At 42.6% G+C, this 50,380-nt stretch carries 49 protein-coding genes and 3 pseudogenes; 19 read left to right on the top strand and 33 right to left on the bottom strand.

Going from position 1 to position 50,380, the window contains the following annotated elements:
• Positions 1-121 precede the first annotated feature (121 nt).
• The 4 genes and pseudogenes from V7K56_RS18175 to V7K56_RS18160 all read right to left on the bottom strand — a co-directional run bounded on the left by V7K56_RS18175 (position 122) and on the right by V7K56_RS18160 (position 1,918).
• Positions 122-544 carry a DUF4267 domain-containing protein gene (locus V7K56_RS18175; RefSeq protein WP_334912262.1) on the bottom strand — a complete coding sequence of 141 codons (423 nt, stop codon included), beginning with the start codon at positions 542-544 and terminating at the stop codon, positions 122-124.
• A gap of 125 nt (positions 545-669) precedes the next feature.
• The gene (locus V7K56_RS18170) at positions 670-1,101 is read right to left on the bottom strand and encodes a hypothetical protein (RefSeq protein ID WP_334912261.1); all 432 of its coding nucleotides are present in this window, start codon (positions 1,099-1,101) and stop codon (positions 670-672) included.
• A gap of 101 nt (positions 1,102-1,202) precedes the next feature.
• Positions 1,203-1,520 (bottom strand): hypothetical protein, encoded by a 318-nt coding sequence (locus tag V7K56_RS18165; protein WP_334912260.1) that lies wholly within the window; start codon positions 1,518-1,520, stop codon positions 1,203-1,205.
• Between the two features lie 69 nt (positions 1,521-1,589).
• A pseudogene (locus V7K56_RS18160) lies at positions 1,590-1,918 on the bottom strand (DUF4267 domain-containing protein).
• 160 nt (positions 1,919-2,078) lie between these two features.
• On the opposite strand from V7K56_RS18160, the gene V7K56_RS18155 reads away from it, so the two are divergent.
• The 4 genes and pseudogenes from V7K56_RS18155 to V7K56_RS18140 all read left to right on the top strand — a co-directional run.
• Complete coding sequence (locus V7K56_RS18155) at positions 2,079-2,687, top strand: TetR/AcrR family transcriptional regulator (RefSeq protein ID WP_334912259.1); 609 nt, start codon at positions 2,079-2,081, stop codon at positions 2,685-2,687.
• Positions 2,688-2,899: 212 nt separating this feature from the next.
• Positions 2,900-3,088 (top strand): annotated as a pseudogene (locus V7K56_RS18150) (transposase); the annotation flags it as partial.
• Between the two features lie 245 nt (positions 3,089-3,333).
• Entirely contained in the window at positions 3,334-3,774 is a 441-nt protein-coding gene (locus tag V7K56_RS18145) for a DUF6640 family protein (protein ID WP_334912258.1), read from the top strand.
• Positions 3,775-3,832: 58 nt separating this feature from the next.
• Positions 3,833-4,156: pseudogene (locus tag V7K56_RS18140) on the top strand (transposase); the annotation flags it as partial.
• A 46-nt stretch (positions 4,157-4,202) separates the two neighbouring features.
• Here V7K56_RS18140 and V7K56_RS18135 read toward each other — a convergent pair.
• From V7K56_RS18135 to folK, 3 genes are all read right to left on the bottom strand, one after another.
• Entirely contained in the window at positions 4,203-4,379 is a 177-nt protein-coding gene (locus V7K56_RS18135; protein WP_334912257.1) for a hypothetical protein, read from the bottom strand.
• 7 nt (positions 4,380-4,386) lie between these two features.
• Positions 4,387-4,935 carry an NUDIX hydrolase gene (locus V7K56_RS18130; protein WP_334912256.1) on the bottom strand — a complete coding sequence of 183 codons (549 nt, stop codon included), beginning with the start codon at positions 4,933-4,935 and terminating at the stop codon, positions 4,387-4,389.
• Positions 4,936-5,004: 69 nt separating this feature from the next.
• A complete protein-coding gene (gene folK / locus V7K56_RS18125) occupies positions 5,005-5,520 on the bottom strand; it encodes a 2-amino-4-hydroxy-6-hydroxymethyldihydropteridine diphosphokinase (protein WP_334912255.1) in 516 nt (171 codons plus the stop codon).
• Between the two features lie 372 nt (positions 5,521-5,892).
• Between folK and V7K56_RS18120 the strand changes: the two genes are divergently transcribed.
• Entirely contained in the window at positions 5,893-8,172 is a 2,280-nt protein-coding gene (locus V7K56_RS18120) for a transglycosylase domain-containing protein (RefSeq protein WP_334912254.1), read from the top strand.
• Positions 8,173-8,374: 202 nt separating this feature from the next.
• Here the strand turns inward: V7K56_RS18120 and V7K56_RS18115 are convergent, their stop codons facing one another.
• Positions 8,375-9,751: an MATE family efflux transporter gene (locus tag V7K56_RS18115; protein ID WP_334912253.1), complete on the bottom strand. Its 1,377-nt coding sequence runs from the start codon at positions 9,749-9,751 to the stop codon at positions 8,375-8,377.
• 211 nt (positions 9,752-9,962) lie between these two features.
• Complete coding sequence (locus V7K56_RS18110) at positions 9,963-12,158, bottom strand: transglycosylase SLT domain-containing protein (RefSeq protein ID WP_334912252.1); 2,196 nt, start codon at positions 12,156-12,158, stop codon at positions 9,963-9,965.
• Between the two features lie 886 nt (positions 12,159-13,044).
• On the opposite strand from V7K56_RS18110, the gene V7K56_RS18105 reads away from it, so the two are divergent.
• Positions 13,045-13,818: a hypothetical protein gene (locus tag V7K56_RS18105; RefSeq protein WP_334912251.1), complete on the top strand. Its 774-nt coding sequence runs from the start codon at positions 13,045-13,047 to the stop codon at positions 13,816-13,818.
• 439 nt (positions 13,819-14,257) lie between these two features.
• On the opposite strand, the gene V7K56_RS18100 is transcribed toward V7K56_RS18105, so the two are convergent.
• From V7K56_RS18100 to V7K56_RS18090, 3 genes are all read right to left on the bottom strand, one after another.
• Positions 14,258-15,316, bottom strand: a complete 1,059-nt coding sequence (locus V7K56_RS18100) for a 3-deoxy-7-phosphoheptulonate synthase (protein WP_334912250.1) — start codon at positions 15,314-15,316, stop codon at positions 14,258-14,260.
• A 196-nt stretch (positions 15,317-15,512) separates the two neighbouring features.
• Positions 15,513-17,171 (bottom strand): alpha-amylase family glycosyl hydrolase, encoded by a 1,659-nt coding sequence (locus V7K56_RS18095; protein ID WP_334912249.1) that lies wholly within the window; start codon positions 17,169-17,171, stop codon positions 15,513-15,515.
• A 351-nt stretch (positions 17,172-17,522) separates the two neighbouring features.
• Positions 17,523-17,900: a DUF1823 family protein gene (locus V7K56_RS18090; protein ID WP_334912248.1), complete on the bottom strand. Its 378-nt coding sequence runs from the start codon at positions 17,898-17,900 to the stop codon at positions 17,523-17,525.
• Between the two features lie 240 nt (positions 17,901-18,140).
• Here V7K56_RS18090 and V7K56_RS18085 point away from each other — a divergent pair, with 240 nt between their 5' ends.
• Complete coding sequence (locus tag V7K56_RS18085) at positions 18,141-18,443, top strand: acylphosphatase (protein WP_334912247.1); 303 nt, start codon at positions 18,141-18,143, stop codon at positions 18,441-18,443.
• A 190-nt stretch (positions 18,444-18,633) separates the two neighbouring features.
• Entirely contained in the window at positions 18,634-19,701 is a 1,068-nt protein-coding gene (speB, locus tag V7K56_RS18080; RefSeq protein ID WP_334912246.1) for an agmatinase SpeB, read from the top strand.
• 182 nt (positions 19,702-19,883) lie between these two features.
• Here speB and V7K56_RS18075 read toward each other — a convergent pair whose 3' ends face one another.
• Together V7K56_RS18075 and V7K56_RS18070 are read right to left on the bottom strand one after the other, a co-directional pair.
• Entirely contained in the window at positions 19,884-20,048 is a 165-nt protein-coding gene (locus V7K56_RS18075) for a hypothetical protein (protein WP_334912245.1), read from the bottom strand.
• Between the two features lie 11 nt (positions 20,049-20,059).
• Positions 20,060-20,362, bottom strand: a complete 303-nt coding sequence (locus V7K56_RS18070; RefSeq protein WP_334912244.1) for a hypothetical protein — start codon at positions 20,360-20,362, stop codon at positions 20,060-20,062.
• Between the two features lie 188 nt (positions 20,363-20,550).
• Between V7K56_RS18070 and V7K56_RS18065 the strand changes: the two genes are divergently transcribed.
• Both V7K56_RS18065 and V7K56_RS18060 read left to right on the top strand, forming a co-directional pair.
• Positions 20,551-21,291, top strand: a complete 741-nt coding sequence (locus tag V7K56_RS18065; protein WP_334912243.1) for a TIR domain-containing protein — start codon at positions 20,551-20,553, stop codon at positions 21,289-21,291.
• Between the two features lie 303 nt (positions 21,292-21,594).
• Complete coding sequence (locus tag V7K56_RS18060) at positions 21,595-22,056, top strand: hypothetical protein (protein ID WP_334912242.1); 462 nt, start codon at positions 21,595-21,597, stop codon at positions 22,054-22,056.
• Positions 22,057-22,172: 116 nt separating this feature from the next.
• Here the strand turns inward: V7K56_RS18060 and metX are convergent, their stop codons facing one another.
• Both metX and V7K56_RS18050 read right to left on the bottom strand, forming a co-directional pair.
• On the bottom strand, positions 22,173-23,252 hold the full coding sequence (gene metX / locus V7K56_RS18055) for a homoserine O-acetyltransferase MetX (RefSeq protein WP_334912241.1): 1,080 nt from the start codon (positions 23,250-23,252) through the stop codon (positions 22,173-22,175).
• Between the two features lie 24 nt (positions 23,253-23,276).
• Complete coding sequence (locus tag V7K56_RS18050) at positions 23,277-24,581, bottom strand: O-acetylhomoserine aminocarboxypropyltransferase/cysteine synthase family protein (RefSeq protein ID WP_334912240.1); 1,305 nt, start codon at positions 24,579-24,581, stop codon at positions 23,277-23,279.
• Positions 24,582-24,966: 385 nt separating this feature from the next.
• Between V7K56_RS18050 and V7K56_RS18045 the strand changes: the two genes are divergently transcribed.
• Together V7K56_RS18045 and V7K56_RS18040 are read left to right on the top strand one after the other, a co-directional pair.
• Complete coding sequence (locus V7K56_RS18045; protein WP_334912239.1) at positions 24,967-25,176, top strand: hypothetical protein; 210 nt, start codon at positions 24,967-24,969, stop codon at positions 25,174-25,176.
• Positions 25,177-25,192: 16 nt separating this feature from the next.
• Positions 25,193-25,354, top strand: a complete 162-nt coding sequence (locus tag V7K56_RS18040; protein ID WP_334912238.1) for a hypothetical protein — start codon at positions 25,193-25,195, stop codon at positions 25,352-25,354.
• Positions 25,355-25,487: 133 nt separating this feature from the next.
• On the opposite strand, the gene V7K56_RS18035 is transcribed toward V7K56_RS18040, so the two are convergent.
• Both V7K56_RS18035 and V7K56_RS18030 read right to left on the bottom strand, forming a co-directional pair.
• The gene (locus tag V7K56_RS18035) at positions 25,488-28,166 is read right to left on the bottom strand and encodes a TonB-dependent siderophore receptor (RefSeq protein ID WP_334912237.1); all 2,679 of its coding nucleotides are present in this window, start codon (positions 28,164-28,166) and stop codon (positions 25,488-25,490) included.
• 193 nt (positions 28,167-28,359) lie between these two features.
• Positions 28,360-29,337: a helix-turn-helix transcriptional regulator gene (locus V7K56_RS18030; protein WP_334912236.1), complete on the bottom strand. Its 978-nt coding sequence runs from the start codon at positions 29,335-29,337 to the stop codon at positions 28,360-28,362.
• A gap of 32 nt (positions 29,338-29,369) precedes the next feature.
• On the opposite strand from V7K56_RS18030, the gene V7K56_RS18025 reads away from it, so the two are divergent.
• A complete protein-coding gene (locus V7K56_RS18025; protein WP_334912263.1) occupies positions 29,370-30,026 on the top strand; it encodes a class I SAM-dependent methyltransferase in 657 nt (218 codons plus the stop codon).
• 91 nt (positions 30,027-30,117) lie between these two features.
• On the opposite strand, the gene V7K56_RS18020 is transcribed toward V7K56_RS18025, so the two are convergent.
• From V7K56_RS18020 to V7K56_RS17975, 11 genes are all read right to left on the bottom strand, one after another.
• Positions 30,118-30,330: a hypothetical protein gene (locus V7K56_RS18020; protein WP_334912235.1), complete on the bottom strand. Its 213-nt coding sequence runs from the start codon at positions 30,328-30,330 to the stop codon at positions 30,118-30,120.
• 322 nt (positions 30,331-30,652) lie between these two features.
• Positions 30,653-30,868, bottom strand: coding sequence for a PepSY-associated TM helix domain-containing protein (locus V7K56_RS18015; RefSeq protein ID WP_334912234.1), 216 nt, complete (start codon positions 30,866-30,868; stop codon positions 30,653-30,655).
• Positions 30,869-30,891: 23 nt separating this feature from the next.
• Positions 30,892-33,438 carry a TonB-dependent siderophore receptor gene (locus tag V7K56_RS18010; RefSeq protein WP_334912233.1) on the bottom strand — a complete coding sequence of 849 codons (2,547 nt, stop codon included), beginning with the start codon at positions 33,436-33,438 and terminating at the stop codon, positions 30,892-30,894.
• Positions 33,439-33,566: 128 nt separating this feature from the next.
• A complete protein-coding gene (locus tag V7K56_RS18005; RefSeq protein WP_334912232.1) occupies positions 33,567-34,562 on the bottom strand; it encodes a helix-turn-helix transcriptional regulator in 996 nt (331 codons plus the stop codon).
• A gap of 149 nt (positions 34,563-34,711) precedes the next feature.
• Positions 34,712-35,272 (bottom strand): GNAT family N-acetyltransferase, encoded by a 561-nt coding sequence (locus V7K56_RS18000; RefSeq protein ID WP_334912231.1) that lies wholly within the window; start codon positions 35,270-35,272, stop codon positions 34,712-34,714.
• A gap of 70 nt (positions 35,273-35,342) precedes the next feature.
• Positions 35,343-36,041 (bottom strand): glutathione binding-like protein, encoded by a 699-nt coding sequence (locus V7K56_RS17995; protein WP_334912230.1) that lies wholly within the window; start codon positions 36,039-36,041, stop codon positions 35,343-35,345.
• A 124-nt stretch (positions 36,042-36,165) separates the two neighbouring features.
• On the bottom strand, positions 36,166-36,942 hold the full coding sequence (locus V7K56_RS17990) for a class I SAM-dependent methyltransferase (protein ID WP_334912229.1): 777 nt from the start codon (positions 36,940-36,942) through the stop codon (positions 36,166-36,168).
• A gap of 34 nt (positions 36,943-36,976) precedes the next feature.
• Positions 36,977-37,666, bottom strand: coding sequence for an SDR family NAD(P)-dependent oxidoreductase (locus V7K56_RS17985; protein WP_334912228.1), 690 nt, complete (start codon positions 37,664-37,666; stop codon positions 36,977-36,979).
• Positions 37,667-38,148: 482 nt separating this feature from the next.
• Positions 38,149-38,349 (bottom strand): endonuclease domain-containing protein, encoded by a 201-nt coding sequence (locus V7K56_RS37125; RefSeq protein WP_442940089.1) that lies wholly within the window; start codon positions 38,347-38,349, stop codon positions 38,149-38,151.
• 279 nt (positions 38,350-38,628) lie between these two features.
• Positions 38,629-38,928, bottom strand: a complete 300-nt coding sequence (locus tag V7K56_RS17980) for a 2Fe-2S iron-sulfur cluster-binding protein (RefSeq protein WP_334912227.1) — start codon at positions 38,926-38,928, stop codon at positions 38,629-38,631.
• 109 nt (positions 38,929-39,037) lie between these two features.
• Positions 39,038-39,859 carry a uroporphyrinogen-III synthase gene (locus V7K56_RS17975; RefSeq protein WP_334912226.1) on the bottom strand — a complete coding sequence of 274 codons (822 nt, stop codon included), beginning with the start codon at positions 39,857-39,859 and terminating at the stop codon, positions 39,038-39,040.
• Positions 39,860-40,084: 225 nt separating this feature from the next.
• On the opposite strand from V7K56_RS17975, the gene V7K56_RS17970 reads away from it, so the two are divergent.
• Both V7K56_RS17970 and V7K56_RS17965 read left to right on the top strand, forming a co-directional pair.
• Complete coding sequence (locus V7K56_RS17970) at positions 40,085-41,329, top strand: cytochrome P450 (RefSeq protein ID WP_334912225.1); 1,245 nt, start codon at positions 40,085-40,087, stop codon at positions 41,327-41,329.
• Positions 41,330-41,841: 512 nt separating this feature from the next.
• Positions 41,842-42,753, top strand: a complete 912-nt coding sequence (locus V7K56_RS17965) for a S1C family serine protease (protein WP_334912224.1) — start codon at positions 41,842-41,844, stop codon at positions 42,751-42,753.
• A gap of 40 nt (positions 42,754-42,793) precedes the next feature.
• Here V7K56_RS17965 and V7K56_RS17960 read toward each other — a convergent pair whose 3' ends face one another.
• On the bottom strand, positions 42,794-43,033 hold the full coding sequence (locus V7K56_RS17960) for a hypothetical protein (protein ID WP_334912223.1): 240 nt from the start codon (positions 43,031-43,033) through the stop codon (positions 42,794-42,796).
• Positions 43,034-43,103: 70 nt separating this feature from the next.
• Between V7K56_RS17960 and V7K56_RS17955 the strand changes: the two genes are divergently transcribed.
• The 4 genes from V7K56_RS17955 to V7K56_RS17940 all read left to right on the top strand — a co-directional run bounded on the left by V7K56_RS17955 (position 43,104) and on the right by V7K56_RS17940 (position 47,118).
• Positions 43,104-43,940, top strand: a complete 837-nt coding sequence (locus V7K56_RS17955; protein ID WP_334912222.1) for a S1C family serine protease — start codon at positions 43,104-43,106, stop codon at positions 43,938-43,940.
• Positions 43,937-44,569 carry a response regulator transcription factor gene (locus tag V7K56_RS17950; RefSeq protein ID WP_334912221.1) on the top strand — a complete coding sequence of 211 codons (633 nt, stop codon included), beginning with the start codon at positions 43,937-43,939 and terminating at the stop codon, positions 44,567-44,569. Before V7K56_RS17955 ends, V7K56_RS17950 begins: the two co-directional genes overlap by 4 nt.
• 345 nt (positions 44,570-44,914) lie before the next feature.
• A complete protein-coding gene (locus tag V7K56_RS17945; protein WP_334912220.1) occupies positions 44,915-45,328 on the top strand; it encodes a GlcG/HbpS family heme-binding protein in 414 nt (137 codons plus the stop codon).
• Between the two features lie 572 nt (positions 45,329-45,900).
• A complete protein-coding gene (locus tag V7K56_RS17940; RefSeq protein WP_334912219.1) occupies positions 45,901-47,118 on the top strand; it encodes a glycosyltransferase family 4 protein in 1,218 nt (405 codons plus the stop codon).
• A gap of 302 nt (positions 47,119-47,420) precedes the next feature.
• On the opposite strand, the gene V7K56_RS17935 is transcribed toward V7K56_RS17940, so the two are convergent.
• From V7K56_RS17935 to V7K56_RS17925, 3 genes are all read right to left on the bottom strand, one after another.
• On the bottom strand, positions 47,421-48,164 hold the full coding sequence (locus V7K56_RS17935; protein ID WP_334912218.1) for an alpha/beta fold hydrolase: 744 nt from the start codon (positions 48,162-48,164) through the stop codon (positions 47,421-47,423).
• 125 nt (positions 48,165-48,289) lie between these two features.
• Complete coding sequence (locus tag V7K56_RS17930; RefSeq protein WP_334912217.1) at positions 48,290-48,883, bottom strand: hypothetical protein; 594 nt, start codon at positions 48,881-48,883, stop codon at positions 48,290-48,292.
• A gap of 246 nt (positions 48,884-49,129) precedes the next feature.
• Positions 49,130-50,380 (bottom strand): eIF2A-related protein (locus tag V7K56_RS17925; RefSeq protein WP_442940087.1); only part of this gene is annotated, 1,251 nt, incomplete at its 5' end.

Here is a 50,380-nt window from a genome sequence, read left to right as displayed (position 1 = left end):
CCTCAACAGTCGGTCTTGCTTCAGCGCACCTTCAATATTCAGCATCATCCTTCCCTACCACTGCTGTCTATTCTCTCTTATTTCCCGACAAGTCTTTTCTTTACGAATCAGCTCTAAAGTCTCAATTTCTTTTGAGTAGAACACTAGCTAAAACAATCAAGTACAAAGCCGTGCCACCGTGAATCATCAGTGCAGTAATGTTACTCATTCCAGTGTTGATATACACATTTAACAAGTCACCTAACGGAATGAGCGCCACTACGAAGAGAAAGGCAGACAATACCTGACGAGTCACTTTTATCCAAAGAAAGACAATCACAAACAAACCGGATACGATGTCGCGCGTTCCCTTTGCCCAGAGATAGGCATAAGTATCTGTGCTATCAACGGGTACACCGAAACCTGCTGCTCCAACCAACGGTGCAATAATAAACCGGGCACCAATAAAGATGATGCCAACGGCAGGCAAAACCACCAGCCAAAATAGCAGGGAGTTCATCGGTAAATCATTAGCATTGGTTGACAAATCATTCCGTTGAGTCATCGTTATCCTCCACAAATCATTTGAATTGATAACCGTAAAATTGAGCATCGCTGCATATTTTCTTAATGGACAGCTGCAACTGACGCCAAGCGCGTTTCCTGTTACTTATCCAGATCATGGATCCCTCAGCAGACCGCGACGTATGTGAACAGGATGGATGCGACGGCGAGAGCGACTATACGCACGCGATGTCTTCTGTCCCAGGTACGATGTATTCCTTGCCATCCAGCAGCACCTTTGACCACACGATTATTTAGTGGCACCAGGAAGAGGATCGTGGCGAGCACAGTAAGAAACCAGATCACACTGGCCGTGAGCAGGATCACAAACCCTGGCGTGTGCCGATAAAGCCAGGTCTCAACCCCGAGTAGCAGGAGATCAGCCGTGTACCACACCGGCATCACCTTACCAAGCACGGCAGCGTAATGGCCCAGCATTCTCGCTTGCGGCTCGGGGTCAAGACGCCATGCGCTAGGGTTTACGAACGCGGAAACAGAAAACTCGGATCCCACTAGCAGAAGCAAGCTGAACACAGCGGCCACATTGAACAAGTGCATGAACAACTCCTTTGATGGCTTTGGACGAACGCTAAGTTGAGAGAGGCCGGGAAGTCAGCTTTTAGCATGGTTGTGCGGCCGGATCTTTACAGGAAGCGATTTTAGGTCAGAGGTGACCCATCTCCCGGGATGAGGAGAAGAGTGTCAACGCCTTCTATCTGTGCCACATCGAATCCGCTCATGTCTTGCTTGAACGCATCGGTTTGCATGTACTCACGTGTGACGACCTCAGGATCGGCTTGCTCGCCGAAGCTTATGAGCGCAACTACGTTCCGCCGCGCCGAGGGAGCCGAGAAGAAGGCATGCGTCTCCACACCGAAGAGCTCAAGGCTTTTGACATGTAGTACCCAATGAGGCAGGTAAGCGGTAGCGGCCTCTTCTGTTCGGAGACGATAGGTTCTGAGCTGAAACTTTCGCATGGGATTCTCCTTGTTGCTCTGTTTGTGGTGAGGTCTTGATACCCGTTCTCTTGCTATTGGGGCATCTGCTTAGAAGGCATGGATCAGCAAGAGGCCAGCGAAAAGCATCACTAAGCAGGTCATGCCATGAACGGAAAACGCCGTAGCTTTACGCCCGCCTGACGCCAGAACGTTGGACATGTCGCCAAGCGGGATGACGGCAAGGGCTAGGAGGGCAATGCCCACCGTCTTGCTGTTCGTGGTCAGCATCAGGGTCAGCACGGCCAATCCAGAGACCACATCCTGACCCCTTTCGTGCGAAGCCAGGCGCTAGTGTTCGCATCGGCAGCAGGCGGCTCGAGGCCAAACGAATCTACGACCCGCTCCGGAGCTGCAATGTAAAAGCAACCGATCACCATGATCGTGACAGAAACGAGGACGGCCAGAGAAAGCGGAATAGCGGCATGCATGATTTATTTCCTCTTTAGAAATACTAGCAACGCTATTATAAATACAAATGAGGTGACTTAGGACTCCGCAGCGTAAAATAATTCCTAGCGGCGCTATGATTACTTTGGTATGACGACCCAGCGAATTGAGGAACGAAAGGCGCGGGACAGGCAGGCTCGCCGGGCACAGATCATCCGTGCGGCTCGACAGGTCGCGGAATCCGAAGGATGGCCCAACGTTACCATGCGGCGGCTATCGGACGAGATCTCCTACAGCCAACCCGTCTTGTACTCCCACTTTGAGAACCGCGAGGGCATTGTCGCCGCAGTCGCCATTGAGGGTTTCCAGGAGCTGGGCTTGGCTTTGGAGAAGGCGCGGCAACGGGGAAAGCGCAGAAACCCAGTCGAGGCGGTGGCGAGCGGCTACCTGGAGTTTGCCACCGCTTCACCCGCTCTATACGAAGCGATGTTTTCGCTTAGCCTGAGCGTGCCTTTCGGAGATCCCGCCACTCCTCCCGAGTTGAGATTCGCGTTCTCCCAAATCCTGGAGCTCTTTCCTGAGCAGAGCACGAAGTCCGAAACCCTGTCGGAATTGTTCTGGGCGAGCCTTCATGGCATAGTCGAGTTGACAAGAACCAAGCGATTTCCGCCTAAACGACAGAAAGAACGCTTGCGGGCGCTTGTGGAAGTCTTCAGTTTTGCAATCGACAAGATGGCGCAGGTGGAGAAATCGCAATGACAGTGCTCTTGGCGTTGCATAATGGGATAATGATTAAGGCGGGATAGGAACAACTCCCGTACGCAGATAATGTACAAGCATTAGTCACAAATTAAAAGTGAGCAAATTTTGTCAATACGTCTTTGAGTAGAAATAAATCTGTATAAGAATGATAATCGTGCCGTAGAGAAGGGCGAGTGACGCTGGCCTCTTCTCCACCCTTGAGGCTATGGAGCGTAGTTACTCGCTCTGAGCAACAGAAAGGTTTTGTTGTGCTACCTAAACTAGGAAAAGTTGAAAGAACTTTTGGTTGGTTCAACTGGTGTCGCAGACTAAGCAAGGAGTATGAGATTTTACCTGAAACAACAGAAGCTTTTATTTATATAGCGATGATTCGTTTAATGTTAAAGCAACTTGCGTGATTTTAATTACTAATGCAAAACTTCTCAGACATCCTCTGAGCGCTCTATAATAAAATATATAAAAGGTGGACGTGCAAAAGTCACAGCCCGGTTGGTAGTCCGGGTAGCGTGTTTTACGTTCGTACGGGCATCCTCCCTCTAGCGGGATTGGTCTTCCAGTACGTCCTTTCCAAGCCCAGAAAGCCGTTATTTTCAATAGCGGTCAGACTTTGTGGGATCTTATTAGATAGGGAAAGGACACGCTGATGGAAAATGAAATACTCATGAAAGTTGCGGAATTGATTGTCGCGGCAGTCGCCGTATTCAATGGCGGCGGTTACATCGCCGATGCTGTCATACCGTGGAGCGCAAAACAGCATATCTATAACCCGATGTGGCCGCCGCACGCTAAGTTCCATAACGGCCAAGGGATACTAATGGGCGTCGGCCTTGGGCTGCTATCACTGGTGATCTTGTTTGCGTTCCGACCGCTTACGTTACCCCTGTTCACTCTCGCGACAGCTATAGCAGGGTTGTACTTCGTCAGTATGCTTCTCGCACCGTTGTTCCCTGGTACAGCATGGGTTGATCCCGAATTCAAAAGCGAAATGCCGATGCCTCTCGGCTTGCATCCGCAAAAGCTGGTGAGCCTAGTTGTTTGCTCGCTGCTCCTCGTTGCCCTCGTTATAGCTTACACAGTGCACTAGAGGTCAAAATGGAAAAATTCACTATGAAGGAATTACAGAAAGTTTCAGAATCTATGAGGAGGTGGGATTTGATGGTGGCAAACTCATCAAGGGATGGAAACGGTTTTTGACTGTGGATACTTTGGGGTTAGTCTTGCGGGTATTCGTTACTGCTGCCAGTGTCGGGGAACGGGAAGGAGGTAAACAGGTACTCAAACGGGTCAAACGTATGGGTGAAAGGGCGTCCCGTTCAACGACGATCTGGGTTGATGGTGGCTTTGACGGTGCGCTCTTCATGATGTGGGTCATAGACTTTTGCCGTTGGATTGTTCAAGTGGTGCTGCGGCCAGAACAAACCAAGGGCTTCGTGTTGCTCAAAAAACGTTGGGTAGTAGAGCATACCTGAATTTTTCTTTCAAGCACCTTCTCAAATCCCTTTGACAACTGCTTCACAACCTTAACTTGTGACCAATGGTATAGCTGCCAGGATTGAGTCGAAAACGCGGATGTTCATCGTATCGACTCAAATCGTTGTTAGTGATCGTTTCGTCTGCATATTCAAAGCCTGCACCGTAGGCATCTGCGTAGGCGTAGCCCGCCGTAGGCATCGCTAACTCTAGCAGCATAAGGGTGTTAACCTAAAAACGGACGCGCCAGAAAAAAGCTAGAAACTGATTTAGCATCTACCGCCTCTCCCTCCAGAATAGCTTTTTCTAATTCTTCAGGAGTCATAAACACAGTTTCGATATCCTCGTCTTCATCTTGTAGTAGTGGTGTCTCCAGCTTTTCTAAATCTCGTGCCAGAAAAGCATAGATAATTTCATCAGAATAGCCAGGAGCTAGGAAAAATTCGCCTAACTTTTCCCATTTTTGGGCACTATAGCCAGTTTCTTCAGCAATTTCACGCTGTATAGTTTCTAAAGGATCTTCACTTCCTTCCACTGTCCCCGCCGGAAATTCTAATATCCTTCCTTGAATTGCAAAACGGTACTGGCGCACCAGTATAAGTTTACCTTCTGCTGTCACTGGTACAGCTAGGGCACCGCCAGGGTGACGAATACATTCCCATTCTCCTTCCGAGTTATTCGGCAAACGCAAGCGATTAACTTCAAAATCAAACTTGCGTCCTTTATGAAACAGGCGTTGTCTCAGCAGTTGTGGTAATTCTCTACCTAATGGCATAGTTAAATCTGATTATCTCGTGAATACAGAGGCAAAATCAGTGTTCTTCTGCTTTTAAGGATGGTAATTTTAATTGTCCATCCATAAATGTACATCAGAACAGTCTACCCCTTTGAGCAGCTCTTTAATCACACACCCGGAAACTGGTTCTATCCAATCTGGGGCAATTTCTGCCAGTGGGACTAACACAAAGGCCCGATCCCGAATTCGTGGATGGGGAATCTGGAGATTTGGTGTATCCAAAATAATGTCATCATATAATAACAAATCTAAATCTAGGGTTCGTGGTCCCCAGCGTTCCTGACGCACGCGCCCAAATTGTTGTTCAATTCCTAACAAAATTTCTAATAACTGCTGGGGAAGTATTTCTACCTGTAATGTGACGCAGCCGTTGAGGTAATCTGGCTGTGGTGGCCCGACAGCTTTGGTTTGATACCAATGGGATCTGGCTTCTAAAACAATACCTGGCGTTTGGGCTAAAGTCTCTATAGCTGCTGATAAAATAGCCTGGGAATCGCCGATATTACTACCAAGAGCAACGGCGCTTCGTCTTAGCTCTGCTTCGTCGTAACTCGGTGTAGACATTATACTTTCCTGAAATAAGCCGTTTTCGGGCTGTCTTTGCGGATACTTGTCAATAGCTTTTATATTCCCAGTATTTATCAAAATTAAAGCTTTTTTACAAAACTAAATTAACCAAATTTAAAAAACATTGTTTGACAGTGAATTTAGTTAATTATTTATAGGATATTATACTAAACACAATGGTAATTAGATAACCCCAAAGTTGATTGATGGTGGTTATACAGTTACTACTTTGAGCGAGGAACTGACGTGGGGAAGCTTATCTCCTGGTTCAAGCGAAGACCAACTAATTTGAGTGACTCTGGACAAGGAGGAACGAATGAGAGCTTACCACCAGCACATCTGGCGTAAAAGAGGCAGTTACTGAGCAAAATGAAAATTTTACCATCTAGGATGAGGACCAATCGGGCAACTGGCAAAAAACCACTCTATCGTCGCTTATGGTTTTGGGCAGGTCTAGGTATTGGTGGTGGGATAGTTGCTTCGATCTACGGCATCAGTTTAATAGATCGGACTTTGCCAGATAAGTCCGAGTTGAATGCTGTGTTTCGAGAGCAAACACTGACCATTAAAGCTGCTGATGGCACCATATTACAACAACAAGGTGAAGCGACCAGAGAACAGCTAAAGCTAGAACAAATACCAGATACTTTAAAAAAAGCTTTCATCGCCTCAGAAGATAGAAGATTTAGGCAACACAACGGAGTCGATCCGCAAGGGATTGTCAGAGCGGGTTTGAATAATTTGCGATCGCAAAACGTGGTAGAAGGTGGTAGCACCATCACCCAACAGCTAACGCGGATTCTGTTTTTGAAACAAGAGCAGACAATCTGGCGCAAACTCAAGGAAGTCCGCCTAGCTCAAAAAATGGAGCAAGAATTAACCAAAGATCAGATTTTAGAGCGTTACCTGAATCTGGTTTATTTGGGAGGTGGAGCTTACGGTGTAGCAGATGCAGCCTGGGTATACTTTAGTAAGTCGCCAGATCAACTTTCTCTCGCCCAAATGGCAACGATTGCTGGATTAGCTCCTGCTCCTAGCTTATACGCCCCAGACAAAAATCCGGAAGCGGCAAAACGGCGGCGGGACTTAGTATTATTACGGATGCAAGAAGATGGAGTAATTACACCAGAGCAAAGACAGGCAGCAGTTCAGGAGCCATTAGCACTCAAAAGCAGTCCACCCAAGCGAGTCCAAGTAGAATCACCCTATTTTACCAGCTACATCCAAAAAGAATTGCCCAAGTATGTTTCTGCTAATGTGCTCAAAAGTGGGGGTCTAGTAGTAGAAACCACGCTCAACCCAAGTTGGCAAAAGGTGGCAGAAGAGGCAGTTGCGAAAACGTTGCGAAATCAAGGACGCTGGGAAAACTTTAAGCAAGCCGCAATGGTGGCCATAGACCCCCGCAGTGGTGAAATTAAGGCAATGGTCGGGGGAAAAGACTTTGGTAAAAATCAGTTTAATCGAGTTACCCAGGCACAACGGCAGCCAGGATCGACATTTAAAGGGTTTGTATATGCTACTGCGATCGCTACTGGTAAAAGCCCTTACGATAGCTACGAAGATGCGCCCTTTGTCGTAGACGGCTATGAACCAAAAAACTATAGTGAAAACTTCCACGGTTCAATGAACATCCGAGATGCCCTCACCCGCTCTGTTAATATTGTTGCGGTCAAGGTGTTAATTGATGTAGGATTTACCCCAACGATTAAACTTGCCCATGATATGGGGATAACATCTGAACTCAAACCCACCTACTCTTTAGCACTCGGCTCAAATGAAGTCAATCTGCTAGAGTTGACTAGCGCTTATGGCAGTTTTGCTACTCAAGGATTGCACGCAGAACCTCATGGTATTACTCGCATCCTCAACCGCCAAGGCAAAGTCATCTGGTCAGCTAATTTCAAGTCAAAACGGGCCCTCGACGCTGACAGTGCCGCCATCATGACTTGGATGCTACGCAACGTGGTCGAAGCGGGAACTGGTGGTGCTGCCCAATTAGATAATAGACCAGTTGCAGGCAAAACCGGCACCTCCGACGAAGCCCGCGATTTATGGTTTATTGGCTACATTCCTCAGATGGTGACAGGGGTCTGGTTAGGTAACGATGACAACCACCCTACTGATGGCAGTAGTAGTAGTGCCGCTTACACCTGGCACGAATTTATGGAAAAAGCGGTAGAGGGAATGCCCATAGAAAAGTTTCCCAAACGACCTAAGTTAGAAGGTCGCAAAGGCACTATCAAAGCCCAGTCCATCAAGCCCAAACAAGTGCTGAATCGTTCTATTGCCTCTGATGATGATGATGACTCAGAAGGGGAAAGAGCGAGAAATTCTAATTCTGAGGAGAGTGGTTCATCTAGAAGACGTAGAAGAAGCAGGAGCTATTCTCAAGAAGAACAGCAAGCAAGCGATTATACCCCAAGACGGAGAAGGCGCGATCGCAGCGAATCAAGTTCTAGTAACTCCTCCTCAAAATCATCTACCTCAGAATCATCTACTCCACGGCGACGAGCTAGAAGAGTAGAATCTGATTCTCCCCCACCTCGAAGAACTCGGCGAGAGCTGCCTCCCGCAAATAGTTCCGGTTCTTCAGGTTCTTCATCGTCACAACCATCTTGGCGGGATAGACTTAGACCTTCTCAACAGTAATGAAGTAATGAGAAGTGGGCATTGTTGATACTATGCACGACCACTATTTCAGGTACTCATTTATGCTTTATTTTGCGATCACTGTGTACAAACCTACACCTGTCAAGACAGGGGCAGAAAAGACAAGAGGACGGGACAAGGAAACATGAATATGAGTGAGAACTTGCAATAAGTCTTTCCCCTTGCCCCTCTACCTCTTTAGTCAACCAGACTCAATCTCAGAAGTCAAAAGATAAAAACGCCCAGTTAAAATCACTGCACCCATAAGTAGCCCTAGTACTAAACCTAACCATAAACCTATAGCACCCCAGCCGAAAGTGAATGCCATCAGATAGCCACCACCTAGACCTACTCCCCAGTAAGCGAACATAGTAATGAACACTGGCATTTTGGTGTCTTTCAACCCGATTAAAGCACCAGCAGCAATAGTCTGAATAGAATAAAATATTTGAACTATTGCCCCCGCAGCGAGGAAGGAAGTTGCCGTTTTAACTATCTCGATATTATCTAGATTACTGGTGTCTAAATACATTGCCACAATATAGTTGGGAAACAGCCAAAAAATTAGTGCCACAATGCTTACAAAGGGAGTAACAAGCGCAATGCAGATTAATCCCGCTCTGCTTGCACCCTTAAGATCATCTTGTCCCCTTAACTGTCCTACTCTCATCGTGACGGCATAGGAAATACCTATAGACACTGTTTCAACAAAACTTTCTGTCTCGACGGTAATTTCATGTGCTGCTAATGTCTCTGTTCCAAACCACCCCATCAGTAAAGCAGTAACAGTGAATACTCCAATTTCTGCTCCATACTGCAACCCCAAAAACCACCCAGTTTGGAAGATATCTAAAAACATATCTTTATCAAACTGATGCAAAGCACAATCAAGCTGATAGTCTTGAAAGTAGTTATCAAAACAAATCCAACTGGCAGCAGCGATAAAATTCAGCCAAAGAATGAGTGCACTTCCCCAACCGATACCAGCTAAACCAAGGGCTGGTAAACCAAATTTACCGAACATTAACACGTAATTAGCAACCGCATTTAATAATAGTCCAGCTACCGTAATTACTGTTAAGAATTGGGGGCGATTTAGGGCAGAGCTAACTTCTTTTAAGATACAAAAACCAAGTGCAGCCGGAAAACCCCAAACAATAGACTGTAAATATGTTTGAGCTAATAATACATTGCTTTCTTCTTGACCAGTTAGCAGTAGGATATAGTCAAAGTGCCAAATGATAAACATTATAGGTAAGCACATCGTCACAGCTAACCAAATTCCTTGACCGGTAGCACGGCTAACTTGATCTATTTTTCCCGCACCAAAAGCATTGGCTACACTCACACCCGCAGCTGAAAGAACAGAACGACAAACGGAAGCTAGTGTAGAAAAGGTAACAGCACCTAAAGCACCCGCAGCTAAAGCTTGGCTGTTAAGCAAGCCCATCATTACGCCATCCAATAAAGGAATGCCCGCTTCTAATATTTGAGTAATTACCAGAGGAACTGCCAATTGCAGGCAGGCTTGGACTTCTAATATCAGTTCTGACTGAAATTCTCTTGAAGTTAACTCCATTGGGGCGCTAAAAAGCAATGCTGCATACATTAAGATATATTAACGCTACAGGTGCAATCAACTCAAGCTATTTGCGATCGCTTCCCATTCAAATATGTAAAACGAGGAGAATTCAGGAGTGCTAGGTACTGGTAGAAAGTTATTAATCTTCCCCTGCTCCCCCTACTTCCCCTGCTTCCCCTCCCCTTTTTTCTACCCTAAAATAGCAAAATCACTGGCTCGGTAGTTTTGGGTGTGTAGTCGAGTACTTTGTTACGATACCAGAAATTTCAGGGTTGTAAAGCCTTAGATAATTCCAGTAATTGCCAAATACTTGCCGCACATAGTTTTTAGTTTCATCAAAGGGAATTTCTTCAACAAACTCATCTGGATCTTTTGTAGTTAGAGTTTGCAACCATTTGGAGACATTATTAGGGCCAGCATTGTAACTAGCGATCGCCAGCAAGGAGTTATTGTTATATTGATCGTGGGTATGACCCAAATACCATGTACCCAGCATGATGTTATCATTGGGGTTTTCTAAGTTGATTGTTTTGAAATCCACCTTGATTTGTGGGGCGATCCATTTAGCCGTACTCGGCAACAGTTGCATTAAACCAATAGCATTAGCAACAGATTTGATTTTTGGTTCAAACCGTGACTCTTGACGCATCAAAGCAGTTACTAGCAAAGGATTAAGTTTACGGTCAATAGACCACTTTTCAATCTCTCGCAGATAAGGAAATGGATAACGCGCTTGCCAGTAGGTGATTTGTTTACTTAAAGTCTGATATTGGGCAAGTTCGGCTGGTATTTCCCGGTCTTCCAATTTAGAAATTTCATCAATTCCGATGAGATTGTCTCCCCTAGCCTGCCGCATTAACCCTTCAGTAAATTGCTCTGCTACCGTTGGCTGAATTTTGTTCTGAAATTCTGTTTGCCATTGTAACCAGGCATCACGGTCTTGACCTAGTAGATACAATTCTTTGAAAGTTTCAGAACCAGCAGGCGGTAATGGACGCTGGGGTGCGATTACTTCCGGGTTCATGACGCGCACGTTGTCAAAATTGCCGACATTTAGCCCTAACATTGTTGCGGCTCGCCATGCATAGTAAGAGTAGGGAAACTGGCTAATCACATACTCATAAGCAGTTTTAGATTCTTGCTGTTTCCCCAGTAAAGCTGCCCATTTACCTACCCAAAAGCCTGCTCTTGGAGCCAAAATACTATTGGGGTTATTAGTGACGATTGGTTCTGCCCATTGCCAAGCACCGACGTAATCTTTGGCTTCGGCTTTATCTTGGGCGGTTTTCCAACGGTACTCTGCTGCTTCGTCAGAGTTGCCGTATTTACCTATGAGTAATTGCCACGCCGCGCTAGCTGACTTTTGATCCTTAAGAGTTTGGAGAGTTTTGGCTTTTTGTGCCAGTGCAGTAGCAGCTTGTTTGGGAAATTTACTAATTACCTGCTCAAGATACGGTAAGCCGTCTTTAGGTGTTTTTGCAGTTTCTGCTAACCGCAGTAGTGCCGTTCCAGTTTCCTCACTATTGGGAAATTGCTGCACTAATTGTTGATAGGTGGCGATCGCTTTTTCTTTGTCTTTGCCTCCCACCTGTAAGCCTCGTGCAGTCCGGTAGAGGTTGCGCGATGTTTTGGGTGCTTTGGCATAAGCATTCGCCGCTTTGGGAAATTGACTATTTTCCCAATAGTCTGTACCAATGAGTTCCCAGTCTTCGGGTTTGAGATTAGGCTCTTTTACTAACTGATCCAAAACGCCCACTATACCCGGTTGATCGTAGGCATACTTAGCCAAAATCAACTGTAATTGTGGCTGATTGGGATTTTCTTGCAAGCGTTTGCGGATAATTTCCCAAGTTAAAGGATGAGAAGGAAATTGAGCGATCGCAGTTTCTTGTTGCTTTGGTTGAGCAATTAGATATAGCGCTTTGACTGCGGCCGATTCTTTGGGATAGAGTTTCAGCACTTTTTGCCTGAGATCCGAAGCTTTGCCGTCCTCGCCCAACATATCCTCTGCTTGGGCTTGTTTGAGCAAAATGTAGGGCGCGAGGATGGGATAGTCTTTCTCCAGTCCTTGGAGTAAAACCAGAGCTTTTTGCCCTTGGGTTCTTTCAATGTAATCACTCGCCAAAAGATAACGAGCGCGATTCCGATCTGGCGAGCGCGATTCTTGAGCGATCGTTGCTAGTTTTGCTGCCCGTTCTGACAATGATTGCGATATCAACCCAAAGACAGCTGATTGAGCAACACTACCGTCCGATTTTTGCTCTGCTTGATTCTGACTCAGTTTGAGCCATTTTCCCAGAGACCTACCAATCTCAGGTGCTGATACCATTGCCCCAGTTAAAAAGGCAAACAGTGCTGCACCCGCAATTATCGAAATTTGTTTTTTCTGTAGTTTCTTCAGCATGAATACCCGCTGAATAGTTTCGGTGAATTTCTTGAAACTTTAACACTCCTAACCATCAGTGTTACCAATTTTTAATTTTAGATTTTTTATTTTATGTAGAAAAATACTAATTTTCAATCCTTCAGTTGGTAATATTGAGTGTTTAGCACATATTAGATACTATTACATCTATCTTGGGTATATCTTAAAGATGGCAGGAGGTAGTTCGTTGGGGATTCGACTCTTACTAATTTGATAGATACCACTGAACTTTCGTACCCTGCGGGAAACTGACACAACAGTACAACCCACATTCCGTACCCTAGCTGTCACAAAAGGGTTTTTATTGAATATTTTCTCTACCATGAGAATAAAACAATACTTTACTTGCTCGTATAGTCATATTATTTACCTACCCTAAATCAGCCCGAAACATTTCTAGTTTTGTTGTATATTAGCAGACTGTCCTGATCTATAAACAGTGAACAGCAATTAACTGATATATAACTGATAACTACTTGTTGCTTGTTTTAGTAGTTTCCTGAAAAACATGGGCACTGAAGAACTTTACTCTTGTCCTTGTTGTGGTTACAAAACTAAATCAAGTTTATGCAACAAGAAAATATTAAAATATTGCTTAATCATGGGTGGATTTTTAGTATTAATATCTTTACTATTAGGTAATAAACTACCTAATAGCTAATTTGTAAACTCAAGTAAAGTACTGATTGAGTAAGCGTTTCAGTAATAGCAGTCAAAGAAGCAGTTATTTGCTGAAATTCAGATCTAATGATGAGTTGAGTATCCTTAAGATTTTCTTTATGAATTAGCTTTAATAAATAGATAAAGCCAAGCAACTCATCAGATTAATGAATAGCAACCACAACAATTAATTGAGGAATGTAACATGAAAACCAATAAATTACAAACAGGTTTAGTTCGCAATTACCTAACAGCAACAACACTTGGTGCACTCTTGTCACTTACTACATGCATAGGTGCGGCTACTGCCCAATCCGCAGATCCTAAACACCCAGCTCCACTGCAACCTGACGATAACATCGCTGTAATCAGCAGCACAGTTCAGATTCCACAGTACTACTATGTGACCCTTGGACCAGGTAAGGGGACATTGACTGTTGAATTTTCCGCGAATGGATTTCCTGGTGCTGGGGGAGAGATCCAAGTTAGCTTGCTGAAGAATGGTAGTAATAAAAACTACAGCGTAGTCGTCAAATCAACAAAAGCCGTCTTTGGTTCAGATGCAGCACAGACTGGACAAGTGACTATCCCGTTTGATGTTAAGCAGGCGGGTCAGGTGATTTTGCGTATCGACCCTCCTTCGTCAGGACTAATTGTAGCCGCAGGTCGCTACAACATAAAAGCCACTGGTGCCGTGAAATTTGCCCCAATAGATTCCAACCAAGCACAGATAGTAGGAACCTATCGTGTTCATAGCTATATACTTGGTGATAATGAATCCAATAAGCTGATTAAGCTAATGCCAGATGGTAAAATCCTTAGTGAGACAGGATCTACAGGCTCGTGGTCACTCTTCGATCCAAGTAGCAAAACCTACATTTTAGAACTCGCAAGCGAACGCAGCACTCTAATATTTTGGCCAGCCGTAGGTTTCTCAGCGAAATCCACTGGCAATCCCGATTTAGAACTAGTCCGATAGTGCGATCGTTATTAGAATCTTCTCTCGATATAGCAATCCTAAATGAAATAAAAACTAATGGTACATTTATACCAACTTGAAGTTCTTTACCAATCACCAAGAATTTGATTTTTCTAAGCTGCATCAGTATGAACTCTGTTCGAATATTAAATAGGATTGCTAAAGATAGAACTCGTCACAACCACTTGGGGGTTTTTTCCAGTTTTGTAGGGTGTGTTATCGCGTCAGCGTAACGCATAGTCAGAGATTTTCGGTGCGTTAGGACTAAAGTCCATAACATACCCTACCAAATTAATAGCTAATGTGGAGCAGGTTTTTCGATTTGTGTGTACACTGTAGCCGAAACGAGGAGAGGAATGAAAGCGGGTTTTTTAGTATACTTTCAGACTTTACAAACATCCTCTAATCCCCCATTGATTGCATTCTGAATTCTGACTTCTCATTTAAGTTTTTCGTGAGCAGCCAAAATAATTTTTTCGGTTTCTTCCCAACTAATACATTTGTCAGTTACAGAAACACCGTATTTTAATTGTTCTTGTTTACCAGTAATTGGTTGATTACCTTCATACAAATGCGATTCTAGCATCATACCAACAATTGATGTATTACCATCCACTATTTGCTGAATAATATTTTCTAAGACAGCACCTTGTAATTTGTAATCTTTATTGGTATTGCCGTGGCTACAGTCGATAACAATTCTCGGTAGTAAATTTGCCTGTTTTAATTTCTCTTCTACCAGTTTGACATTTGCTGGATCGAAGTTGGGTTGACTACCACCCCTTAAAATTACGTGACCGTAGCCATTACCTTTAGTTTGAAAGACGCTCACCTGTCCATTTTGACTAATTCCTAGAAAATTATGCGGATTTTCAGCTGATTGTAGGGCATTCAAAGCTACTTGAATATTGCCGTCGGTACCGTTTTTAAAACCTACAGGCATCGAAAGCCCACTTGCCATTTCGCGGTGAGTTTGTGATTCAGTTGTGCGGGCGCCAATGGCAGACCATGTAATCAGTTCACTGATGTATTGAGGTATGATTGGATCTAGTGCTTCTGTGCCAGCAGGTAATCCCAACTCCGTAATTTTTAATAATAGCTCTCGTGCAATTAATAAACCTTTCTCTATATGGAAAGAATCATCCATATCTGGATCGTTAATTAAACCTTTCCAGCCTACGGTTGTTCTTGGTTTTTCAAAATATACTCGCATAATTAGTAGCAAGTTATCCTTGACTCGCTCGGCCAATATTTTTAATCTCTCAGAATATTCGAGCGCTGCTTTTGGATCGTGGATTGAACATGGGCCAACTACTATAAATTTCCTGCGATCCTGAAAATCTAAGATATGTTCTACTTCCTGTCTATATGCTAAAACTCTTTGTTCTGCTAATTGTGTCAAAGGTAATTTTGACTTGACTTCATTGGGAGTTAATAAAATGCGATCGTTCTCAATGTTAGCGTTATCGATATCAGTATTAAATAATTTGTTGTGCATGGGGATGCTTTGGCAATTCTATAGACGCACTTCAACTCAAAATTTTAACATAAACCTATGAAATTTTAAAATAGCTTATTTTCTGCTTGACAAATTTCTAATTAGACTGTATCTAAATGAAATACTAACTGAAAAAGGGGAAATATGTTCCCCCTTTTTCTTTGCTATTAAACTCTTAACTGAGTAGTGTATATCATTATTGCCATACAAACACTTTAGCTTCGTATGGCCCCAAGTCGATTATGATGCCATCGTCACCAGCTTCGACATCATAATTGCCTGTCCACTCGTGCCATGTACCAGCACTAGGAAAGTTAGGAACATGATATTCAGCTAGGAAGTTTTCTGAAAAATTTGTAATTACGACTACACGAGAACCTTCATCATTCCAACGAGTATAAGCTAATACTTTTGCATCAGGATTTTCGTGGATAAAATCAATATTTTCTGTATAGAGAGCATGATTGCTTTTACGCAGGTTGGTTAAGCCTTTGTAGGACTCAAATAAACCACGATTTAAATCATTCCCTAACAGTGTCCATTCGATTTTGGATGATTCAGGTTGTTTAGGTTTATACTCGCCAAATTCTTCTCCCATCCAAATCAAAGGCACACCAACAGCAGTCATTAGGATGGCTACTCCTAATTTAGCCCGCCGAAATGCTTCTTCGTCAAAAATTTCACGGTTCCCCAGTTCAACCATGAGATGATTATGGTCGTGGTTGGTAAGATAATTTACCACATTGGTGGCACCCAAGAAGCCTTGACGCTTGCAGTCAATGACATCTTTTAAACGCTCTAAATCAAATGTATCACCGCAAATGTGTTCTAGAATGCAGTGATAAAAACTATCATGCCAGCAACCATCCATTGGCCCATCTACATTGGTAATGCTGGGAGTTTCAGGAATGTGTTCGGCAACATTATAAAAAGGCTTCATGCTAGCAGTTTTTTTGGCTTCTTGAACAATCCAGTGCATAAAGTCGTAGTTAGCAATTTGCCGCGCCGCATCATAACGAATACCATCAAGATGATATTCTCCAATCCAAAAACGAATTGTGTCGCCAATAAATTTCCAGGCTGGCTTAATATCTAATTTTTCATCATAATGTTCGTAATTAAACTCAGGCCCCCAATTATTACCAGGGTCACGAGGTTCGTGATGATACCAATAATCGTGATCAATTTGTGTTAAGGGAGCAGATGCTTCTGAGTGGTTGTAAATTCCGTCAATAATTACACGAATACCTCTGCCATGACACTCATCAATCAAATTTTTTAACTCAGCAGTAGAACCATAACTTGACTCTGTTGCAAAGAAGTGGCGGGGATTATAACCCCAACTATAATCACCAGGATATTCTTTAAGTGGCATCAACTCAACAGCATTAATTCCTAGTTCACATAAATAGTCTAACTTTTCAACGACGTGTTTGTATTTACCTCGTGCATAAGGATCGTCCTCGCCACCTGAAAAGTCACCAACGTGCAATTCATAAATTACTAATTCGTGGTCAGCAGGTAAAGGTTTATCATCATGTTGCCAAACATAAGTATCGATAATCCTTTTCCCGTCTTTTACTTGGATAACACCATCGTCGTTTCCACTTTGTTCATCTATATCAGTTGCATAAGGATCTGTAACATCAACCCATTGTTCTGGTTCAAAAAACCATGAATTTGATTGAACACGGAATTTATATTTATAAACACCATCTTCTAGTTCAACACTTGTGCGGAAATAACCATCCTCACCTCTTTCCATTGGAATTTCTTGCCAATCAGAAAAGGAACCAATTAATGCAGCTCCTTTGTTATAAGGTGCAAATAAATTAAATTCAACTGGCTTTGCCATAGAAGTGTTTGTAATATCAAGGGTTGATAGAGATATTCTCTGATGCTCAATTGAATTTGCAAATAGCTCTAGAGAAATAATTAGATTGCAAGTGCTTCTATCTTCAGGAATAACTTATAAATTTTTTATAAAACTTAACTATAGTTTTTTGGTTTTTAGCTGTTTATAGTATTTATTGGCTAAAATAATATGGATTTATTATCTTGTAAAAAGTTTTTACAAAACTAATATTTTTTAAAGTATTGCATAGAAATAAAAAACTTTTAAATAAAACAAGATTTTTTGGAATATGAAAATACAGTATATACTTGGTAAAAAGCAGTCTGATTTTACCAAATATATGCTGCAAAACTACTCTTTTTTGTTGTTAGCTTGTTGAAGATAACTTAACAACCAATTTGCTGCCGTCGCCCTACGAGTTTGCCGAGGCCCAAATTCTCCAATTTTGTAACCTTTGAAACCCAGTTTTTCTTTCAGCATTTGTTTATTTTCAGCAGGAATGGAACGAGTCAATTTGACAGTTGCGGGGCGAGATGCAATGAAATCTGGTGGTTGTGGGTACTCATTATGCCATTCTGCTGCAACTTGGTTAGTGTCCCATTGTGCAATTGAGGAGTCATAGCGATAGCCTAAATAATGCCATAGCAACTGGTTGACTGTGGCATCATCAAGTTTATCGTCAAGAATTGCCCAAATTGTTTCTGTATTAAGTGGTGGCAGATTAGACATAAACAATTCAAAATTCCAAGGGAAAAAACTGACTACTGATTAAATTACAACAGTTTTCAGGTATTTAGACTACGGCTTGGATGGGGAGTAGGGTAGTTCAATTACTTGAAAAGCGCTGTAAATGTATAAAAACTATTAGGTTTTAAGAAAGACTGAAATGAATTTCGCGGCGCTGGAGTAAAAAATAGATTGTGTATACACAAACTAGGTAGACTGGAATCATAAAGATTAGACCAGTCTATGCAGAATTCTACAGCACTGCCAAAGATTATCCGCGCCCATGTATTCATTTCTGGCCGAGTCCAAGGAGTGGGTTATCGCTATTCCACTGTCGATACAGCTAGGCAATTGGGATTAACTGGTTGGGTGCGGAATCTCCCGGATAATCAAGTAGAAGCAGTTTTTGAAGGGGCGCGAGAGGTTGTAGATAACATGGTTCGCTGGTGTCACTCTGGGCCACCTGCTGCTGTAGTTAAAGATGTTGTGGTTGAATATGAGGAACCGGAAGGGTTACGGGGATTTGAAGTTAAGCGGGTTGAGTAGGAAGTTAACAAGGGCACAGGAAAAAAACTATCCTCTGTACCCGATAAACTATGCTGAAGTGACCTGTATACTCGTGGGTTTTTCCTATTCATCCCTTGAAGCAGTTTACCGCCTGTGAAAAATTTTGATTACAATGCAGATGTCCACTAGGCGGCGTGCTGTCTATCCACGTAAATCCAGAACATACTCAATGAGTAATCAATTAAAAGACTACAATCCCAGCGGCGTAGGTGAAATAAATGGCAACCTCTTAGGTTTGCCCTGCGATTATGAGTCTGCAAACTTGATTGTTTTTGGTGTGCCGTGGGAAGTCACTGTTTCTTATGGTGCTGGCACTGCTAATGGCCCACAGCGAATTCTAGATGCTTCGACTCAACTAGATTTGTTCGATTTTGATAACCCTGATGGCTGGAAGCAGGGAATTTTTATGGAAGAAATTCCCCAAGATATTTTAGAGAAGAACACATACTACCGCGCTTTGGCAGCAAAAATTATCGGGCGATTAGCACAAGGAAAACAACTTTCAGATACACCAGATTTAACATCTGTCCTGACAGAAATTAATCAGGCTGGTCAACAGGTTAATCAATGGCTGTTTGAAAATTGTCAGGCAGCAATTAATAATGGTAAGCGAGTTGCAGTCATTGGTGGAGATCACAGTTCGCCTTTAGGTTATTTCCAAGCATTAGCAGCTAAATACGCAAACTATGGCATTTTGCACATTGATGCCCACGCAGATTTACGCGATGCTTATGAGGGATTTGAGTTTTCCCATGCGTCGATTATGTTTAATGCGATGAAAATACCGCAAATTTCTAAGTTAGTGCAGGTAGGTTTGCGTGATATTAGTCATGATGAAGTGCAAATGATTGAGCAATCTGATAGTCGCATTATTGCTTATTACGATCCCGCTATTAAGCAAAAGCTTTACTCTGGCAGAACTTGGATTGATTTATGCCAAGAAATTATCAGTCATTTACCTGAGTATGTTTATATTAGCTTTGATGTAGATGGTTTAGATCCAAAACTCTGTCCGAGTACGGGTACTCCTGTTCCGGGTGGGTTGGAGTTAGAGCAGACATTTTGTCTATTCCGGGAATTGATCAATAGTGGGAGAAAAATTATTGGCTTTGATATTTGCGAAGTCGGTGATGCGGAGTGGGATGGTAATGTTGGAGCGCGGATAGTTTACAAGCTGGCAAACTTAATGGATTTATCAAACAGAATTCAGGAGTCAGGAGTCAGAATTCAGAATTAATTCTATACAACACTTCTCTACGTTCGTGCAACGTGTTGCAGATAGACGCTTTGCGTAGCTTGCTTTCAGGACTTACGCAACTGTCACAGGCGAGATCGCGTCCCCCAAAGGTGAAGTCTCTAGCTCTAATAAGAAGGATGTATTATTGCCACATTGGTTCATGATCATGCGCTGCATAACTTTTAGTTCAAATTTGTCGGCTGAACTGTTAAACTGCGTTCTAATCCGATCACATGAGCGCGTAAGGCACTGTGTCCAAACATTGGGGCAACATTGGGGCCAAGGGGTAACTGTTGCAAATGCTGTAAATATTCTGCTGGTGTCTGCCAGGAAACCAACTTTTTCAACCATTTTGCAATCAGCAGATGAGAAGTGTCTCTACTCTCTGAAAAATATCAGCCAGGATTTGGGGTTCTGCGATCGCAACAGACAAGCTACAGTTACCAATGACCATGCTGGTAACACCATCACACACTGATTCGCTCAATCTTGGTGCAATTTCTAATTCTAAATCGTAGTGGGTATGAATATCTATAAATCCAGGTGTCACCCATAACCCAGGAGCATCAACTACTTCACGCGCTGGGGTAGTTAAGGAGGGTGCAAGGGTGACAATGCGTCCGTTTTGAATGCCGATATCTCCACGCACAGGTGGAGACACGGAAAATTATTAACAGATGAAGAGAAATCTTTCATACGCGTCGAATCTAAGCGAAACTTTATAGAAGAATGGATTTTAACGGTCAAAGAACAAGAGTCGATTCTCTACTAATAGAGAGGTCTAACACCTATAAGTTATGTTAGTAGTATGAGTAATTTTGTTCTGCTCCTGAGCCAAAAAACTGGAAGATGAGCAATATTTATAACTTGGAGACAAGACCACGAGTTTTCGTAAGTTATGCAAGTGTCGATAAAACGATTGCAAGAGCAATTGTGGAGGGACTGCGATCGCAGAATATCAATGTATGGTTAGATGATTATGAACTCTATCCAAGAACGCATTGGGCTGAATCTATTCGCTCCACAGTTTCAGCAAGTGCCTATTTTCTCCTTCTATTATCCAAACATTTGGTAAACTCCCATTGGGTAAGCAAAGAAACTGAAGCTGTACTGAAAGAGCTGCAAAACCGAAATATCACATTCTTACCTGTTCTTTTGGAGGATTGTGAGATTCCATCATCACTTGCTACATATCAGTTTTTTGATATGAGAAGTGGAATAGAGGAAAACTTAAAAAAACTCGTTAACGCACTTAGCTCTACTGTGGAGATTGATTTTGAGAAATTGTCTCCACACACCTTCGAGCAACTGGTTACAGATCTTCTTCAGAAACTAGGTTTTATCAATCTGCAATCGGAGAGTAAGCAAAGTGATTCAGGTATTGATGCTATTGTTGAATTCCGACATAAAGATCCTTTTGGTGCTGAAAATCGAGAGGTATATGCTGTTGAAACAAAATTTTACCGTGATTCTCGTGCTGACTTGCGAACACTCGTGCAATTGTCGGTTATGTCAAGAATGATCCAAAGATTGATAAGGCACTGCTTGTTACAAACGGAAATCTTACATCTGTTGCTCTTGATTGGGTAAACAATGCTCCAAAATTAACTGGTATCCCAATCCGTGTTGTTGATGGAACAGAGTTAAAGCGCCTTCTCCTTCAAAACACCGATCTAGTTTCCAAGTACTTTACTGCCAGTGTAGGTCACGCTTAATGAGCCGAATTACTGGTTTTATCAATCGGCTTGATAACTGTCCTGCTGGTCAGAAAGGTTGGCGAGAATTTGAAGATATAGCAATGGACAGGGAGCTTAGGACAGCAATAAAATCACATAGTATCCTGTTGAAGGCGCGTTTCCCACGAACTGTCCTAACGGCTTTGGCGACTGCTATATGTGTATAGAAATTCTTGAATTTTTATTTGTCCCGCCGTTGGTAAGACCAATTATTCAGCCACGAACGTACTCTGGTACAAGTCGACGCGATGCAGTATTTCCAAATCGAAATTTTGATGAAAAACACAGTTGGGGCTTGCTTATTCGTGAACTGGAAGCAAGATTGGTGCTATTTGAGTTCAAAAATTACGATGCAACAGATATTGGACATGAGGAAGTAATTCAAACTGATAATTACTTGACAGAGCCTATGGGTAAGCTTGCAATAATGGTGTGCAACAAACTTCCTAATGATAGTGCTCATATTCAGCGAAATAATATTTACAGTCGGCGTCGCAGAGTCATTCTCTTCATAATGAAAGAGCATCTCAAGGAAATGCTCTTCATTAAGGAAAGAGGAGAAGATCCATGTGATTTAATTGTCGATCTAGTTGAACGATTTTATCTACAACACGAGTAAAAGCAGTAAATAACATTTTTCACGCTGTGTGAAAACGCATTCCAAAGATCGCCTTTTCAACTTCATCATTCTACCTCAGAAGTCGAAACACTAAGCTTTTTTCTCAATATATCGAGTTAGGAGGCTGAGAAATCTAAACTTTGCCGAAAAGAGATCAGCAGTTCATTCAATGCAGCCATGTCAATTAAAAATGCATCATGTCCGTGGGTTGACTTCAGCCACACCAGTTGAGCATTAGGGATTAAATTTGCCAATTCTTGTTGTTCTACTGGAGGATAGAGAATATCAGAATCAATTGCGACAATTAAAGTCGGTTGCTGGATGCTTTGCAGAATAGATTCATAATCTGACAAATTAGGACTGTTGCGATCGCGTGCAACATCGTGGCGATCCATTACATGGGTAAGGGTAATGTAAGTGTTGGCATCAAATCGTTCTGTCAGCTTTTGACCCTGATGTTGTAAATAACTAGCTATAGCAAACTGCTCAGATGCATCATACTGCCGCCCAAAGCGGATTGTAAAACTATCCCAAGAACGGTAAGTAGACATCGCCATGATCCTTGCCACTGCTAGTCCTTGATTTGGGGGCGCATCCAGGATATAGTTTCCTCCTTGCCAGTTAGGATCGGCATAAATTGCCTGTCTTTGGGCTTCACTTAATCCAATACACCAAGCTGAATGTCTGCCAGAAACAGCAATGGGTGCGATCGCTTTCACCTTTTCTGGATATAATAATGCCCACTCTAGTGCTTGCATCCCACCAAGCGATCCGCCAATTACTAACCGCAGAGATTGAACACCCAAGTATTCTAGTAGTGCAGCTTGTAAGTGAACCAAATCTCGGATTGTAATCTTAGGGAAGGATACACCATAAGGCTTTCCTGTTATTGGGTTAATAGTAGTTGGCCCAGTTGTACCGTAACAACTTCCCAAGATATTGCTGCATACAATAAAATCGCGTTCTGGATTGAAGGCTTTCCCTGAACCAAACAAAGGTTCCCACCAATCATCAGCGTCAGCCGAACCAGTTAAGGCATGACAAATTAGTACCCCATTATCGCCTTGAGCATTTAACTGTCCCCAAATACGATAAGCAACCTGAACCCCAGTTAATGTTTCGCCTCCTTCTAGTTGAAATGGCATCGTAATCTGATAAAACTGGGTTTGCGGTGAGATGAAGTCTGAATAGATCATATCTGGGAGTGGGGAAATTGAGAACTAAATCCTAACTTGCTGGAATGCCTGCTGGAAATCCTCTTTGATATCGTCGATATGTTCAATTCCCACTGATACCCGCACCAAATCGGCTGTTACGCCCGCTGAAAGCTGTTCGTCATCACTTAGCTGTTGATGGGTTGTGGAAGCGGGATGAATGACGAGAGTTTTCGCATCGCCAACATTTGCTAAATGACTAGCCAATTTCACATGATTAATAAAAGCTCTACCTGCCTCCAGTCCACCTTTGATGCCAAAGTTTAAAACTCCCCCAAAGCCATGTTGGAGATATTTTTTCGCTCGTTCATGATAAGGGTGATTGGGAAGTCCCGGATAATTAACCCACAATACTTGCTCTTGCTGCTCTAACCACCGAGCCAATTCTAGGGCATTGCTCACATGCCGCTCTACACGTAGAGAGAGAGTCTCTAATCCTTGCAATAAAAGAAAGGCGTTAAATGGACTCAAGGATGGGCCAAAATCCCGTAACCCCTCGACTCTGGCGCGAATAATAAAGGCAATGTTACCAAAGGAACCATTAGGGCCAAAAACTTCTTGAAAATTCAGCCCATGATAGCCGGGTGCTGGCTCAGTAAACAGAGGAAATTTGCCGTTACCCCAGTCAAATTTACCCGAATCGACTATTACGCCACCAATAGAAGTACCATGTCCACCAATCCACTTAGTTGCAGATTCCACTACTATATCTGCACCATGTTCAATTGGCCGAGCTAGATACCCACCAGCACCGAAGGTATTATCCACAATTAAAGGAATGCCGTTATCGTGGGCAATGTGAGCTAAAGCTGCAAAGTCGGGAATGTTAAATTGAGGATTGCCAATGGTTTCAACGTATAGGGCTTTCGTGCGATCGTCGATCGCCTGACGGAAACTTTCCGGCTCATCTCCCTCAATAAAATTGACATTAATACCCAAACGTGGTATAGAAACTTTAAACTGGTTATATGTTCCACCATACAGAAAACTAGTAGAAACAATATTATCCCCAGCCTGAGCAATGGTACTGATTGCCAAGAATTGCGCCGCTTGCCCACTAGCAGTTGCTAATGCTGCTACACCCCCTTCTAAGGCAGCAATCCGCTTTTCAAATACATCCGTTGTTGGGTTCATGATGCGGGTGTAAACGTTGCCAAATTCCTGGAGAGCAAATAACCGCGCTCCGTGGTCGGCGTCGTCAAAAACGTAGGAAGTCGTTTGGTAAATCGGTACAGCACGAGCATTAGTGCCAGGAGCTGGCTCTTGTCCAGCATGAACTTGCAGGGTTTCAAAACGATATTGTTCTGACATAAGTAGTTATTTGAGTTTCCAATTATACAAACAATTAATAATAATTGAGCCTTGTTTTGGATAAATCAACGGTAATTTGGAGAGCTTACCGTATTTTAACTGGTTGTGCCCAAGATTTCTCATCTTTAGCACAACAAGTTGGAAAAAAGAAAATGGCAATTAACACCGCTTAATTTATATTTAAAAAAAAGCTGTGAGTCATCATGCAAATAGACCAGCCTTTTAGAATTAATACTGCCCTCAAATTTATCCAGCAGTATAATTTGAACGAGAATTAGGGTTTATTCACTTTGGTTTTGAACCAGCGATAATTACTAGTGTTGCCTACGAGTCAGTAAATACTAATGCCGTTAAAATTGTACAACAACTGCAAACCTATGATCCATTGATTCAACAAATTGGACTGACACTCAAACAAAAAATAGAAACTACCGGATTTGATAGTTACCTGTATATGGATTCAGCAGCAGATCTACTGGCGGTGCATTTGTTCAAACGCTACTCCACGCAAAAACTTATTATCATTCGAGAATACACAGGTGGATTACCAAAACATAAATTAAAAGAAGCGATCGCCGATCGCTTATATCAATAATAACTTAGACCAAAATTTGTCACTTGCAGAAATTGCTGCGATCGCACAGAGAAGTCCGCAAAAAAGTCCTTTACCTGCTACGTCTTCACTTAAAAAACGCGATCGCCTATCCGCCTGTTGTAGGCTAGTACAACAAGACAAACAAATTTTAAATATTTTTACACAGCTTCTTGCTTGAAACTAAAAGCGATCGCTCAAATCATTGGTAAAGTCAAAACTTAGGACTTCTGCTTTGCCCTTGAGCCGCCATTAAAAGGGTGCATAATGAGAGCATCCCTTTAACGTATGGTGTCTAGGCATAAGTCGTGAACTCAAAACTCCCAAGAAATTCTTCCCTCGACCATCAACGGACTACCGGGAACCACACGTGAAATACTTGCAGCCGTTTCAAAATAATCGATATTAAACAGATTCCGGAAATTAAGCTGTGCCCCAAACTGTCCATGCTTGTAGAATAGAGCCGCATCAGTGCGAAAATAATCTGGCAGTCGAAAACTATTCAATAAATCTCCTTCTCGCTCTCCGACGTAGAACAATCCCAACCCAACCCCAAAGCCTTTCAAGCCGCCCCTTTGAAATTCATAGGTTGTCCACAGGTTAACGGCATTCTCTGGTGTACTATACAGCCGATTCCCAACGCGATAGGTGTTGTCTTTGGTGATGCGGGCATCGGTGTAACCATAGCCTGCATAGATATTCCATCCCGGCAAAATCTCGCCAGTCAGATTCAATTCAATGCCTCGACTACGCTGCTGACCGGTCTGAATCGAATAATCAGCATGGTTTGGATCCTCTGTTAAAACGTTGTTGAGTACGATATCGTAAAAAGCGAGGGTGGCAGAAAGACTTGTACTCAAATCTGCTTTCACACCAACTTCGTACTGTCTGCCCTGCTGTGGGTCAAACAGGCTGTTATCAAAGGCTCTGCCACCGTTCGGAGCGAACGAGCGACTATAACTGCCATAAAGCGAAATGGCTGGAATTGGCTGGTAGACAATGCCAACACGAGGACTAAACGCATCACCTCCTTGAGTGTCTGAAGTTTGGGCAAGTATATCTGCATTCCTCTGTCTAAAAAGATCAAACCGTCCGCCCAGTAGTAACTTCAAATTTTCGGCAATATTGACTTGATCCTGAATGTAGACACCAAGTTGATCGGTTAAGCTAGTAGAAGAACCCCGATTATTGGGATCATCATTTGGTACAGGAATCCGTGGTGGCAGACCATGTACGGGGTTAAATATGTCAAATGCTGCCGCTTCTCCGAACTCACTGGTATACAGTGGGTATCCACCCCGACTGAGATCGACTCCAAAAAGTAACCGATGTTGAACAGGACCAGTTAAGAACTTGCCAATCACATTGGTTGTTAGGTTATAGCTATAATTATCAAAAACTTCAGCTATAATAAGGCGATCTAGGGAACGGTTATCGTCTAGAATCTCACTGCCCACATATCGAAAACTATTACCACGCACGTACGAGAATCGAAAGGCGTTGCGGAGCGACCAGTTGTCGCTAAATTGATGCTCCAGATTGTAACCAAGGCTACTGGTATTGTACTGGTAATAGTAATTAGGCTCACCAGTACTTCGGTTGATGGGGATTTTACCATTTTGGTTGGGAAGCACCGTGCCTTGAGCTGGTAGACCCAAGTTAAACCCATCGACACGCGAATGCCTATATTCTGCGTCTAGAGTTAATTTTGTTCTTTTGCCAATCATCAAACTTACCACCGGGGCAATCGAATAACTTTTGCTGTTCTGAAAATCGACGAAACTACCCCCGTATTGGTAAAAGGCATTCAAACGATACAACACCGTTTTAGAATCATTTAACGGTCCAGATAAATCTATCGCACCACGGTAAGTGCTGTAGTTGCCAACGGTGGCATCGACCTGATAGAAAGGATCTTGAAGCGGTTTTTTTGTAATCAGGTTGATTGTGGCACCTGGAGAACCTAGACCAAACAGCACTGAAGCTGGGCCCTTGAGAACTTCCACTCGCTCAATATTAGCCAGATCAGCTGATTGAGAGCTGTTGGCATCAAACAAACCATCTCTGAGATAACTACCAGCAAAACCTCGAAGCACAAAGTTGTTTGATTGAAAACCGGGAATCTGTGTAATATTCGCTCCACTCACGTTTCTGAGGGCATCTTGAATCGTGGTCGCTTGTTGATCTCGCAAGACTTGTTGCGGGATGACCTGAATCGATTGCGGAATGTCGCGTAGAGGAGTGTCAGTTCTGGTAGCAGTTGATCCATCTGTGGCGCGGTAATTATCTTGTTCCCCAGTCACCACTAACTCAATCGGCTCATCACCACTAGCTGATGGTTTTGGTTGTGTCTGATTCTCTGGCTGACTAGTTTGAGGCTGTTGTGTTTGCGGTTGCTGCTGTGATGGTGTCGCAGATGCGGCACTTGCAACAGAGAAAATTATCCCCTCATCTGGACTATCAAACAACTCCACAACTGGCTGACTGACTTGGCCTGTAACACTAACCCTGATAGTATTTGCATCAAAGTTTGTCACCGTGATTTCGCTAACACCTGCTATTGGTTTATCTGAGCGAAAACTAAAGGCATCGCCCGACGCTAGGCGCAGTTGGGCATTTGGAATATCAGTGATAAAATTATTACCACTAGAGCGATTTACTAGCTGCAACTGTTGCCCCTTAGATGTCTGTAAAATCAACTCCACACCTTTATCGGTGGGGTTTGCTTTGACTTGGGTGACTTGGACAATTTCTGATGTGGGTGTTGGCGACTGCACTAATAACATTCGAGCGCTAGTCAAAACTGGTTTTAGCTCACTTAATTGCCTAATCGTTCTATTTACATGAGTTGCGGTCAAATTTACCTGGTGTATCGAATTTTCTTGGTTGTTTGTCAGATTCTGGTTCTTACTCATTTCCTGTGCTGATACAGTCTGTCCAAAAAACACCGACACCAAAGTAGCCACCAACAATGGTAGTTTGAAATTCCACATATTTTCCTCACACCAAGATAAATTCAGCAGGTTTTAGCAACAGAGCAAATATTTTTGCTTGTTAGTCGAGAAGTATTCTCAAATTGCTCTTGGTAATACAATACAGGATTCATGTGAAAAAAATGACCCAAGTACGGAATTTTTTTGCACGATAATCGGAGTTTTTGAGTAGATTGATCCTAGTAATAAGTCTCTAAATATTCTTTTGCATTTGATACGCTTTGGGATTTATGCCGTATTTTTTTTTAAATGCAGTAGCAAAATGACTGCGGTTTGCATAACCAACTATTTGAGCAATTTGTTCAATTTTTATTTGCCTTGACAGCAGTAATTGCCTGGCTTGTTCCATGCGATAGTCGTGTAAGTAACCAAATACTGTAGTCCCAAAAATTTGACGAAACCCGCGTTTGAGAGTGTATTCGTTAATACCCACTTGTCGAGCTAGATCGATTAATGAAGGTGGATTACCGATATTTTTTAGTAAAATGTCTCTGGCGTGATGGATGCGATCAATTTCTTGAAGCCGTAACAGCTTTTCTGTTGGCGCTGCTACTCGATCTGCTAGCTTGAGGGAAACCAATTCTAACACTTTGCTCTCCAGATACATTTTGCGTGTTAGTCCCTGATAAGGACAATGAAGAATCTGCTGGAGCGCGATTTGTTTGGCTGGGGTAATTATACTGGGACGTAGATTAAAATATTCTGGTACACCTGCGATCGCCTTTTCCAAATCTTTTGGTAGTTGTTCTCCATAACTTTCGATCAACGTCCTTAGGGTTTCTGGCTTAATTATCAAACTCACCCACCTCAGATTACCTGCTCCATCAATGTTGTTATTCGATTGTGGATACACACCGCCAAAAATATAGTCTTCTCCTGACTTTTTTGGTTGTCCATCACAATCTTGTCCTGATCCAGCTAAAATAAATCCAAATTCTAAACTGTTTTGGTGATAAGGATGAGTAATCCACTTGATTGACTGCGGCAAATAGGTTTCAAAAATTTCGATGAAAATGCCTTCACGCAGCAGTATCCAGCGATAATAGCCTTCGCCCAGTTCTTTGGGATATCGACAAAGACGATCTTCTCGATGGATTGGATCTATTAGGAGTTTTGGATTTGCTGCTTTCCTCAAATCCCAAAAATCATATATAGTGATCTTAATTGTCATCGTGTGTGTATTGTGCGATCGCTGTTGATTAGATATATTACATCTGTGCGAATTTTCACTTTAATCCTCAATCCGCTACTTGTTTTGCAAATTACTACGAAATGCTCAAAAGCAGTGGACAGCAAACTGCCTCAAATGTACTCAAATGGGCAAAGCTGAATCCACCACCAAAGCGGTTGTTAGATGTGGCGGGTGGACCTGCCGAATACAGTATCGCCTTTTGCCAGAAATATCCTGACCTCAAAGCAGATATCCTCGATTTACCCAATGCTATCGAAGCAGGTTTACCCCAAATTGAACAGGCAGGGTTAGGCTCACGCATCCAATATATTGAAGGTAATTTACTCGATACTGACTGGGGTAATAATTATGATGTTGTGTTTCTCTCCAATATCCTCCATTGCCTCACAGCCGAGCAGTGTGAAATAGCTCTTCGCAAAGCATTTCAAGCATTGCGAGTCGGCGGAACTGTACTCATCAACGACCTGTTTCATCCTGGCGAGCAAGGAAAACTCTCCTCACCTATGAGCTTGTTCTCTTTAATCTACTACGTTACCTGTGGTGGACGTATTTGGCCACAACCGACAATTTTAGATTGGCTGACACGGTTAGGATTTCATCAGATTCGCACAGGTAGGTATCGATTAGCTTTGTTGGTATCAGCTGAGAAACTAAGTGCTGAACGCTAACTAACCATTTGCCAATCCTTTATCTATTATTAGTGTTCACAAATCTAATTCCTGCATTTGATATGCTTTGGGATTTGTACCATATTTCTTTCTAAATGCAGCAGCAAAGCGACTGCGGTAAATAAGTTTCGAGAATTTCGATGAGAATGCCTTCACGCAGGAGAATCCAGCGATAATAGCCTTCACCAAGTTCTTTAGAATACCGACAAAGATAATCTTCTGGATGGATTGGATCGATTAGGAGTTGTGGATTTGCTGCTTTCCTCAAATCCCAAAAATCATATATGGTGATGTTAAATGTCATCGTGTGTGTACTATGCAATCGCTGTTGTTTCGATATATTACATCTATGCGATCGCTATCTTTATACTTCAATCAAGTTGAAAAATTACCAGAATAATTGAATTTGTAAAAAAACAAGATGCAGAATTTAAGAAAAAGACTGAACTAGTGTTGAACGCGGCTAAACCAATATTATCGCCGCTGTTTATTGAATTTGGGCAGTCGTTTGTTGAATTCGGGCAATCACCAAGAATTCACGGAAAATAATTTATTACTAATTTCTCGCCCTCTGTAAAATGGGAGCATCCCAAATGTGCAAAATGCCCTTAGATGTCTTAGCAGAATTAATTTTCACTTTTATGTCCATTTATAATTGCGATCGCACCAGCAACTTTGTGAATATCAAAGTTCACTCGCTTGTGATGAGCATTCCAACTGATTTCTGTATGAAAAACTAGCAGGCTACCAGTTAAACCAACAACGAGCGCAATCAGTCCAACACCTAAGCCAATGTAGCGGTGTAAACCAAAGATAACTTTACGTACCGTTTTAGATGTCATAATGGATAATCCCGCTGTACCAATCAAAATGAATATGAAATCGTACCTTGTACAATAAAAGGTGCGCCTGGAATAACCTGATTTCTACCTTGTGACCCCTCAAAATAGCGAATATCCGAGAGGTTCTTGAAATTGAGTCCAATTCGGAAATTCTCTTTTTGGTAATACAGGGCTGCATCCAAGCGAGTATAACCGGGAACCACAAAGGAATTAGCTAAATCTCCTGCTCGCTCACCGACAAAAAATGCCCCAAACCCAACGCCTAATCCTTTCAAACTGCCTGTTTGCAGGGTGTACGTTGTCCATAGGCTGCCACTATTGCGCGGCACATTATTAAGCCGATTGCCGATCGCTAATATGTTGTCTTCGGTAACTTTTGCATCAGTATTAGCGTAGGATGCAATCACCTTCCAACCCGAAAGAATTTCACCTGCAATATCAAACTCAACACCTCGACTGCGCTGTTCACCGACTTGAAGCGAATAGCCAGGATTATCTAGATCGTCGATCAGGACATTTTTCAGTGTCGTATTGTAGTACGCTAACGTTGAAGATAACCGACCATTGAGCAACTCTGTTTTGACTCCAACTTCATAGCCTGTGCCACGTTGGGGATCAAAGGGTTGATTGCTGAAACTTCTACCGCTGTTAGGGGTAAAAGACTGGCTGTAGCTAGTGTAAAGTGACACTTCTTGAATCGGTTGATATACAATGCCTACACGTGGGGTAAATGCATCTGCGTTGTCGGGTGGATTTGTAACATCATTGGTAGTGGATTCATAGTGATAGGTATCAAATCTTCCGCCGACCAGCAGTTTGAGGTTATCCAGCAAGGTAATTTGATCTTGCAGGTAGATACCAAAAGTCTCAGTAACATCATTACCAGTTCTTAAGGGATCAAACTCACCAAAAGTAAAGTTGTAGCTGGGGTTAAAAACATCAATGAATCCTGCCGAGCGATCTCTGGCAGAGAAGAAGCTCTTCTGTCGTGTGAGTTCTAAGCCCAGCAATACCGTATGCTGAATTGATCCCGTTTTGACTTTGGCAGTCAGGTCATTTTGCCAGGAGTAAGTTTCATAATATTGACCGCCAATGGAATTGCCCAGTTCAAAGGTGCGATCATCTTCTGTATCACCGAAGATTTGTAAAGTGGCACCAGGACCACTTTCAGTACTTGCGGTATAGCGAAACAAAGACCGGAGCGATAGATTGGCATTAAAGCGATGGTCGAGGTAAAGGGCTGCTAGGGTTTGGGTGAATTTTTCCTGCCTGGTTGGGTCGCCCAGATAGCGACCGATTGGAATATTAGGAACTTTATTGTCACTCAGTACCACCAGTCCCCGATCAATCGGTCGTGCGTCCCGCAGATAAGATACATCTAGGTTTAAGCTCGTATTTTTGCCTAACTGATAGGTAAAAGATGGCGCAAAGAAGAATCGCTCAGTCTGCACGCGATCGCGAAAACTCCCTGCGTCCTCGTAGGCAATGTTCAAGCGATACGCTAATGTTTTCTTGTCGTTGAGTGGACCGGCAAAATCTAAGGTTGGACGGTAGAAATTATAGCTTCCGGCTGTAAAATTCAATTCGTAGAAAGGATCAAATAGCGGTTTCTTAGTAACCCGATTGATGATTCCCGATGGGTCTACCCGTCCATACAGAATGGATGCAGGCCCCTTCAAGATTTCGATGTGATCGATGTTTGCACTCTCCTCTTGGGTTCGCGAGAAGCCCTCACCGCGAAATCCATTCAAGAAGGGTTCGGCACCAAATCCGCGAACAGTAAAATTCTCTCCACGATTGCCTGATGAACTGGCATAGGTGACACCGCTGACATTACGCACTGCTTCTCTGACGCTAATCGCACCCTGATCGCGGATCACTTCTTGGGGAATTACCTGAATTGAACCGGGAATGTCCCGGAGGGGTGTATCGGTTTTGGTAGCAGTTGACGCATCTGGCGCGTTATATCCTGTATCCTGTTCACCTGTGACTACCAATTCAATCGGCTGATCGTCCTGGGCTGTTGGTTGCTCTGGCTGGGTTTGTTGTGACCCTGGCGCAGGCGGGGTAGGGTTTTGTGCTCTAGATGCAGCACTAGCCACCGAGAAGATTAGACCCTCGTCTGGACTATCAGATAATTCAACTGTTGGTACACTCCCCTCACCGATAACTGTCACCCGAATAGTATTGGCATCAAAGTTACTAACTGTTATTTCAGTAATACCTGCAATTGGTTTAGTCGAGCGGAATGTAAAGGCTTGACTGTTGGGTAAACGCAGTTGAGCATTGGGAATATCAGCGATAAAGTTATTACCAGCACTGCGATTTATAACTTGCAACTGTTGCCCCTTAGTCGTCTGTAAAATTATCTCCACGCCTTGATTGGTGGGATTGGCTTTCACTCCCATCACCTGTACTACCGTTACACCATCTTGAGCCAGCAGTGCAGCACTTCTCTGGGGATGAATAATATCCTGAAGGCGAGAAATACCTGAATCTGCTTGAGCAGGTTGCATCGTCAAAATTGAAATCGCACCCACTACGAAAAGAATATAAGATTTTTGACCCATAGCTCCACACACCATGATCACAGCATTAAGAGAACAGTTGCAAGTAAATTTCGATAACTTTTAGGTACAATAGGGCATTTTCTGATTTCAGGTGATCTCTACAGGGTCATTTGCGATCGCTAGCCGGACTATTTTCGCCACTGTGCTTGATAATCGCTGGGATTTATGCCAAACTTCTTGCGGAATGCCGCAGCAAAGTAACCTCTATTGGCAAATCCCACAGCGTAGGATACCTGAGCTACATTCATCCGTCCTTCCATGAGGAATTGACAAGCTTTTTCTAGACGATAATCATGCAGATATCCAAACACTGTTGTGCCAAAGAGTTGACGAAATCCTTGCTTGAGTTTGCGATCGTTTAACTCTACTTGTTTTGCTAATTCAATTAATGAGGGTGGATTAGTAATATCTTGAAGCAAAATATCTTTCGCTTGATAGATGCGTTCAACATCGTTTCTCTTCAAATTAACCAACTGATAAGAGGGTGTACCATCATTAAACAGTTGAGCAAATTGTAAGGTGATCAATTCCAGTGTTTTAGCTTCTAAATAAGTGCGTCGCATGATTCCCTGAAACGGACAGTGAAGCAGTTGATGTAATGCTAATTGCATTGCCGGGGTCATTTTACCAAGTGATTGATGAAATGAAGGCGGTGTGTCTGTTTGCAAGAATGGTTTGAGTTGGGAGGGTAAATATGCTTCTTGACCCATACTCAATAATCTCAGCAGATGCGGTTCCAAACGGACTCTAACATCCACATTATGTCCTGCCATCAATTTTTCAATCTCTCTGACTTCTCCTAAGCTGTAGAATAAATAGCTTTCTCCAGGTTGTTCGCAAATATCTTCAATTTCCTCTTTCAGTACCCCTGCGCTACGAAAAACCAGAGTCACGTAGGTATCACCATCCACAAAATCCCAACCAACAGTCTCTGGTAACTCCAAATTAGCAATGTCTGCTCGCAGTCCCAGACAAAGTGGAGTGTTACTAACTTGACCTTTTATGAGTGGATGTTGCCAGATCTCAACGCTTTCAATCTCATCAGATTGGTAGGTAATCTTTCCAGTTTGTAAGCCTTCTTCCCAGATTTCAGACCATTGGGCATTTGTATAAACTTCCGCCATTTTAGTAAATTAAGCTATAATCTCAAGTTTATTGAGAAATTCTCTCATATTATTATGGCTACTTAATGATGTAATACCAATTCGGATTTTACTTGTGGGATGCTCAAGCCTAATATTGAGACTTTGAAGAGTTTTCTGCACCACTAAGCTTACTCACTCAGTTTTTTATTTTTAAGCAAAAATTGCTCCAGATCGTGATATTGCCCTTTGAAAAAGCCATACTGTTTCAGTACACCCTGACTGTGAAAACCTAACTTTTCTAGCAACTTTTTAGAAGCTATGTTCTCCAGCATGACTTGGGCAACAACGAAACGCAAACCCATTTTCTGAAATCCAAATTGCAAGATAGTACTCACCGCCTCAGTCATGATACCTTGTCTCCAAAAAGTACTGGCAAGCTCATAACCGACTTCGGCCGAGTGTTCTTGTGGGTTCCAGGTAAACCCACAAGAACCAATCAAAACGTTGTCTTGCTTATGGATAATTCCCCAGCGAATTCCTTCTCCTTCCTCAAACCGCTTGGCTCTACGTCCAATGACAGCGATCGCTTGTTTAATAGAAGTGAAGGTATCAAGATCGTGAAACTGAGTTACGCTCGGATCGGAGAATACAGCAAAGATAGCTTCAGCATCCTGCAACGTTGTCTCACGAAGAAGAAGCCTATCTGTTTCTAATTGAGGAAAGGGAGATGGTGAGAAATCGTTGCTCATACTTGCAATCGATGATCTAGGATTAGAGCTAACTTAGCGATCGCCACAGTGACAAGACAATTCAAAAGGCTCAAGGCTGAATAGTCTTCGCCGACTGGTTAAATAACAAATTTCGTAACTTATCTGGATCGAGCGCTTCAGTTTTGAATGCTTCGGCTTTTTCGTAGGCGCGAATTGTTGCTGGACGGGCTTTAATTATCTCAAACCAGCGCTTGAGGTGAGGAAAATCCTCTAGGTTTTGACTTTGGAGTTCATGGGGCACAATCCAGGGATAAGCAGCAATATCAGCAATGGAATAATCGCCAGCTACAAATTCTCTATCTGCTAGTTGCTTATTCAGTATTGCATATAAGCGTCCCGTTTCATTCACATAGCGGTTAATCGCATATTCAATCTTTTCGGGAGCATAGACGCTAAAATGATGATTTTGTCCTGCCATTGGCCCTAGTCCTGCCATTTGCCAAAACAACCATTGTAAAACTTGAGTGCGCTCGCGTAAATCTTGGGGGATTAATTTCCCAGTTTTTTCTGCCAAATATAGTAAGATTGCACCAGACTCAAATACCGAAATTGGCGCACCTCTATCAGCTGGTTCACGGTCAACGATCGCAGGCATCCGATTGTTAGGAGAAATCTTCAGAAATTCCGGCTTAAATTGATCCCCAGCCCCAATATTCACAGGAATTATGGTATATGGTAAGCCGACTTCTTCCAAGAAAATTGTTATTTTATGACCGTTTGGAGTTGCCCAATAATAAAGTTCAATCATGGTTCTTTTCCTAAAATTGTGCGACTTTTTTGTAGGTTAATAGTGTGTTACAGACATCTCTTAATTACGAATTACCTAGCTTGCTTCTTGCCTTCTCTACGAGACGCTACGCGAATGGTAAATATTACGAATTAGATTGCGGTGATTTTGCGATCGCAGCCCAAACTCGATGATGAACCTGAAGAATTGGTGTAGGATATTTTGTTTCGAGCAATGTTGCCAATTCCTGGTCAAATACTTCTACTTTTTCTGGTGTCAAGCTGCCTCCCACACCAGCACTCGCCCGAACTCGTCCCCGCCAATCTTCGTGTGTATAAGACACAAATACATCGTAAGAAAATGTGCGGATTTCTCGAAAACCTCCTTCGCCAATATCTTGTAACCACTGGGGATACAATCCGTTACCGCCGCCTAGATTCCATGCGGGATTATGAGCCTCAATTAGTTGTTCTGTTGCTTCAACTACATTACCTTTTAAGGGTATCCAATCAAAATGTGCGATCGCGATTAAGCCATTTCTTCTCAATATCCGAGTAATTTCTTGGACGGCACGCGGACGGTCAAACCAATGCCAACACTGTCCAGCTGTGACTATATCCGCACTAGCGTCTGGTAACTCAGTATTCTCGGCAGTTGCGACTCGATAATCTACTTTCAGTTGTGCAGATTCGCTTAACAGTCTCGCTTGTTCTAAAAGTGAGGCTGATGGATCTATGCCAATCACATAAGCACCTCTATCGGCAAAGCCCCGCGCTAATGTTCCTGTTCCTGTACCGAGATCAACAATATTTTGCCCTGGTAAACCTATGCCATATTCAGACAGTTTATTAAATAATGAACTGGGAAAGCCAGCGCGGTGTTTTGCATAATCAGTAGCAGTTGCACCAAAATCAATTTTCATACCTGCAAAACTATTTTTGTAGCAATTGTTTTGCCTAGAAGTTCTCTACCCAAGGACGTAGTTCTACTTCATAAGTCCAAGCACTGCGGGGTTGGCGGAGAATGCTGAGATAAGTTTGAGCGATCGCATCCGGGTCAAGAGTACTATCAGGATTATCTATTGGATCTTGGCGGTCTGCGGAGCGGATTGCACCATCAATCACGAAATGCGCCACATGGATATTCTTTGGTGCTAATTCTCTAGCAATACTCTGAGCCAAACCGCGTAGTGCAAATTTACCCATTGCAAAGGGAGCAGACAAAGGATAACCCTTAATACTGGCTGAAGCTCCAGTAAAAAATATAGCACCGCCACCAAGTTGCAAAAACCTTTTGGTAGCAGCTTGAGCCACAAGAAAGCCACCATAAGCAGTGACATCTAGGCTTTTTGCCACTTCACTAGGGTCTAGATCGACAAGAGACCCCCGCACCCGAAAACTAGGATTGTAAACGACAATATTCGGGGAACCAACTTTATTATCAATATCAATAAATAACTGTTCTACCTCATCCGGCTTTGAGGCATCAGCTGCGAAACTAACTGCGCCAATTTCACTGCTCAATTGAGTAATTTTTTCAATTTGGCGAGCCGCTAAAGCTATGGTAAATCCTTCTTTGGCAAATAAGCGAGCTAAAGAAGCGCTCAGTCCATTACCTGCACCGACAATTAGAGCTGTTGTTGCCATAAATTCAATTCTACTTGTTAGGATAAACGATTAAGATTAGTTATTCAATAATTCTGATACTAAATTATTATTTACAAATATCAAAAAGTGTTAGAACTTGTATCAGAAATCACTGTGGAAATTGAGCTAATTTTTTGCACCAACTAAAGGCTATTTGTTTCATATTAAAATTCTACCAAGTAAGTCTGTGGGAAAAAACATAACCATGTTAATAAATATAAACGAGGCTAAAACCTTCTATTATCCTGCCTTTTACCTTGGTGCTAGCCTCTTTCCTTGAGTAATTGTATGCTGTTACACATTGGTCAGTACAGACGCGATTAATCGCGTCTGTACAATGGTTATTATTCATTTATATTTCAAAGGAAAGATGACCAATTGACTTAAGACGGTCTGAATGCAAAAATGTACAATCTAGACGTGCATCAGCTTATGTAAAACTAACTCTATATCATTAAATATTTGCTCATTACTAAAGCGAATCACAGTAACCAGTTTTGTCTGATAAAATCTTGAGCTTGCTGATTTGCATGAATACTACCTTCAAACTCAATAATTAGTAATTTTTCGTGACAATAAAAATCAGTTATATATTTACCAATATTATGTTGTCTACGAAATTTTATATTTAATAAACGTCTATTTCTTATATATTTCGCCTTTTTCTTGCCTTTATCATGCACGCAATTGTTGAATGTCGGCGGTGGGATTGTGGAAGTAGTTGTAAGTTTTGGCTAATCGTTCAGAGAAGGCAAATTATCAAAACGTTGCTGCATATTTATAACCACTTGCGATCGCAGCTCAATTTCCACACCTTTTTTAAAGTAACGTATACAATAGAGGCTGCTACCGCCAGCAAGGGAGGCAGCAGCTCAATGAGCAGCATTTTCAGCCGGAGAAACGAGATTTAAAAAGGGTTAGGGCTGAAGTATGACACCAATGCCCTTAACCCTTACCCGCTCCTAACCGTTAAGCGCTTCCTCTTGATGGGTTTCGATAGTGCAATCAGAACTAGCATAGGCAACGCAGGTAAGAACCCATCCTTCGTCCACTTGCTCATTATCTAAGAAGTTCTGATCCGATTGGTCAACTTTACCTGAAACCAGCTTCCCAGTGCAGGTAGAGCAAGAACCAGCGTTACAGGAATAGGGCAAGTCTAGCTGATATTCTTCGTTAGCGACCTCTAGGATGTACTCATCATCAGGAACGTCAATTACTTTTTCGCCGTCTGGGGTACGCAATGTAACTTTGTAAGTTGCCATGTAAAACTTCCTAACTTAATATAAACTCCATTTTCGATACTACGGGTTTATGTGCACCTAGTCTAGAGTGAAATCTAGTTGATTATTTTACATCTTGAGACGCTTAGTTTTAATCAGAAGTCAGAGTAAAAAATGCTGCGATCGCTTCAGCAAATCCCTCAAATGAACTGTAATCTCTAGACACGATAGAGACAGTCATACCCAACTTTTGGGCATTAGCAGTGGTGTAAGGGCCAAAACATGCAATAACACAATGTTCGTAATCGCTTTGCGAGTTAACCATTGTCAAAAAGCTTTCTACTTCCACTGTGCTACTAAAGGCAATTACATCAATAATTGCTTGACGTATCAAGTTTAATTCAATACCGTAGATACTTTTGTCTAAACCCTGCGTAATATATGTAGGTACACGAGTTACTTGTATGCCCAATTGTTGCAAATCTGTAATCAAATTGGGTACAACATCAGGTTCAGGCAAACCCACAACTTCTGGAACCGGGATCAGCACTTTTTTCTCGTGAATTTGCGGAAATTTCGCTAATTCAGCCACAATTCCGGCTGGGCTAGATTCTATTGGAATTAAATCCACTTTGTCAGAAAAAGATAATAAGCTTTCTGCATCTTTTCCTAAGGCACATAATTGACATTTTTGCACTACAGATATAGGAATATTCAAATCATTTATGCGGTGAAAAAATGCAGCGATTCCGTTTCGACTTGTGAAGAGAATCCAATCAAATTCGTTTATATGGGCTAAAGCGGCATCTAAGTGAGTGTAGTTTGATAAATAGCAGGTTTCGATAGTAGGCATGAAAACAGGTAAAGCACCTTTTTTGATAATTTGTTCGGATAACCTATAAGCATAATTTCTCGGTGCTGTTACTAAAATTCTCTTGCCATAGAGAGGTAAGTTTCTTGATGGAGTCAACATGTTGATTTCTCTTGATTCGGTATGCATTTGTTTATCGAATGACTGATGTAGGGGTTGAGTTATAGATGCTGAAGAGTTGCTCCAACCCTATGCTGCTGGGGAGAGAGACTTTAGTGAGGTTGATTTGAGTGGTGCTAATTTGAGTGGGGTTGATAGGTAACTTGTTAAGATAATGTTGACTGCACAATCACTCAAAGTAAACCATCACTGACCACCATTAAAAGCATGAAGCATCTGTCGGACTACAACTTCTTTGACCCACAAGTGCTTGTGTGTCCTTATGAATTCTACAAGCTGGCACAGGAGCAAGCACCAATTATGGAGCTACCTAGTTCCAGAACAGGAGCAAAACTCTTTCTCGTTACCAGCTATGACTTGGTGAGAGAAATTCTTAAGGATACAAGAGTATTCTCTAGCAATTTCTCTACTTTACTAGCTGGAAAAGAAGAACAGGATGATGAGTTGCAGAAAATTTCTGCTCAAGGCTGGCCTCAGATGAACACCCTGCTCACAGCAGATCCGCCAGAACACGAGCGATTTCGAGCGCTAGTGAATAAAGCATTCACCTTTGAGCGTGTCAACAAAATGTCTGAGTTGATTGAGCAGATTGTTGATGAACTAATTGACAATTTCATCGATCGCAGCAAGTGTGAATTCGTCAGTGAGTTTGCCGTAGCTTTACCGCTCAAAGTTATTGCTCAACAGTTAGGTGTGCCGCAAGCAGATATGCCAAAGTTCAAGCAATGGTCTGATGCTTTTATTGCACGTCTAGGCCACACACTCTCTAGAGAGCAGGAGATCGAGTGTGCTAAAGATGTTGTTGCTTTCCAGCACTATTTTAAGGATGTCATAGACTCGCGCCAAAAACAGCCTCAAGATGATTTGATCACTGACTTGGTACAGGCAAAGGTAGCTGGAGAGCGATCGCTTGAGACTGCTGAACTGCTGAGTATAATTCAGCAGATATTAGTGGCTGGCAATGAAACTATCACCAGTGCGCTCGCAGGTGGGATGTTGTTGCTGGCAAACAATAAAGAGCAAATAAAGTTGCTACAAACAGATATTTCGCAGCTAGAGAACTTTGTTGAAGAAGTTCTACGGATGGAAAGTCCAACAGCGGGAATGTGGCGAGTTGTGACGGAAGATATAAAACTAGGAGGTGTTGCTCTCCAAGCTGGGTCTTTGGTGATGATCCGCTTCGATGCTGCTAACCGCGACCCCATAAAATTTATTGAGGGTGAGCGTTTGGATGTGCGCCGCCATAATGCCAGCAATCACCTATCTTTTGGTCATGGGATTCATTTTTGTTTAGGTGCTATGCTTGCTCGTAAGGAAATGCAGATTGCATATCAGCGATTGTTACTACGGCTTAAGAACATCCGCTTGGGACAATCCGGTTATCAGTACTTACCGAATATACTCATGCGGGGACTGAAGTACCTCTATATTGAATTCGATAAGGTAGTATGAGTGGTTATTTAATCTTTAGGCGTTGCAGAATTATGAGATGATTTCGCCCAATGTGGAACGAATTTTCAATGGTTTCAACCGCCAAATTATCCCGCATTTATGCAACGCCTTAATCAGACGTTAGAGGTAGTGCACTAAGCCTATCAGCATTTTCAAGACAGGTCTAATACCAAAAAGCTGATCTCGGATTTCTCACCACATCTCTCAAAACCTTGTGCAGGGGAGCAGAGGAGAGTTCTTGTATAAGTTCTTTCCCCTCTGCCTCTCTGAACCTCAAGCTTGTGAAAAAAAATGTGGGTAGATGTCAATCCTAGTACGCCACGGCGTAAATAGAGCAACCATTTAAAATCCCTAAAAAGCCCATTCCATAATACTTTTGACTTTTGACTTTTGACTTCCGCCTTGCGGTACTAGCCATTTTTCTAGGGTGAATTCTCCCCATTTTTCCGATGTCGTCTGTGTTGATAAAACGGCACGATATAAACATCTAAAAACATTTGCGGAAAAATCTTATGTCTTCATTACTGGCTTTGTCTAACAGTTTAGCTGACACCGTAGAACAAGCTGGGAATGCTGTAGTTGCAGTAAATGGGGGTACTCGTGTTTTCCCAAGCGGCATTCACTGGCGTGATGGCATCATTGTTACCTCTGATGAGTGCCTCCAGCGCTATGACGACATCACGATTACCTTATCAAATGGTAGCACTGCACCAGTAACACTCGTCGGTCATGACTCTAGTACCGATATAGCCGTTTTTAAACTAGAAAATGTCGAAATACCTGTGGCAAAAGTTGGCGATGCTGAAATGCTCAAAGTCGGTCATCTGGTATTAGGACTGGCAAGAGGTAGCGAAGGTGACTTAAGAGCGGCGATGGGTGCGGTCAGCATAATTAGCGGTGCTTGGCGGAGTATGAGTGGCGGCAATATTGACCAATTCATCCGCCCAGACATCACCCTTTACTCTGGTTTTGCGGGTGGGCCCTTGGTAGATGCTGCTGGTTTTGTGGTAGGCATGAATACATCGGGGCGGCGTGGCATTGCTCTGACTATCCCCACTGCTACAGTTGATCGCGTCGTTGACCAATTAGTAGCAAAAGGACGTATTTCAAAAGGCTACTTGGGTGTAGGAATGCAACCTGTACGCTTACCAAAGAACCTGAAAACATCTCTGAATTTAAGTTCTGCAACTGGGGTAATTGTCGTTAATGTTGAGCCTTCGGGGCCTGCTGATAATGCAGGTATACTGCTTGGCGATGTTTTGGTAACGTTCGATGGCGTAACTGTTGGTGATACAGGTGATGTGTTGGCGCTGCTCAATAGTAGCGATCGCATTGGTAAAGCTGTCAACGTGCAAGTTGTCCGGGGTGGAGTGTTAGTTGAGTTAGCGATCACAGTTGGCGAACGACCTACTAAAGAGGAATAATCCCAATTTGCGATCAGTTTAACTAGTTTTGTCAAAATTATCAAAATTTTCTATTCATTCGAGCTTCTGAACTCGGAAGTTGCACCTTTTTGCTCGAACGTTGAGCTTCTGAACTCGAAAGTTGCACCTTTTTGCTCGAACGTTGAGCTTCTGAACTCGGAAGTTGCACCTTTTTGCTTGAATGTTGAGCTTCTGAACTCGGAAGTTGCACCTTTTTGCTTGAACGTTGAGCTTCTGAACTTGGAAGTTGCACCTTTTTGCTCGAATCGTCATTAGTCATTTGTGTTTCTAAGGACAAAAGACAAATGACATCACTGATTCTACTTTGACATGCTCAAAAATTGTATAACATGGCAAACACAACATTAACTAACATCGCTGCTGAATTGACAGAGGTAGCTACTAAACTACGCGATCGCACTGTCAAAGTAAAAAGTGGCTCTTTAGGAGTCGGTTCTGGTGTAATTTGGCAACCTGACGGACTAATTATCACTAATGCCCATGTGGCAACCAGTAACCGCGCAACTGTAGAATTGGCAGACGGAAGGGTATTTGATGCAGTGCGTACCCAATTTGATCCACAACAGGATTTAGCCGCCCTGAAAATTGTCGCCACTAATTTAACTGCTGCAACTATCGCCAATTCTGAGGCGCTACGAGTGGGTGAATTAGTCTTGGCGGTGGGTAATCCCTTTGCTGACAGTGGCGCTGTGACAACTGGAATTATCTATGCAAATAATCCACAAGTAGTTATGGCCGATTTGCGGCTGTATCCTGGTAATTCTGGGGGGCCACTTGCCGATTGTCTTGGTCGAGTCGTGGGAATTAACACGATGATTGTTAATGGTTTGGCTGTGGCAGTTCCCAGCAACACCGTTGAGCGTTTTTTACGGAGAAATAGTCGTCCGCAACTGGGAGTCACGCTGCAACCTGTGCTTTTAGATAGGCGTAGATTGGGTTTATTGGTGTTGTCAATTTTACCTGGTAGTGCAGCGGAAATTGCTGGAGTACAAATCGGCGATGTTTTAATTGGAGTTTCGGGCCGATTATTCACTAGCATGAATGATTTAAGCAAAAATCTCCATGAAAGTAAAGGATCTGTGCCGCTACAACTCCTACGCGGTAGACAGCAATTCGTGATTTATGTTGCCGTGCAGTCTGATAAAACTGCTGTGGAGGCGACATGATCCAGGTGATGGTGGTTGCCACTTCCCCTGTAGTGCGAGCAGGGTTATCAACTGTGGTGACTACCAATCCTCGGTTGACAGTTGTGGGGAGTGCATCCGATTTGGATGTATTGGCAAGGGAAGTTGGGCAATTACAACCAGATGTGGTGCTGGTAGATTTGAGCGGTAATTTTCAACAAGCGGTGTGGGAAAAATTGCTGATCATTCAAGAACAGCAATATCCATTAGGAACGATCGTCATTGTTGAAGAACTCGACAGCATCGACTTCGAGATGGCGTTACGTTCTGGTATCCGGGGAATATTGCCCAGTACTAGCACAGAGTCAGAAATTGTCGCGGCTGTGGAGGCGATCGCTTTTGGTTTACTGGTGTTGCACCCGGATGCTGTAGAATTACTGTCTATCCGCGAAAAAATCGTCACAAATCCTGTACAAACCTTGACACCACGGGAAATAGAGGTTTTAGGAATGCTTGGATCGGGGTTGGGAAATAAAGCGATCGCAAAACGTTTACATATTTCTGAGCATACCGTTAAATTTCATCTCTCATCCATTTTTCAAAAGCTCAGTGTCTCCAGCCGCACCGAGGCTGTTGCTGTGGGTGTGCGACTGGGTTTGATTATGCTTTGATCTGTCGTCCTTGGTCAAAAGTCCTCTCTTACAAAGTTGAGGCAGTCTGTTGGTGGGGTTCCCCCGCTTAAAGGAACTGCCCTGATGCCTGCCTTGAAAAGTTTGGATCGGAGGGAACCTCCGCTCCAACTTTTCGCTGCGGCGGGCTGCGCGAGAGCGTGGAAACCTCCGCTCAACGCCAGGAAAGCCCAATTCGGGAAACCCTGACTGTGCCACTGGCTCGACTTTGCGCTAAATTTATTTATGGGCTTGGTAAATTTTTGACTTTTGACTTTTGACTTTTGACTTCCCCAAAGGGGCTGACACGCCCTCAACGCACACATTTCTACGATTGAAAGAATTACCATGACTTCTGACAAACATTCTGTATCCTTGGATGACGCACGACGAATACTAGCGGCTGGAGAAGCAAAGGCTCGTGCAATCGGACAACCAATGAATCTTGCGGTTGTTGATGTCGGCGGGAATCTTGTTGCTCATATTCGTATGGATGATGCGTTGATCGGAAGTATCGATATCTCAATTAACAAAGCATTTACTGCTCGTGCGTTTAATCTCCCTACCAAATCCCTTGGTGAGAATGCTCAACCAGGAGGACAATTTTATGGTATTCACGCCTCAAATGGAGGACGAATCACGATCTTTGCCGGGGGTATACCACTTCAACGCGATGAGCAGATAGTTGGTGCAATCGGAGTAAGTGGTGGTAGCGGTGAACAGGATCAAGCTGTAGCTGAGGCAGCTGTCGCAGCTTTCTAATATCATTACACTAATACCGCTGCGCGGAAGTCAAAAGGAGCCAGTGCGTTGGGCGGGTTCCCCAACTTGAAGCAACTGGCGTTCAAAAGTCAAAAGTCAAAAGTATTGTATTCCGGGCTTTCGCGTCATTTTGAATCGTATGTTTATTTCCGCCGTGTTGTACTAGACGTCTTTAAAATAGAAGCAGCGCCCATTTAGCAGTGAGATTAGCAAGTCCACCCAAAAATCGTAACCACACCTAACTATTGTAGTCATTTACCAAACACCAGGAGGAAACGCGCGTTTTCTACTGGTTTTTTGTTATACCAAGAGGAAAAAAGAATGCAACAGATATAGCAAAGTGCTGTTAGCGGTAGCGGGGCGTTTAGCCCGTGCTGAGTAAAAACCCAGTTTTGTCAAGCCTTTGAGCGAGCAACACTGTCCTAACCTATGTGACTACGGCTATACATACTCTCAAACCTTTGTTATGTTTACCTTTCTTAATTTTGAATTTTGAATTTGAGCGAAGCGAGTGACATACAGCCTCTAATGAGGTCATGGTGTACATATATCACATTTGATTCATTACTTGTATGAACATTTTAATGTTATCTTCCACCTTTCCCTACCCACCAACGCGCGGAGGAACCCAAGTTAGAACATTTAATTTACTCAAGTACTTGAGTCAACGTCATACTATCACCCTCGCGACTCAACGCGAGGGTGATGTTACAGACGCAGAAATAGCAGGATTACGTGATTGTGTGGATCATCTAGCCATTTTTGAACGTCCGCCAGATTCTCAAACCACTGGAATCTTGAAGAAAATACAGCGATTTGGGAGATTTTTGCAGCAGGGAACACCGCCAAGTGTACTTAACCGCTACTCAGTTGAAATGCAAACATGGGTTAATAATTGGGTGGAAGCGGGAAAATGTGATGTAATTACTTGCGAACATAGCGTCAATGAAATTTATGTGCAGCCACATTTTCCCAAAAAGCTAAAAACCATAGTTAATGTTCATAGTTCTGTTTATGCTACCTGTCGGAACCAACTAGCAACAGGCATTTCAGAAAATTCACTCAGAGATAAAATTAATCTCCCACTTTTGCGTCGTTATGAGCAAAACTACTGCGCTAAATTTTCGGCAATTGTGGCGACAACAGAAGAAGATAAAATTCAACTACAAGAATTTAACCCCAATAGCGAAATTACAGTTATTCCCAATGGCGTAGATTTAGTTTCTTTTCCTAACCGTACCATCGATCCAGGAGGACATCGCCTAATTTTTATTGGTGCAATGGATAATTTAGCAAATATTGATGCTGTTTGCTTTTTCAGCAATGAAGTTTTGCCAGAAATCCAAAAATTCTATCCCGATACAACTTTCGATATTGTCGGTTCTCATCCAGTGGCAGAAGTTTTAGCACTTGATAAAAAACCAGGAATTAATGTGCTTGGACGTGTACCTTCGATGGCAGAATATTTACATCAAGCCACCATCTGCGTTGTACCGATGCGGACTGGGTTTGGTATTAAAAATAAAACTTTAGAAGCAATGGCAGCTGGTATACCTGTAGTAGCGAGCGATCGCGGCTTAGAAGGATTAGCTGTAGATGTTGCTAGTCATCCATTACGGGCATTACGAGCCAATAAACCAGCAGAGTACGTCATCGCTATTAGTCAACTATTTGATCGTCCACATCTGCGTTCAGAATTGTCTCACAATGGCAGACAACTGGTAGAAACGGAATTCACTTGGGATATTGCTGGTAAAAGCTATGAACAAGTTTGTCTTGGGAGAGAGTAATATCATGTCCGGTTAAAGATTTATCATTAAGACCGCAGGGGGCAGGGAGCAGAGGGAAAGAGTTAGAGACAAATCATTTGTATCAAGTATTTCAGGAAATGGTATAGGATATTCCACATTTTTATAAGATTTGTCAAAAATGCAGCAGTTGCGTAAGTCCTGACCAATTTAAAAAAAGAATGCAACAAATAGACCATTTGTAGAGACGCGATGAATCGCGTCTTTACCGAAAGATGTATTGCAATCAATTAATTGAATTGGTATAAGTTTGCTATAGCAACAATCGAGCCAAACTCAAACAATTAATCATTAGTTAATACTGTAGCCAGAAGGTCAGGATGAGACAGATGTGGGCAATGTCCAGAAGCTAGCTCAATGGCATCTACCCCTAAGCGCTTGCGTGCAGCATAGCGTGACCATGTAGGAGACAATATTCGGTCATCAGTACAAACAATATATTTACGCTCAACATGTGGCAAAGCTTTTAGAGGATTCGTTTCAAAAATATATGCCATAGATTGTTGCAAACGACTTTTCGAGATTGCCCACTGTGCTACATCTGGTTGACAATCATGAAAGAAAAATTCTCTTAATACTGCTTCGTCTGAATAATCTTTCCCTACGGAAACTGGTTCATACATATCAGGCTCATCGTAGAACTGTTCGAGTATACTTGGGTCTTTGGGCTGGTAATTGAATGATTTGAGCGTATCAGAATCAAGGCGATGAGAAAATTGGTCGAGTGTACTAACTCCAGGATAGGGGAGGAGCGCAGCTACAAATACTAGTTGACGCACTTTTACCGCTTCTGCAACCAGAGGAATTATAGTACCAGCCATTGAGTGACCGACTAGCACAATATCATTATCAGTTTTTGGCAGTGCTTGAATTACTACATCTGCCAATTGGGACAAAGTAGCAGATGCATTTTCAATTGGTAAATCCGTTGCTATAGTTTTGTGACCCTGTGCTTCTAAATAGGGAATTAGCAAATCCCAACACCAAGTAGCTTGGAAAGCACCGTGAACTAGACAATATAGACTCATATCAATTGAATAGTGGTAATGGTAGACGAGTTTTTTAACTTCTCTTATTTTTTAGCAAATTTTAAACCTTGACTAGGTAAGTTACATCAGTACCTGCTATATATTCAAACAGTAGTTAAAACAGGCTAAAAAGGTTGCAATAAAATACCTAAAATTTTATCAACTTCTTTAATATAGTACTCAGCCGAATCTATATAAACTGTTGTCTCTTCTAAAAATAAGAACTTCCAATTAGTTCCACTAGTAACCGAGCCGTAAATTCGTCCGACTTCATTACCTTGATTTTGATTGAACAGTTGCGCTGCAATCATTGCCGCTACACATTGACCCAGACCACCGATAATATCTTCTTTTTTCGCTTCAAAAATAAACATTACTGGAGCAGAAATAAATAATTGTTCCTGGGAATTGCTGATGATGTAATCGCAAAAGCCTTGTAAGCCTAAAATTGCATCAACATTAAATTCATTTCCAGAGAATAGCGATATTTTATTATTTAATAATCGTCTGATCTCTGCGAGGATTGGTGCAATTAAAAACTCTGACCTGGCTTTTTCGGTTGAAATTGCAGTTGCTAAAGGAATGTAATCTATTAAAATCGTTTTGAGAGTTTCTGATGGTGTAACAGGTTTTGTATCAGCAAATAAATTCCGAGTTTCATCAAGTGTTAAGTTAAAACTCTTTTTCACCTTAGCGAGACTAAAATCGCTATATGCCATCCTTCCACCTTGTGATTATCTAATTTCATCTATTCCATTTGATACAACTCAATCTTAGCCCTATTGAATGGGAGCGATCCCAGCTACTACAAAGCTAGGGCGAATAGAATTTGCCGATACACAAACATAAGCAAAGCCTTTCCACAGGGTAGTCAGTCCGCAGAGGCGGACTAAGAGAAAATTAAGGTTTTTTAACACACGAAGGTAGGTTTTGCCTGTGTAGAGAGGGTTTGTAACCGTTTTTAACTAATTCCGTAACTTCTTAAGTTCTGCTTCTGTAAACGGATTCTTCCCCGCCCCTAAATCTTTCACCCAACGCTGCCGTTGTGCTTTACTATTTTTATCCTGAGTTTGGGCGATGTATGCTTCAAAGTCCTCAATTGCCCCTTGGGTGTCGCCTGTCAGCGCCCTAGCCAAGCCACGACTATCACGAATCCTGCCATCTTCAGGTGCAAGTGCAACGGCTTTTTCACAGGCTGGTAAAACATCAGCAGCTTGTTTTTGGAGACTACCTCCCCAGCATAGTATATTCCAAAAATCAGCAGGAATTTTGGCTTTTGGAGCGAGCTTGAGAGCTGCGGTATAAGCTGCTATTGCTTCCTTAAACTTTTTCTCTTCTAAGCGACTGTTTCCTTCATTAACTAAGCGTTCAACCTTGCCTTTGTTGACAAAATCTTTTGCTCTCGCCTGGGAATCAAACTTTAATTTATTATTCCACTGCTGTGCTTTGCCAAACTTTTCCACAGCACCATTAATATCATCATTTCGTGCTAGCTTGTCACCTTGGGTAACTAACACTGTCGCCCCCTGCGCTAACCGCGATCGCGTTTGGCATGATTCCAACTCTTCTAACACTTCTGGATGCCCAATGAGGTAATTATTCAGCAAGTTGCAACCACTGAATAATAAGTTATCGAAATCCAAATCCCATAAATTTATTGTTTTGTCATAACTAGCAGAAGCTAACTGTTGTCCATTAGGGCTGTAGACGATGCTTAAGACCCAACTGCTATGACCAGTTAGGGATTTGAGGAGTTGATCACTGCTAACATCCCAGATTTTGATGGTCTTGTCATCACTAGCAGAAGCTAACTGTTGTCCATTGGGGCTGTAGACAACGCTATTGACCGCGCTACTATGACCAGTCAGAGATTTGAGGAGTTGACCACTACTGACATCCCAGATTTTGATGGTGTTGTCATAACTAGCAGAAGCTAACTGTTGTCCATTGGGGCTGTAGACAACGCTATTGACCGCGCTACTATGACCAATCAGAGATTTGAGGAGTTGACCACTATTGACATCCCAGATTTTAATGGTCTTGTCATAACTAGCAGAAGCTAACTGTTGTCCATTGGGGCTGTAGACAACACTATTGACCGCGCTACTATGACCAGTCAGAGATTTGAGGAGTTGACCACTACTGACATCCCAGATTTTAATGGTCTTGTCATAACTAGCAGAAGCTAACTGTTGTCCATTGGGGCTGTAGACAAC

This window comes from Nostoc sp., assembly GCF_036917535.1.
Taxonomy (GTDB): domain Bacteria; phylum Cyanobacteriota; class Cyanobacteriia; order Cyanobacteriales; family Nostocaceae; genus Nostoc.
The sequence above is the reverse complement of the archived record's forward strand: the minus strand, read 5'-3'. Positions and strand labels throughout refer to the sequence as shown.

What these genes read in the sequence shown, in the direction of transcription:
- V7K56_RS18175 (WP_334912262.1), bottom strand. Translation starts at nt 544, where the DNA reads ATGACTCAACGGAATGATTTGTCAACCAATGCTAATGATTTACCGATG.
- V7K56_RS18170 (WP_334912261.1), bottom strand. Translation starts at nt 1,101, where the DNA reads ATGCACTTGTTCAATGTGGCCGCTGTGTTCAGCTTGCTTCTGCTAGTG.
- V7K56_RS18165 (WP_334912260.1), bottom strand. Translation starts at nt 1,520, where the DNA reads ATGCGAAAGTTTCAGCTCAGAACCTATCGTCTCCGAACAGAAGAGGCC.
- V7K56_RS18155 (WP_334912259.1), top strand. Translation starts at nt 2,079, where the DNA reads ATGACGACCCAGCGAATTGAGGAACGAAAGGCGCGGGACAGGCAGGCT.
- V7K56_RS18145 (WP_334912258.1), top strand. Translation starts at nt 3,334, where the DNA reads ATGGAAAATGAAATACTCATGAAAGTTGCGGAATTGATTGTCGCGGCA.
- V7K56_RS18135 (WP_334912257.1), bottom strand. Translation starts at nt 4,379, where the DNA reads ATGCTGCTAGAGTTAGCGATGCCTACGGCGGGCTACGCCTACGCAGAT.
- V7K56_RS18130 (WP_334912256.1), bottom strand. Translation starts at nt 4,935, where the DNA reads ATGCCATTAGGTAGAGAATTACCACAACTGCTGAGACAACGCCTGTTT.
- folK (WP_334912255.1), bottom strand. Translation starts at nt 5,520, where the DNA reads ATGTCTACACCGAGTTACGACGAAGCAGAGCTAAGACGAAGCGCCGTT.
- V7K56_RS18120 (WP_334912254.1), top strand. Translation starts at nt 5,893, where the DNA reads ATGAAAATTTTACCATCTAGGATGAGGACCAATCGGGCAACTGGCAAA.
- V7K56_RS18115 (WP_334912253.1), bottom strand. Translation starts at nt 9,751, where the DNA reads ATGGAGTTAACTTCAAGAGAATTTCAGTCAGAACTGATATTAGAAGTC.
- V7K56_RS18110 (WP_334912252.1), bottom strand. Translation starts at nt 12,158, where the DNA reads ATGCTGAAGAAACTACAGAAAAAACAAATTTCGATAATTGCGGGTGCA.
- V7K56_RS18105 (WP_334912251.1), top strand. Translation starts at nt 13,045, where the DNA reads ATGAAAACCAATAAATTACAAACAGGTTTAGTTCGCAATTACCTAACA.
- V7K56_RS18100 (WP_334912250.1), bottom strand. Translation starts at nt 15,316, where the DNA reads ATGCACAACAAATTATTTAATACTGATATCGATAACGCTAACATTGAG.
- V7K56_RS18095 (WP_334912249.1), bottom strand. Translation starts at nt 17,171, where the DNA reads ATGGCAAAGCCAGTTGAATTTAATTTATTTGCACCTTATAACAAAGGA.
- V7K56_RS18090 (WP_334912248.1), bottom strand. Translation starts at nt 17,900, where the DNA reads ATGTCTAATCTGCCACCACTTAATACAGAAACAATTTGGGCAATTCTT.
- V7K56_RS18085 (WP_334912247.1), top strand. Translation starts at nt 18,141, where the DNA reads ATGCAGAATTCTACAGCACTGCCAAAGATTATCCGCGCCCATGTATTC.
- speB (WP_334912246.1), top strand. Translation starts at nt 18,634, where the DNA reads ATGAGTAATCAATTAAAAGACTACAATCCCAGCGGCGTAGGTGAAATA.
- V7K56_RS18065 (WP_334912243.1), top strand. Translation starts at nt 20,551, where the DNA reads ATGAGCAATATTTATAACTTGGAGACAAGACCACGAGTTTTCGTAAGT.
- V7K56_RS18060 (WP_334912242.1), top strand. Translation starts at nt 21,595, where the DNA reads ATGTGTATAGAAATTCTTGAATTTTTATTTGTCCCGCCGTTGGTAAGA.
- metX (WP_334912241.1), bottom strand. Translation starts at nt 23,252, where the DNA reads ATGATCTATTCAGACTTCATCTCACCGCAAACCCAGTTTTATCAGATT.
- V7K56_RS18050 (WP_334912240.1), bottom strand. Translation starts at nt 24,581, where the DNA reads ATGTCAGAACAATATCGTTTTGAAACCCTGCAAGTTCATGCTGGACAA.
- V7K56_RS18035 (WP_334912237.1), bottom strand. Translation starts at nt 28,166, where the DNA reads ATGTGGAATTTCAAACTACCATTGTTGGTGGCTACTTTGGTGTCGGTG.
- V7K56_RS18030 (WP_334912236.1), bottom strand. Translation starts at nt 29,337, where the DNA reads ATGACAATTAAGATCACTATATATGATTTTTGGGATTTGAGGAAAGCA.
- V7K56_RS18020 (WP_334912235.1), bottom strand. Translation starts at nt 30,330, where the DNA reads ATGACATTTAACATCACCATATATGATTTTTGGGATTTGAGGAAAGCA.
- V7K56_RS18015 (WP_334912234.1), bottom strand. Translation starts at nt 30,868, where the DNA reads ATGACATCTAAAACGGTACGTAAAGTTATCTTTGGTTTACACCGCTAC.
- V7K56_RS18010 (WP_334912233.1), bottom strand. Translation starts at nt 33,438, where the DNA reads ATGGGTCAAAAATCTTATATTCTTTTCGTAGTGGGTGCGATTTCAATT.
- V7K56_RS18005 (WP_334912232.1), bottom strand. Translation starts at nt 34,562, where the DNA reads ATGGCGGAAGTTTATACAAATGCCCAATGGTCTGAAATCTGGGAAGAA.
- V7K56_RS18000 (WP_334912231.1), bottom strand. Translation starts at nt 35,272, where the DNA reads ATGAGCAACGATTTCTCACCATCTCCCTTTCCTCAATTAGAAACAGAT.
- V7K56_RS17995 (WP_334912230.1), bottom strand. Translation starts at nt 36,041, where the DNA reads ATGATTGAACTTTATTATTGGGCAACTCCAAACGGTCATAAAATAACA.
- V7K56_RS17990 (WP_334912229.1), bottom strand. Translation starts at nt 36,942, where the DNA reads ATGAAAATTGATTTTGGTGCAACTGCTACTGATTATGCAAAACACCGC.
- V7K56_RS17985 (WP_334912228.1), bottom strand. Translation starts at nt 37,666, where the DNA reads ATGGCAACAACAGCTCTAATTGTCGGTGCAGGTAATGGACTGAGCGCT.
- V7K56_RS17980 (WP_334912227.1), bottom strand. Translation starts at nt 38,928, where the DNA reads ATGGCAACTTACAAAGTTACATTGCGTACCCCAGACGGCGAAAAAGTA.
- V7K56_RS17975 (WP_334912226.1), bottom strand. Translation starts at nt 39,859, where the DNA reads ATGTTGACTCCATCAAGAAACTTACCTCTCTATGGCAAGAGAATTTTA.
- V7K56_RS17970 (WP_334912225.1), top strand. Translation starts at nt 40,085, where the DNA reads ATGAAGCATCTGTCGGACTACAACTTCTTTGACCCACAAGTGCTTGTG.
- V7K56_RS17965 (WP_334912224.1), top strand. Translation starts at nt 41,842, where the DNA reads ATGTCTTCATTACTGGCTTTGTCTAACAGTTTAGCTGACACCGTAGAA.
- V7K56_RS17960 (WP_334912223.1), bottom strand. Translation starts at nt 43,033, where the DNA reads ATGACTAATGACGATTCGAGCAAAAAGGTGCAACTTCCAAGTTCAGAA.
- V7K56_RS17955 (WP_334912222.1), top strand. Translation starts at nt 43,104, where the DNA reads ATGGCAAACACAACATTAACTAACATCGCTGCTGAATTGACAGAGGTA.
- V7K56_RS17950 (WP_334912221.1), top strand. Translation starts at nt 43,937, where the DNA reads ATGATCCAGGTGATGGTGGTTGCCACTTCCCCTGTAGTGCGAGCAGGG.
- V7K56_RS17945 (WP_334912220.1), top strand. Translation starts at nt 44,915, where the DNA reads ATGACTTCTGACAAACATTCTGTATCCTTGGATGACGCACGACGAATA.
- V7K56_RS17940 (WP_334912219.1), top strand. Translation starts at nt 45,901, where the DNA reads ATGAACATTTTAATGTTATCTTCCACCTTTCCCTACCCACCAACGCGC.
- V7K56_RS17935 (WP_334912218.1), bottom strand. Translation starts at nt 48,164, where the DNA reads ATGAGTCTATATTGTCTAGTTCACGGTGCTTTCCAAGCTACTTGGTGT.
- V7K56_RS17930 (WP_334912217.1), bottom strand. Translation starts at nt 48,883, where the DNA reads ATGGCATATAGCGATTTTAGTCTCGCTAAGGTGAAAAAGAGTTTTAAC.